The sequence below is a fragment of the Candidatus Chlorobium masyuteum genome, from assembly GCF_011601315.1.
Lineage (GTDB): Bacteria > Bacteroidota > Chlorobiia > Chlorobiales > Chlorobiaceae > Chlorobium > Chlorobium masyuteum.
Map to the genome: position 1 here is coordinate 1 of NZ_JAAORA010000004.1, position 55,362 is coordinate 55,362.

Sequence of the window (55,362 nt, forward strand, 5' to 3'; positions counted from 1 at the left end):
TCTGTAACGCTCACGACCATAGCTTTTGACTACAGCCGCTTACAGTGGTTTGCAATCTGCTCCTGCAAGCCGATTGCGAGGGGCCTACCCTCATCTCTCGCGCCGCTTATCTGCGGCACACGGACGTTGTTGAATAGCGATAATATAAGGAGCTGAAACGCACACAGGGATGAAAAGAGATGCAGCGGAGGCTTTGTATTTGCTTACAATATTTCGCCCCACGGGGCTTAGCTGATGAGATTTTTAATGCTGAATTGACGAGAGAAAAGAGGGAATTGCTTTCTATCCTTCATGGCCTTGCTCACGAAAGTCAGAGCATCATGACTGTAATGATTTCAGCGTCACATCCGGAGCTGCCGATACGATTTTGAGCAGTGCTGCAGCCGGGCCGGTTGGATTTTGACGATGCCGTTCCCAGTTTTGAAGTGTCCTGATACTGACGCGCATCATCAAGGCAAAATCACGTTGTGACAAGCCGCTGCCTGGGTGACTACTAATTTCCGAAATTGGTGGGTTTTTAATTTCCGACTACATAAGAGTCAGTTGCTCTGCCATTGAGCCACGAGTTCAACGCGTTTATTTTGCTGGTGCCAAAGGATCACCCGGCAACACAATCATATATCGCTCACGAGTCAGGTCAACATCTGTCCATGGTAAAAAATGTACTTTGAAGATATCACGAAAAATAGTTTAGATTAAAGCATTATAGCATGGAAGCCGTTTTATCATGATACTGTCATTCAAAAACAAGGCAACAGAAGATATCTTCAACGGAAAGGGCACAAAAGCCGCTCTGAAATTGTGTCCTGTTTCATTATGGCGGCATGCCTCACGGAAACTCGATCAGCTTGATTCTGTTGCTGCTCTGGTAGAGTTGCGTATTCCGCCGGGAAATCATCTGGAAGCATTGTCAGGAGAAAGAAACGGTCAATACAGCATTCGCATAAACCGGCAGTATCGAATTTGTTTTTCGTGGTCAGCTTCCGGTCCTAAAAACATTGAAATAGTTGATTATCATTAAAAGCCATAACAAGAACATGATACGCATACCGACACATAGATCACCTACACATCCCGGAGAGATGCTGCTGGAGGAGTTTTTAACCCCTATGGCAATCAGCCAGCGGCAGTTGGCCGATGCCATTCTTGTTCCCTACCAGCGAATCAATGAAATTATAAACGGCAGGCGCGGAGTAACCCCCTCAACGGCACTGCGTCTGGCACTGTTTTTCGGAAACTCGGCTGATTTCTGGATGAACCTTCAGCAGCGCTGGGACCTGTATCATTCCCGCAAAGCAGAGGATAAAATCCTGAAAATGATCAAACCGGCTGTCATCAAACCGGCATAACGTTGGAGTCAGAAGAGAGTGGACGTAGTGGACGAAGATATGGTGGACGGTAGTGGACACAAGTGGACAAACTGAAGAAGCAAGAATAGTCGGTGTCTGGATTTACAGGCTCTCTTCCATGAGCAATTCCCTTGGCAGTCAAAACACCCTTAGAGCATCATGACTGTAATGATTTCAGCGCCACATCCGGAGCTGCCGATACAATTTTGAGCAATGCTGCAGCCGGGCCGGTTGGATTGTGACGATGCCGTTCCCAGTTTTGAAGTGTCCTGATACTGACGCGCATCATCAGGGCAAAATCACGTTGTGACAAGCCGGTTTTCTCCCGGACAGATTTTACATCCGGTAAGGTTATGGTAAACTGCCGCGAAGCCTCGGCCTTGCAATCAGAAATATCCATGGCCTCCTGCAAAGTTTGCACCAGATCATCAAATAAACTCTTTTCCATATATCTACAGCTCCTTCACAAATTCTCGCAAAATTCCGATTTCCCTGTCAATTACGGTATGGCATTAACAACGACAGCCAGCCATATCGCTTTCAGATTCTGCATGACGGAACATACTCGGGGACGTTCACAACTGCGTAAACAAAAGTGTCTCAAAAAAACTTAAGGCGTGAAGAGGGATGCGTCGGGGGAGCTTGGACGGGAAGATTTTGACGGAACATACTTCGGGGACGCTCTCGACTAACTCTACAAACGATGCAAAAGCCAAATTACGGGACGGTATTCATAACGAGTAGTTTTCATGCCACAGCAAGCCTGAGGAGAGATGCCTCCTTGAAGAGATTTTGAATTCTGGATGCTGGATGCCGGATGCTGGATGCTGGATGCTGGATGCCGGATGCTGGATGCCGGATGCTGGATGCCGGATTGAATCACGGTTTCATTGTTTGGCCCGCTTTTTCACTTTTGCTTCTATTGCTTTCAATTTATGGTCATCAGCCAATGCCTCATCATCAGCTTCTTTTGAAAGTCGATACTGATGATATCGCTCATACTCTTCCAATGCCAAAGCGTCGGCAACTTCCCGAGTAACCGTCCCTGCATCGTGCAGAATATCCCATTCATTGAATTTCAGAAACGCATCGAGTTTTTCGCGCCAGTCAAGCATGAATACCTGCCGGTGACGAGTTGCCTGCTCTTCAGCATAATCGAGATACATGGTAACAATCCTGTTCAGGCGTTCCATCTCCTCGCTGTTGAGATAATTTTTGGCAATAGTAACATCGATTTTTCTGACGTTCTCACCTTTCCAGGAAGTCAATCCCATGTTAGCTTTGGAGGCATCTGCCCGTTCTGCAATGAGCTCCGGAGCGGTTTTACCCGAAACAGCAAAATGGAGCTTGTTCTGAACAATTTGAAAGAAATCAAGTGTCTCTTCAGATTTTGGATCGTAGTCTATTGCCAGTTTGTAGATATCCCTGATTTTCTGGTAGAAGCGCTTTTCACTGGTACGGATATCACGTATCCGTTCAAGCAGCTCATCAAAATAATCGGAACCAATGTTGGCACCAGACTTCAGCCTGTCGTCATCCATGGTGAACCCTTTCACCAGATACTCGTTCAATCGCTGCGTTGCCCACTTGCGAAACTGGGTCCCACGAGACGAGCGCACCCGGTAGCCAACGGCAATGATTGCTTCAAGATTATAACTGCTAATCTGATAGGTTTTCCCGTCAGTGGCAGTTGTCAAGTAATCCTTGACAACTGAACCTTCATCCAGTTCGCCTTCTTTAAAAACGTTTTTAAGATGCAGACTGACATTCTGCTTTGTGGTCTGAAACAGCTCTGCCATAGCTGCCTGGCTTAGCCAAACGGTTTCGTTTTCCAGACGAACTTCAATCGTTGCGTTTCCATCGCTGGTACTGTAAAGCAAAAATGAGCCTCCAGCAGGGATAACCTCTTTTTTCTTCATGGCGCCTATACCGTTTTAAAAAGATTCTGGTTGTACTTTTTCCTGCCGCATTTTTTCGACTATGCATGCATTTGGTCGCAATCGAGTGGCGCGTATATTATAAGTGAATTTATGTAAAACCAGTTATATATCCACCAAAGAGTGACGGTTAAAGTGTTGAGCGAAAGGTTGTTTTTGTGCCGGGCTGGAGCCCGGCGATCCCTGGCTGTAAACGACAAAAGACTTACAGGCTAACGCTTGTAAGTCTTTTGTCGTTTATGTGCACTCGGAAGGAGTCGAACCTTCAACCCACTGATTAAGAGTCAGTTGCTCTGCCATTGAGCCACGAGTGCAACGCTTTTATTTTATCGGTGCCAAAGGAGCAACCGGCAGGGTTGGCGCTGCGGGAGTCGCAGGGGCCGGAGCTGCGGGAGCTGCTGGCAAACTTTGCTGAAGAACACTTTTAACCGGAGCCCTGTCGGACTCTTTGCCCGGAAGGGTGAACTGGGCAATAAAACAGATAGCCATAACCAAGCCCGCAAGAATAGCGGTCATCTTGCTTAAAAAATCTCCGGTACGCCGGACACCGAGCGTCTGCACGGTTCCCATGCTTGCCATTCCACCGGTAAGGCCACTGCCGCTCTTCGGGCTCTGCAGCAGAATCACACCGATCAGAAGGATCGCTGCGAGTAAAGCGACAACCACAATGAAAACATGCATTTCCGGCCTCTTTAATAAATTTGCAAATATCGTATCTTCAAATGATGAAGGCCTTAATTTAGCAACTTTTAAAAAATATCCAAGCCGTGTTTTCAGATGCCGGGAAATTATTGGTGATTGCAGGGGCCGTCACAATAGTTGTCGGACTCTTCATGATTGCATCAGGAAAAACAGGCATCACAGGGTGGTTCAACTGGTTCGGATCGCTTCCGCTCGACATGAAAATCGAGAAGGAGAACTTCCGCCTTCACTTTCCGTTGGGCAGCTCAATTTTGATTTCGATACTGCTCAGCCTGATCGTCTATTTTTTCAACAAATTTATCCGTTAACCCCTCCATGCCTGATTCAATAAAGAGAGAAGCCCGCTCGGCTACGGTCAAGAGAACAACCAAAGAGACCGACATTTCGGTAACCGTGACGCTGGACGGTACCGGCACAAGCTCCATCAGCACGGGAGTGGTGTTCCTCGACCATATGCTGACCAACTTCAGCCGCCACTCGGGATTTGACCTTGCAATCCAGTGCAAGGGCGACATTGATGTTGATGATCATCACAGTGTTGAAGATATCGGTATTGTGCTTGGCAGTGCCATCAATGAGGCGCTTGGCGACAAGCGGGGCATACAGCGCTATGGCTGGGCAATCATTCCCATGGATGAGGCGCTCGCCCGTTGTGCGCTTGACCTCGGAGGACGAAGCTTCTGTGTGTTCCACGCAGAGTTCAGCCGCCCGGTGATCCAGGGGCTCTCAACCGAGATGGTGCACCACTTCTTTCTCTCGCTCTCGGAGAGCCTGAAGGCCAATATTCACATCTCGATCCTTGAGGGGCAGAACACCCATCACAAGATCGAAGCGATCTTCAAGTCCTTCGCCTATGCGATGAAAACTGCAACAACTATCACCGGGAGCGCCATACCCTCAACCAAAGGCAGCATTTAAAGCTTTTGCAAACAGGAAGTCGAAAAACCACAAACAGAGAACCCCCGGGCAACCGGGGGTTCTGTTAAAACATGAAAACAACAATTGCTGTTACTTGGCGTAGGCAATCGAGCGTTTTTCGCGGACAATGGAGACCTTGATCTGACCGGGATACTGCGCTTCCGATTCGATTTTGTGGGCGATATCGTGGGCAAGCACATCGGCCTGTGAATCGCTTACATTGTCACCTTCAACGATAACCCGTATTTCGCGTCCAGCCTGCAGCGCATAGGTTTTGAGCACACCGGGGAATCCCTTGGCAATCTCCTCAAGGCTCTCAAGACGCTTGACGTTGCCGTCTGCAGTGACCGCACCACGGGCGCCGGGCCTGGCAAGTGAAATAACATTGGCTGCGTCAACGAGCTCGGCGATAGGCGTCTCCTTGTCGACATCACCATGGTGAGCGCCAACGGCATTGAGCACGGTTGCTGACTCATTGAATTTTTTCAGGAAGGTCATGCCGCTGATCGCATGCGGCTGATCGCTTTCGGGAAGAACAAGACCGATGTCGTGCAGAAGTCCGGCACGTTTTGCCTGACGGGCATCGAGCTTGAGCTCGGCAGCCATCAGACCGGCAAGCATGGCAACCTCACGGCTGTGGAGCAAAAGGTTCTGGCCGTAGACCGTGTAAAACTTCATGTGACCGATAAGAGAGACAATCTCGGCAGGCATGTCGGGAATCTGAAGCGAGGAGAGCGCCTCTTCACCGGCACTCATGATCACATCGTCAATCTCTTTTTTGGCATCAGCATAGGCTTTTTCGATAGCCACCGGGTGAATGATACCGTCAACAAGCAGCTTCTGGAGAGTCAGCTTGGCAAGTTCGCGGCGCAGGGGGTCGAAACAGGAGAGAATAACCACTTCAGGAGTATCGTCAACAATGATATCGACACCGGTAGCATTCTCGAAAGCCTTGATGTTGCGTCCCTCACGACCGATAATCCGGCCTTTGAGCTCGTCGCTCTGGATGTGCACAACCGAGAGTGCGTTTTCGGTAGCCTGCTCGAAGGATATCCGCTGAATGGCGGTCAACAGGGTTTTTTCTGCAAGACGACCGGCATTCTGTTCAGCCTCTGCATGAATCTGGTGAATGGTTTCGGTAGCCTCCTCGCGGGCCTTGGAGACCATATTGTCGATAAGCATCTGGCGGGCCTCTTCGGACTGAAGATTGCTGATGCTTTCAAGACGCTGGTTCTGCTCAAGAATAATGCGGTCAAGGTCCGTCGAACGAAGGTTGACCGACTCCGTGGTCTGGTCGATCTCCTTGCGCTGATCCTGCAGTTTGCGCTCCATATCGCGAACATCCTGAAGCTGCTTTTTAAGTTGCGCCTCCTTCTGCTGCATCTGCTTCTGGAGCTGATTGTACTTGTTGTTCTTGATGACCACTTCCTGGTCAAACTCACGCCGTTTCTTCTTCCACTCCTGGTTTACTTCGCTGACCTTGAGTTCCTTGTATTCGTTGGCCTCTTTCTGGGCTTCCTGCACTATCTGCACGGCACGTTCCTCGGCTTCAAGCACCTTGGTTGTTCCGATACTTTCAAGAAAAAAACGTCCGATAAAAAAACCTGCCGCAAAAAAAACCACTGAAGCACTGACAATTAAAAACAGGTTTATAACTATACCCATTAAACTAACCTCCTTTTTGCTGCCCCCGTAATCGATGTGGGAGCACCGTTTTAAACAAAAAAAATCCGCACCATCAAGAGATGTGTAAGATTCAAGAACCCGTTGTACACGGTGGGTGCCTCCTTCAGATTTTTTGCTTCCAATGGAGCGGTGTTTCCACTGCTCTTGAACATTTCTGACCGGAGTCAGAAGCGTTCAACAAGGCCTGCAATCAAAACGAAGAGTCTGGCTCCCGATTTGTTGATGTTAGTTCTTTTACTTACAAGACACCCCAAGCAACTGGTGCGGAAATTTCTTCTCTTTCAATGTAAATGTTTATTGCAGATTTTGTTCCATAAAAACATTCAGATCGGCAATTTTCTGCTTCAGCGACGCTATCTCCTCCTCAAGTTCGATCTTTTTTTCGGCAAATGAAATAGCCGAAAGAACAGCAAGTTTGACCGGTTCAAACGTCGGGGCTTTTTCGGCAAAAAGTCGCATGATCCCGTCTACATCCCGGGCCGCCTTTTCCGTCAGATCCCGCCGCTCAACCCTTAAAGGATAGTTGTCACCATAAACATGTACATCAATTTTTTCCATCTCATTTTCGTTACAATGTCTGATCGTTTCTGAGTTCCATCTCTATTTTCTGCAAAATGAGGACAAGCTTCTGTTTAACCTGAAGTTTTTCTGCAAAGGAAAACTCTCCTCCCGAACTCTCCGGCGCATCGGCGGCAGAGATTCCAACCGTTCCGGGCAGCTTGCATGATCTCAGTATATTCTGCAGACTTGACAGTTCAGATCGCAGCAAATCATTCTCTTTACGGCACTCTGTAAGCCGGGCAACCAGATTTTCAATATTTCCCTCAAGGATGTTGACTTCACCCTTGATATTCAGCCCGTCAGAATCATGCATGGAACAAAGAGTATCAGACTTGTCGAATTACCGCACCAAGTTTACTCACGGCATTACTGCCTGCTTTTGAGAGAATATCGCTGATTCTTTCATCCTGCAGTGTTCCCGTATGATCGGCTATTTCAAGCGAGAGTGCGACACTGCGCTCCCCTCCTTCAGCTTCCGGGCGTTCAAAAAGATCGAACACACAGACATCCCTGATCAAAGCGTCACTGGAACGAACAACTTCCACAAGTGACTGAACGGTAACATTTTGCGGCAGAACAAGCGACAGATCCCTCTGTACAACCGGAAATCTGGATGGCGGCTCGTAGGTTACTTCGGGATTGAAGCAGCGTTCCAGAACAGCTGCATCAAGCTCCGCAATAAAAACCTCCTGCCCGATATCAAATTTCCCCAAAAGGTCTTTTTCGACCTGCTTGACAACGCCTGCCCTGTAGGAGCAGGACTTTCCACGTTCTGTCAGCTCCAGAGTAATGCTGACAGTTTTTTCATTATAAATATTCACCACTGATTTATCAAGCAAATTCAGCTTCTCAAGCAGCATCTCGACCGCACCCATAACATCATAAAAATCAGCCTTTTCCGGTGACTGGTTCCAGATTCTTGGAAAACGGCTCCCGGTCATGGCAAGGAGGAGATACTCCTTTTCGCTGTAGGCGTCGAGCGGGGAGTTGGTATCCCCTTCGCTGCCGGGCAGCATGCTGAAGGCGCGGGCAACTTCAAAGAATTTCAGATCCCTGTTTCCGTGCCGGATATTGTGACTGATAACCTTCAGAAAACCGGGAAGAAGCCCCGGACGGAGCACTTCAAGCCCTTCGCTGATAGGATTGAGCACAGCGACCAGCTGATCGCTGAAGAGCGCGGCATCATCCCTCTTGATAAGCGGGTTGGTAAGAATCTCCCTGAAGTTCAGGCCGACCATGATGCTGCGGAGAAAATCGGGGAAGTATTCCGGATTTTTCCGCGACTGCGGATAGATGGTCGAAAGCTGTGAAGAGGGCTGAATATTGTCATAACCGTAGAGCCGGGCGACCTCCTCGACCAGATCAATCTCCCGGGAGACATCAACCCTGCATGAGGGCACAAGAAAGGTCATCGACTCCTCTGTTCGGCTCTCGACTGAAAAGCCGATCCGCTCAAGCAGCTCCCGCATCTCGTCAGCCGGAATAGAGCTGCCGAGCAGTGCGTTGACCCGCTCAGGCCTCAGAACGACCCTGCGCAGTTCACTCTCCGAAGAGCCGGACTCCCGGGCCGATTCAACATGGCCTCCGGCAAGTTCAAGAATAAGCGCAACCGCACACTCTGCCGCCCGTTTGACATTGTTCGGATCGATACCCCGCTCAAAGCGGTATGAGGAGTCAGAGGCAATACCGGCTTTTTTGGCTGATTTCCGGACCATGGAGGGCGAGAAACAGGCGGCCTCAAGCAGAATATCAACGGTAGCCTCACTCACCGCCGAATCCAGACCTCCCATAACACCGGCGAGGGCGACCGGCTTTTCACCGTCGCAGATAACCGGCATACCCGGCTCAACACGGCAGCTCTCCTGATTGATGGCCGTAAACTCCCCCTGCACGTCGCTGCGCACTACAACCCGCCCGCCGGCAAGTTTGGCGAGATCAAAGGCATGCAGCGGCTGACCGAGCCCGTGAAGGATATAGTTGGTGATATCAACAATGTTGTTCTTCGACCGCAGCCCGATGCTTTCAAGCTTGCGACGAAGCCATTCTGGTGACGCTGCAACAGTTACACCACGAATGACAACAGCGGAATAGTATGGAGAGGCAACAGCATCCCGGACATCAACAAGAGTTCCTGTTTTTGAAAACGCAACCGTCTTGCCCGCAGGATAGTGTATCGTTTCGCGTCCGGCAAGCTCCCTTGCAACGCCGAGATGGGAGAGCACGTCAGGCCGGTTTGGTGTAACGGCAATATCGAGCACCACGTCACCCTCAAGATAACGGGCAAAGGGCACCCCGACGGTGCAGGATGCATCAAGCTCCATGACACCGGAGTGATCTGCGGAGAGGCCGAGCTCATCGGCGGCGCAAATCATGCCGAATGAGCGCTCTCCGCGTATTTTCGAATTTTTGATGGTAAGGGTCTCGCCGTCAGGAAGCTTCAGCTTCGCTTTTTCGGTGGCAACAGGAACAAGCATGCCCGCCTTGACGTTCGGGGCACCGCAGACAATCTGAAGCGGTTCTTCACCGCCGACATCAACCTTGCAGATGGTCAGGCGCTCAGCATTGGGATGGCCAGCAACCTCATTGATCCTGCCGACAACAACCCGTTCATCGGGAAGCACGCTCGCTATGACCTCCTCCACTTCAAGCCCGAGATAGGTTAATTTTTCAACAAGTACAGGAATATCGGAAGAAAAAGAGGGGAGAAAATCTTTGAGCCAATTGACAGATATTTTCATAAGTGAGGAAAATCTGCATTCATGAATAAAAAAAGCCCTGTACCGGCAACGAACAGAGCTTTGAAACGCAAAAAGCGTGACCCCAACGGGATTCGAACCCGTCCCGCCACCTTGAAAGGGTGGTGACCTAACCGCTAGTCGATGGGGCCAAAAAACATGGGTGAATGAGGGGACTCGAACCCCCGACCTCCAGGGCCACAACCTGGCGCTCTAACCAACTGAGCTACAATCACCATAGAAAACCTACGGACTTTTATTTGTGCGCCCGACTGGACTCGAACCAGTAACCCTCAGCTTAGAAGGCTGATGCTCTATCCATTGAGCTACGGGCGCAACTTCAATCGCCAGAACATCTACCTGTCGGGGCGCCGAGACTCGAACTCGGGACCTCCTGCTCCCAAAGCAGGCACGCTACCAACTGCGCCACGCCCCGTTCTTTAACGGAAGGCCCAATATAGCACAAGATGATTAATTACAAAAAAATAATTTACCCAAAAAAGCCGGATTCAGTGGCAGTGATGTGGAGGCCACAGGTAACTCCTTTCGATGCCTTCCCCGGCAAAAAAAGAGTGCTCTCCGCTCTTTCGCAAAAACCTACAGAATCAGTTAACGGCGAAAAAATCCGAAATAATCCTGCGGAGGTCGTCATGCCACACCATTTCGATCGCTTCAGCCGGGGTAACGAGCTTTCGCTGACGGTCATGCATTTCATCCCACTCTTCAAGCATGGTATTAATATAGAGCGGATAGACCTCGACGGAAAAGTGTTTGCCGAATTTCCGGTATCCAAACTGACCGGCCTGCTGCTGATGCACCACCCCTATAAGGCCCGCCTCTTCAAAAGCCTCCTTTGCGGCGGAGTCAGCCGGAGATAACCCTTTTTGGACATGTCCCTTCGGGATGATCCAGCGGTCAGATTTTTTTGCCGTAATAAGAACAACCCTGCCGTCAAGAACAGGAATCACCGCAGACTGCCTGAATAAGCGTTTGATCCTCACTTCCATATAAGAGCTATCCTGTAACGGTTACTGCTTCCTCCCCTCCCTTGACCGATGCTCTGTCGCAGAAAAGGCCTTTATTTTACTCTCTACTCACGGTACTCCGGGACTCACGGTATTAAACAGACTGAGATCCCATTCATCATATCGGCATAAAATAGGTAAAATACAACTGATTTTCTTATTTAACCGCTTGTGCGGCGGCAACGGTATGACTAATTTGATAATGACGATTCTTCTCAACAAAACCACTCATAAAACATGAAAGCAATCATTCCGGTTGCAGGTGTAGGCTCCCGTTTACGGCCCCACACCTTCTCTCACCCAAAAGTATTGCTGAACGTTGCTGGCAAACCGATTATCGGTCACATCATGGACAAGCTCATTGCCGCCGGAATTGATGAGGCTATTGTGATTGTGGGTTATCTGGGATACATGGTTGAGGAGTGGTTGCTGAAAAATTACAGCATCAAATTCACCTTTGTCAATCAGCCGGACCGGCTCGGGCTCGCCCATGCAATCTGGATGTGCAAATTGTTTGTGGATAAAGATGAGCCTCTGCTGATCATTCTTGGTGACACCATTTTTGATGTGGATCTCGATCCGGTGCTGAAAAGCACGGAATCGACGCTCGGAGTAAAAGAGGTTGAGGATCCGAGACGGTTCGGCGTCGCAATAACCGAAAAGGGAAAGATCCTGAAACTGGTCGAAAAGCCTGACACCCCGATCAGTCATCTTGCTATTGTCGGCCTCTATTTTCTCCTCAAAGCCGGACCGCTCTTCAGAAGTATCGACCATCTTATTGAGCACAGTATCATGACCAAAGGAGAGTATCAGCTCACCGATGCCCTCCAGCTCATGATTGAAAGGGGGGAAACATTCACCACCTTTCCTGTATCGGGATGGTACGACTGCGGCAAACCCGAGACCCTGCTCTCCACCAATGAGATTCTGCTGAAAAAGAATAACCCGGTTACCGCATATCCCGGATGCATTATCAATGAGCCGGTATTCATTGGCAAAAAAGCATCACTTGAAAATGCCGTTATCGGCCCCAATACCACAATCGGAGAGGGCGCCGTTATCTCAAATGCCATTGTCAGGAGCTCTATTATCGGCAATGAAGCCCGCGTGAGCAATATCATGCTCGATCAATCCATTGTGGGCAACAATGCGGTCATTACCGGCAACCCGCATGAAATAAATATCGGAGACTATTCGGAAATCCGTGTTGGCTGATAATGTGATAATTTATGACGGGCGCCCGTAAGAGAAGTTTGCATGGAAGCTTTTGAATTATTACATTTGAGCTTTATTTTTCTCTTGACACTCCCATTACCTATGGACACGGTGTCACAAGCTCTCAACAGGGGTTCTGCCCTCGAGCTTGCCGGAAGTTTTTCCGTGTCCAGGTCGTTTCCCCGTGAAATCCCCTTCACCCGAAAAGCTCTCCATTGAAGCAGTTTTTTTCTGTTGTTGCTGTTTTTCGTTTAACCAAAACATTATCGAAACATGTCACAGACCAGGTATTTCTTTACCTCAGAATCCGTATCAGAAGGACATCCGGACAAAGTTGCCGATCAGATTTCCGATGCCGTACTTGATGATTTTCTCCGTCAGGATGCCAACTCCCGTGTTGCCTGTGAGACTTTCGTTACAACCGGCCAGGTAATTGTAGGCGGTGAAGTCACAACCAAGGGAATTGTTGATATCCAGAAAATTGCCCGCCAGGTCGTCAGCGAGATTGGCTACACCAAGGGTGAGTATATGTTTGAGGCGAACTCCTGCGGTGTGCTTTCCGCACTCCACAGCCAGTCACCTGACATCAACCGTGGCGTTGACCGCAAGGAAGAGATTGCTGACGAGTTTGACCGCGTCGGCGCCGGTGACCAGGGTATGATGTTCGGCTATGCCTGCACCGAGACCCCCGAGCTCATGCCTGCTGCAATCCAGTTTGCCCAGCAGCTCGTCAAAAAACTTGCCGAAATCCGCAAGGAGGGCAAAATCATGACCTACCTTCGTCCTGATGCAAAAAGCCAGGTCACACTGGAATATGAAAACGAGAAAGTAAAACGTGTGGATGCGGTTGTGGTATCAACCCAGCACGATCCGGAACCGGCAGGTGTCAGCGAAGCCGAATGGCAGGCTGTCATCAAGAAGGATATCATCGCCAATGTTATCAATAAAGTGATTCCGGCAAACCTGCTTGACGCAAACACGAAGCTTCACATCAACCCGACCGGTCGTTTTGAAATCGGTGGACCACACGGCGACACCGGCCTTACCGGTCGCAAGATCATTGTTGACACCTACGGCGGTGCAGCTCCTCACGGCGGCGGTGCATTCAGCGGCAAGGATCCTTCGAAGGTTGACCGCAGCGCAGCCTACGCTTCACGCCATGTTGCCAAGAACATTGTTGCAGCAGGCCTCGCAGACAAATGCACCGTCCAGGTCTCCTATGCCATCGGTGTTGCCCGTCCGGTATCGATCTACATCAATACCCACGATACCGCCAAACAGGGTCTCAACGATGCCCAGATCCAGGAAAAAGCCGAACTGATCTTTGATCTTCGTCCGGCAGCAATCATCAAGCACTTCGGTCTTAACAAACCAGAGGGATGGAGCTATCAGCAGACCGCCGCTTACGGGCACTTCGGCCGTGATATCTTCCCTTGGGAAAAAACCGATAAAGTTGCCGAGCTGAAGAAAGCCTTCAACCTTGCCTGAACAATTTCAACACTATTAAAACCCGATGAAGAAATGACAACAGTCGCAGAGGTGCTTGATTATAAAGTAGCCGATCTCTCTCTTGCCGAGTTTGGACGCAAGGAGATCGATATTGCTGAAAAGGAGATGCCCGGTCTTATGGCTATCCGGAAAAAATATGCAGGCAAAAAGCCACTGCGTGGTGCCCGTATTTCCGGATCCCTGCACATGACCATCCAGACCGCCGTGCTGATTGAAACCCTTGTGGACCTCGGAGCCGAGGTTCGCTGGGCGAGCTGCAATATCTTTTCCACACAGGATCATGCTGCCGCGGCTATTGCCAAGGCAGGTGTACCGGTCTTTGCGTGGAAAGGCGAAACCCTTGACGAATACTGGTGGTGTACCCGCCAGATTCTCGAATTTGAAGGCGGAAAGGGACCGAACCTGATCGTTGATGATGGCGGTGACGCTACCCTGATGATCATCCTCGGTTACAAAATCGAGAACAATCCGGAACTGCTTGAAAAAGCTCCGGGCAATGCCGAAGAGAAAGCGCTCTACCAGCAGCTCAGGGAGGTCTTCGAAGAGGACAACCAGCGCTGGCACAAGGTTGCGGCCGAAATGAAGGGTGTTTCGGAAGAGACCACCACCGGTGTTCACCGCCTCTATCAGATGATGGAAAAGGGCGAACTGCTCTTCCCGGCCATCAACGTCAACGATTCGGTTACCAAGTCCAAGTTTGATAACCTCTACGGCTGCCGCGAGTCACTGGCTGACGGCATCAAGCGTGCAACCGATGTTATGGTTGCCGGCAAGGTGGTTGTTGTGCTCGGTTATGGTGATGTAGGCAAAGGCTCTGCACGCTCCATGCGCGCATATGGCGCAAGGGTGATTGTAACGGAGATCGATCCGATCTGCGCCCTGCAGGCAGCCATGGAAGGCTACGAGGTTGCCACAATGGATGATGCGGTCGGCGAAGGCAACATTTTTGTAACCACAACCGGAAACAAGGATGTTATCACGCTTGAGCACATGAAGAGGATGAAGGATGAAGCTATTGTCTGCAACATCGGTCACTTCGACAATGAGATCCAGGTAGAGCAGCTCAACACCTTTGCCGGTGCAAAAAGACTCAACATCAAGCCGCAGGTTGACAAGTACACCTTTGCAAACGGCAACTCCATCTACCTGCTTGCTGAAGGCCGCCTGGTAAACCTTGGATGCGCTACCGGTCACCCATCATTTGTCATGAGCAACTCCTTCACCAACCAGACACTCGCCCAGATTGACCTCTGGACCAACGAGTATGAGGTTGGCGTCTACAGGCTCTCAAAAGCACTTGATGAAGAGGTTGCACGACTGCACCTCGACCAGCTCGGTGTCAAACTCACAGAGCTTACCCGTGAGCAGTCCGAATATCTCGGTGTACCTGTTGGCGGGCCCTACAAACCGGAACACTACCGCTATTGACCGGTTGAGGTTTCAACATGAATGCAAAAAAGGCAACCTTAACGGGTTGCCTTTTTTGTTGCTGGGGCGGCAGGATTCGAACCTGCGGATGTCGGCTCCAAAGGCCGATGCCTTACCACTTGGCGACGCCCCAACTTGCGGCTGTGACCCTGGGGTCATAACCGGTGCCGAATATACGCACAATAAGAGAAACTCACAACCAGTGAGGGGGATAATGAGCCTCTTCAAACGGGATTACAACGCCTCCGGGATTTTCTGAAATTTATACGCTATCTTGTCACTTCTCCTCTGCCACCTTATGAAACGACTGCGCAATGGTTAAAATTAAAATCTGCGGCATAACCCGCCTGTCGGATGCCCTGGATGCCTCCCTTGCGGGCGCGGATTGCCTCGGCTTCAACTTCAGCAGGAGAAGCCCCAGAGTAATCTCGCCTGAAAACGCCAGAGCAATTATTGCACAACTGCCTCCGTTTGTTCAATCGGCGGGGATATTTGTCGATCAATCACCTGAAGAGATCAATGAGATCTGCCGTTTCTGCAACCTGCAGATAGCCCAGCTTCACAGTGAAGAGTACTCTCCGGCGGATGCACAATCCTTACATGAAGCAAGGGTAATACGGGTATTTCGTCCCGAAGAGGATTTTGATGTTGCGTGTGTACGATCGTACGCCCGGCAGAGCGGCATAAACACCTTTCTCTTTGACACCTACCGGCCCGGCATGGATGGAGGAACAGGCGAGACTATCGGAACGGCGCTCGCCTCACGAATCTTCCGTGAACTCGCAAACTCCTGCTACACCATTCTTGCCGGAGGCCTGAACGAAACCAATGTTGCTGAGGCAATCCGGAGAGTCCGTCCCTGGGCTGTCGACACCGCAAGCGGCGTTGAGTGTGAACCGGGCATAAAGGATCCGATAAAAATAAAGGCATTCATCGAGGCGGCACGTAGAGCCCCGATGTAACGATCACCGCTATTTATCGCTTCCCTGCACCGGGAGTCTCGGCAACCCCAACCGCACTCTACGTGTTGCTGAAAGCCGCTACCTCTCCCAGAATAATCTCTGAAGCGGTATCGGGAAGCTCGACTGTAATGAGGTGGCCGCACTCGGGCACAGAGATAAAACGACCCTTTCCGGCCAGCTCGGTGAGCTTTTGGGCATTCTCGCTCGTCATGATCGCATCCCCTGCACCGGCAACAAAGAGCATGGGCCCGTCAACCGCGCGAACCATAGCCGGAACCGACTCGGTTATTTCAAATGAGGTTATCTGCCGGGTTGTCTGATCAATGGCCTCCGGAGCACAGAATCCGAGACTTTTAAAGCCGATAAGGATATCGTGAAGCAGTACCGTGTTCTTCGCCAGAACCAGCCGGGCAAAGATATAGGCGGGAAGCCACCAGGTGAGTTTGCGCAGCAGATTGTTGAATACAAAGGTGATCGTCGACGTGGCGAATGCCTGGATAAAGGCACTGTTCGGCAGGTAGCCGAAATTAAAAAAGGTCATTGAACGAATCAACCCGGGATGAGAACGCGCATAGTCAAGCGCCACAAAAGGACCGAAAGAGAATGCAGCTATATGAAACTTTCCAAGGCCGAGTTTTGTAACCAGCTCGTGGAGATCATGAGCAAAAAAATCGATATGGTAGTGGTTTTTCGGATCGTTGTCCGACCAACCGTGACCGCGCATGTCGTAGGCTATGGTCCGGATCCCCTGCTTGTTGAGAGCAGCAATCTGATGGTGCCACCACATCCACCAGCAATCCCAGCCGTGAATAAGCAGCACCGTTTGTGCAGCATCTTGAGGGCCTGAATCATGATAGTGATGCACAATGCCGTTGAGTTCAATAAAATGACTCTTCTCCATCAGGGAGAGTTCGTACGTTGCCCGTTTGGCAGCAGCCGAATCTGATGAAGCTTGAAGATCGAGGAGTTCCTGACGGTAGAGGGAAAATTTCTCTGTGGGGGGTAACTGCTGGTGTACCATAACACGTATCAACTTATAGTGAGTAGAGATATGGTCTTTTATTTTTTAAATATACAAAAACTTGACACTCACTCAAGAACCGGTGCCGCATGGCGAATTACGACTGTAATTACCTTACGTAACTCCCGTATTCATCAACGTTCTCCATTGACCCTGGAGCATTTCAGTCATGATATTTTCTTGGTTTTTTGCAAAATCTTCTGTTCAATACCATAACAATCCCGAACAGAATACAAACCGGCCAAAAAAGGAAGTATGGAACAGAGAAAACTTGGAACACAGGGATTGACGGTATCGGCCCAGGGTCTCGGGTGTATGGGTATGTCCGATTTCTACGGAGTACGAAACGAGAGTGAGTCCATAGCCACCATTCACCGGGCTATAGAGCTCGGTATCAACTTTTTGGATACCTCGGACATGTATGGGCCGTTTACCAATGAACTGCTGATCGGAAAAGCGCTCAAGGGGCTGCGTGACAGGGTCAAGATCGCCACGAAGTTCGGCATCATGCGCAGCACTCCGTCAAAAGATGGTGGCTGGGCTCCCGTTACCGGTATCAGCGGCAGACCGGAGTATGTCCGTTCCGCCTGTGACGCGTCACTGAAACGTCTCGGAATTGACCATATCGATCTCTACTATCAGCACCGCGTTGACAGCGAGGTACCGATAGAGGAGACCGTCGGAGCGATGGCCGGACTGGTTTCAGCCGGCAAGGTGAGCTATATCGGCCTCTCGGAGGCCTGTGCCGATACCATCCGCCGCGCCCACAGCGTCCATCCGCTCACAGTACTGCAGAGCGAGTACTCGATGTGGAGCCGCGAACCGGAGGAGGTGGTGCTTCCAACCCTGCGTGAGCTGGGAATCGGCTTGGTGGCATACAGTCCGCTTGGCCGGGGATTTCTGACCGGAGAGCTGAAAAGCCCGGATGATTTTCCTGTTGACGATTATCGCCGCAACTCACCCCGCTTTCAGGGAGAGCATTTCATGAAAAACCTGGAGCTGGTAAAAAAAATCAAGGCGATTGCCACAAAAAAAGGGATAACTGCCGCTCAACTCGCACTGGCCTGGGTGCTGGCTCAGGGTGCGGACATTGTGCCGATTCCGGGAACCAAGCAGAGAGGCTACCTTGAGGAGAATATTGCGGCCGGATCGGTTGTCATCAGCGAATCCGAGATGACTGAAATCTCCACTGCCCTTCCAAAAAATGCAGCTTCAGGAGAGCGCTACCCGGAGAGCATGATGAAGTTTATCAATCGATAGAAAAGGGATCGCACAACACCACTGTCAGCGGAGAAAAATATTTAGACTCTTTCAACCCGACAAAACCATATTCGCCATGAGCAGAAATATTGTCGCAATTGTGGGGAGCTACCGCAAAGGAGGCACCGTTGATCAGGCAATTGATGAGATCCTTGCTGCAGCAAAGGCGGAGGGGGCGACCACAAAAAAACACTATCTGATCGACAAAAGGCTCTCATACTGCACAAACTGCCGGAGCTGCACGCAGCAGGAGGGGCTCAAGCGTGGAGTATGTGTTCAGGATGATGAGATGGAGGCGCTGCTCGGCGATATCGACAAAGCCGATGCTCTGGTACTCGGCTCACCGATGAATGCCGGATCGGTTACGGCAGTGATGAAAACATTTATCGAGCGCCTTATCAGTTTTTCTTACTGGCCGTGGGGCCAGGGTGCTCCGAAAGCGAGAGATCCCGAGAAAAAGAGAGTTGCGGTGCTCGTTGGCTCTTCTGCGGCCCCGGCTTTTTTTGCAAAGAGATCGGGCGATGTTCTGCGCTTGCTGAAAACAGCGGCTAACCTGCTCGGAGCAAAGCCGGTCGGTACCCTCTTTATCGGACTGGCGGCCCAGCAGCAACAGAAAGAGATCAGCGAGCGGTCTAAAAACAAGGCCCGTGCACTTGGCCGAGAGCTTGCTGCATAGATTTCTCACCCTCTCCCGATTACATCGTGAGAGATTTCGAAATGACACGGTTGATTGTAAGGGCGTATTGCCATACGCCCCTACGCAGGGATCTGTCAGGCTGAAGATGAACCCAGAAAAATCTTTTCGCATTCACGCCGGATAATCTCCTGCTGCTCAAGAATCAGTTCAGGATCAACCGTAAAGTGGTTAAGGAGCTGTGAAAAGATCTGGATGGAGGTCTCAAATTTTTCGGTAACGACCACATCGGCACCTTCACTATAGAGTGCGGCAACATCATCAAGGGTTCTTGCCCTGACGATAATGAACGCTTTTTTATTGATTTCACGGATCATCGCAATACTCTGCCGGACAGCTGTGGCATCGGAAATACCGAGCACAACCGCACGGGCATGATTGATTCCGGCGCGAAGCAGCGCTTTTTTCTCTGTGCAGTCGCCGTAAAAGATCGGTTCCCCTTTTCTTCTCATCAGTTTAACTGTTTCCCGGTCAATCTCAAGAACCGAGTAGGAGATATTGGTGGCATGCAGCACCGCCGCTACATTCTGGCCGTTAACACCGAATCCGATAATTGCCGCATGAATCTCCCCCGCGCAGATGATGGTGGAGTCGGGCGGACGAGCCGTAACCGATGAGGGATCCCTTGAGGGGAGCGGAATAAATCCAAGTGCGGGCACAACCTGATCAGCCAATTTTGGGGCAAGGGCTATCATGGCCGGAGCGACCGTCATGGTTACCACAATGATGGCGAGCATGGATTGAAAGACCTCGTGATCGATCAATCGGTTCTTCAGTCCCGCCTCTGCAAGGACAAAGGAGAACTCTCCGATCTGGGCAAGGGCCATACCGGCCATCATGCTCACCCTGAGGGAGTTTCCGAGAAAAATGGATACTCCCCCGACAACCAGCCCTTTGACGAGCAGTACCATCAGGGCAATGGCAATAAAAAGAGGGAGATTGATCACTCTGATATCGAGCAGAAGTCCGACGGAGATAAAAAATATACTGGTAAATGCCTCCCGGAACGGGTCAATAGTCATACTGATCTGATGACTCTCATCGGTACTGGCGATAACCATGCCGGCAACAAACGAGCCGAGTGCAAGTGAAAGGCCGACAAGCGATGTCAGATAGGCCGCGCCAAAGCAGATCACCAGCGCCCCGATTACCAGAACCTCCCTTGCCTGCAGCGAGGCAATAAGACGGACTATTTTCGGCATCAGGATCCTGAAGCCGATAAAAATAGCCGAAGCAAAAAGGATAATAAAACCGATTTTTTTAAAAATCAGCCCGAAGGAGAGCGCGGTATGAGGACTTAAAAAATCAATCCCGATCATCAGGGGCACCACCGCAATATCCTGAAAAATAAGGATGCCAAGTGCGATGCGGCCATGCGGAAGGCCAAGCTCATCGCGGTCGGTCAAAATCTTGAGGCAGATCGCCGTACTGCTGACTGAAAACGTAAAGCCGAGAAACACGGCGGCAGCAGGGGTAACGCCACTGCCGATTGCAAACATGAACCAGTAGGCAAGCGTGCTGACCACCATGCCGGTAACCAGAATCTGGACAGCCCCCCCCACCAGCACGATCTTCTTGAGTTTTTTCAGGTCATCCAGCGAAAACTCAAGTCCGATGGCAAAGAGCAGGAGAATAACACCGAGTTCGGCCAGGGTTGCGATGAGCTTTTCATCATAGACCGCGCCAATACCCGACGGACCTATCAGAATTCCCGTAAAGATCAATCCGATAACCGGCGGAATTTTAAGGCGCTGAAAAGCAAGGATGATGGCAATGGCAAGCGCACCGATAAGCACCAGTTCACCAAGAAAATCGAAATCATGCATAGCGTTACTGTCAGGTCAGGATCTACGGTTCATTATTCATCATGAAAGCGAGGCTGATCTAAGCGAGGAAAACCGTCAGTACAGGAAACAGCATCATGTTACAATAGTAAAACTTTCCTCGTTGAAATACCACTACTGAAGATCAGGGAGTGCAAAAAGAAGAGCTTGTGACCGGGTTTGCATGAGAAGCTGCAGAAGTGTGAACCATTGAGTTCCCGACAGGTCGGCAGAATAATTTTATAGCTGAGCCCTTATTGCATTCTATCATTAAATAGCGTAATCTTCCAATAGAAATCAGTCAATGGTTGATTGATCGCTATTCAAGTAATTTGTGCTTTGGTTACTTGGCGGTATCTCCCTTTATCAATGCACATGTATACTGCTTTTAAACAATGAATATTTACATCGGCAATCTGGCTTACACTACCTCTGAGGATGATCTTCGTGACGCTTTCTCCCAGTTCGGACAGGTAGAGAGCGCAAGCATCATCATCGACAAATTTTCAGGCCGCTCCAAAGGGTTCGGATTTGTGGACATGCCTAACGACAGTGAAGCTCGTGAAGCTATCGAATCACTGAACGAAAAGGATTTGAATGGCCGCACCGTCAAGGTCAACGAAGCCAAACCTCGCGAAGAGAGACCGGCAAGAAGAGACCGCTACTGAGCCTCTTTTTTCTTTTATCCGAAGCCGGGCAGAGCAGCCGTTCTGTCCGGCTTTGTTATTGTAAACCATAAGCAGTTATGCCTGTCCAAGTCGTCTACATTACCGCAGCTCTGCTCTTCTTCGGCGTGCTGCCGCTCCCCCCTCTCTTCTTTGAGTTTTTAAACATTGTGGCCTTCGGCACCTTTGGCTGGGGGGCCTACACCAACTTTGGCAAGACAACACCTCTGCTGCCACTGACCTACGGAGTGCTGGCCATTCTGTTTAACCCGATCATGGAGATCAACCTTCCACGGGAGTTCTGGATTGGAATCTATCCTGCTGCAGCCATACTCCTGCTTGCAACAAAAAAGAGCATTGCAGAATAAAAAAAAGGCGGTCAGAAATAACCGCCCCGGATAGTTATAAAGAGAACTTCAGACCTGCACGTAGGCTGAGGCCTTCGCACCGCAGATCGGACAATTCTCGGGCGGAGTACCAAGTTCTATGTGACCGCAGTATGGACAGAGCCAGACCTCGGTAGCCGTGATATCCTTGCCGCTTTTTACCGCTTCGAGAGCTTTTTTGTAGAGCTCGGCATGCTGCCGCTCGGCCTTCATGGCATAGGCAAACATCTTTTTTGCCGGATGATTGTCGGCTTCAGCCTGTGCAAGCATCGGCGGATACATCTCGGTATGCTCAAAGGTTTCGCCGCTGATGGCAGCCTGCAGATTTTCAGCAGTCGTACCTATACCTCCAAGAGCCTCCAGATGCCCTTCTGCATGGATCAGCTCAGCCTGGGCGGTGGTGCGGAACAGTTTTGCGATGTTGCTGAAACCTGCTTTATCGGCCTCTTTTGCAAAAGCACGATACTTCTGATTTGCCTGACTCTCACCGGCAAAGGCCTCTTTCAGATTATCTTTTGTTGTAGCCATGGGTATTGTTTCTCCTTTTTTTATTTCATCATGTGCTCAAGCATCAACGGGAAAACAGTCGTAATGATTCCTCAATGTTCAAAGGGCAGAGATCGGTTAATAAAGCTGAATTACCGTTTCTGAGCTGAGTTTACAGAGAGGGCTCCTTCCAGTAGTGGTAGATTTTAATAACAAAGCCGGGAAGCAGATTGATCAGATCGAGAATCTCTTCTTCGGGGAGGTTGTCAAAATCGTCCGTTATTTTTCCGAGAACAAACATCGGCAGTACCAGCATGGCACTCTCTTCGTCGAGCAGGAGAGGTGCCCATGACTCATGCTTCAACTCCATACCGACTGTAAAGCCGAGTGCCCAGTCTTCAATGGCTATATTTTTCTCCTCTTCATCATTGTAGGTGTACTGTTCAAAGAGCGGCAGATACTCCTCTGCGGCCTCATTGAACTGTATGGCAATGGAGTTCATATGGCGAACCAGCAGCTCCCTGATCATCTTCTCTTCCTCCTCCGATGAAAAAACGGGGGCGGCATCATTTTCCTGGTCCCAGATAAAGGGCATCCAGAGTTCTGGGTCAATCTCTTCGGGGCCGACAATCAGTGCTGTCATATAGCCGTCAAGCATCTCGATTGAAGAGAGACTCTCGTCGGGTGTCGAATCAGAGAGAAGAAAGCCCTCAAGGAGGCCAAGTTCTTCATGCGTAAGCGGCTGCTGAAGCGGTTCGGATGGTTTCATAAATTGGTATAGATTCACGTTAAAAAATGATCGGAACGGTTACCTAAAGCCATAATAGGGAATGAGAAGGAAAGAAAACCATACCGTCACCTTTTATTTTATGGAATATCAAGTCAAAGAGCAACTGAAAAAGGATAAAAACCGTATATAAAGCTTCGTTTCAGCAGCAGTTGAGCCCGCAGCACTGACCCGGCAGGCATCAGGCTCTTTATCGGAATATGAGCGTGTATTGATAAACCAGTCCAAAAATCTTATATAGAAAGCAATACGAAATAACTGCTGCCCGGTTCATTATGTCTGAAGCCCACCATGTTCAAACCAAAACTTTTCACGATTTTACATGAGCTCACCCCTGAGCGGATAGGAAAGGATGTTATTTCCGGTGTACTTGTCGGTATTGTTGCTCTCCCGCTGGCAATCGCCTTTGCCATCGCATCCGGAGTTTCACCGGAAAAAGGGCTCATCAGTGCTGTTATCGGCGGATTTCTTGTCTCCTTTCTCGGAGGAAGCCGGGTACAGATTGGAGGACCGACCGGTGCTTTTATTGTCATTCTTTTCGGAATTGTGCAGGAGTACGGCCTTAACGGCCTTCTGCTTGCAACCATGATGGCCGGTGTTATCCTGATGATCATGGGTTTTGCCCAGTTCGGTTCGCTCATCAAATTCATCCCCTATCCGGTGATTGTCGGCTTTACCAGCGGCATTGCCGTCATTATTTTTTCCAGCCAGGTCAAGGAGTTTCTCGGCCTTTCAATCGACACTGTTCCCCCTGACTTTATCGGCAAGTGGAGCGCCTTTGCACTCAACATAGAGACCATTGACCTGCCAAGCCTGTTGATCGGCCTCCTGGCGCTCTTCATCATTATGTTCTGGCCGAAACTTTCGCACAAGATTCCGGGATCACTGGTCGCTCTTGTTGTCACGACGGTTATTGTGCAGCAGTTTCACCTCGGTGTAGCCACCATCGAAAGCCGTTTCGGAGAGATTCCCTCCATGATTCCCTCACCGGTACTTCCCATATTCGATTTTGCCACTATCCGCAAACTGCTTATGCCGGCAACCACCATTGCCCTGCTTGGAGCAATTGAAGCACTCCTGTCGGCTGTTGTGGCCGATGGTATGATCGGCGGCAAACACAAGTCAAATATGGAGCTTATTGCTCAGGGCGTGGCAAATATCATTACCCCGCTGTTCGGCGGACTCCCGGTAACCGGAGCAATTGCCAGAACGGCGACCAACGTAAAGAACGGGGGAAGAACCCCTCTGTCCGGTATTGTTCATGCCGTGACGCTTCTGTTAATCATGGTACTTTTCGGAAAGTGGGCAAAGCTCATCCCGATGCCCGCACTTGCAGCAATCCTCATAATTGTTGCCTGGAACATGAGCGAAATCAAGGTATTCCGTCAACTGCTCAAAAGCCCGAAAAGCGATGTCAGCGTCTTGCTTACCACCTTCGGCCTGACCGTTGTTTTTGATCTGACGGTCGCTATAGAGATCGGCATGCTGCTCTCGGTTATCCTCTTTATGCAGCGCATGGCCGAACTCTCAAATGTAGGTATGATGACCGGAGAGCTGAAAGACAGGGATGAAGAGGAGGATCCCAACACCATCGTAACCCGGAGAGTGCCCGAAGGGGTTGAAGTTTTTGAAATCAGCGGGCCATTCTTCTTCGGTGCGGCAACCAAGTTCAGGGACGCCATGCATATTGTAGAAAAGGCACCGAAAATACGCATCATCAGAATGCGCAAGGTGCTCTCGATTGATGCAACAGGCCTGAATATGATGCGGGAACTGCTCAAGGACAGCAACAAGAGCTCAACCCGGCTGATACTCTCGGGTGTTCATGCCCAGCCGCTCTTTGCCCTTCAGCAATACGGACTCTACGACGAGATCGGTGAAGAGAACATTTTCGGCAATATTGATGACGCTCTCGACCATGCACGGGAGATTCTCGGGCTGCCGAAACAGGGACGCCAACTGAACTTTGTCCCCACGGTGCAGAGGGAGATGACCAGGGAGTAGTGGCTTATCACCTTGCCGCTACTCCCTGGTCATCTCGAATCTGATGCAATCAGGTGAGAGATCCCTCTCTGACGTTCGGGATGACAGAAAACGTAATCCCCTCCAACATCCCATTCCCCCGAAAGGGCGAAAAATGTTTACCCCTGCCTACTCCTTGCTGCTGTAGGTACGAATACTCGAAACCGCCTTCATATCGTAATAGGTGTTCACGCTCACCCCTCCCTCCTCACCGGTAATGCGGAGAAAAAGATCACTGATAAAGAGTACCGCATCTTCATAGATAGCTCCTTCGTTAATTTGCAGCTTGACCCCTTTGCGGATTTTTCTTGACATGGTGCCATGCAACGGAACCGAAGAGTATTCCAGAACTTTTTCCCATGCCTGCAGGTTACTTTCAGCCATAGCTCCTCTCAATTTTTAATTTATTATTGAAATAACACAATAACGCCTTACTTATATACCAATAATAAGTATTTAATGTTATTTATTTAGTTTTTTTATTATTTTTTCCTTAATTAAGCAGTAGTGAACGACCTGAGGAATCAATAAAACCGGGATCATGGCAACCATACTCTTTTACGAAAAGCCGGGGTGCCAGAACAATACCCGGCAAAAATTGCTGCTGAAGCAGTCAGGGCACCTTGTTGAAGCCGTTAATCTGCTTGAACACCCCTGGTCGAAAACGGAGCTTGAGCACTATCTCGGAGAGAAGCCTGTAGCCGAATGGTTCAATATGGCGGCGCCCAAGGTAAAGTCAGGAGCAATAAACCCTCATCTGTTCAGCAGAGAGGAGGCAATTGCGCTCATGATCAGGGAGCCGCTCTTCATAAAACGGCCTCTGATGAAAATCGGCACTTGCTCCCTTCAGGGATTCGACATTGAAGAGCTGAAAAAGCTGATAAACCTGGTGGAGCAGGATGAACAATCAGAAGATTTGAGCGACATGAACTCATGCCCTCACAACAACAACTATTCATGCACAAATAAGGAGTAACTATGGAAACATCATTACGACCACTTGGAACCGTCATACAGCTTCTCGAAGAGCTCGGCCATGAGGTAACCTACGCCTACGAAGATCTGGTTTTTGTCAATCACAACGGATTTCTGCTTCAGTTTGAAAATACCGGACCGGCTCTGAACCTCTTCTTTAACCGGAATTTCCCGAAAAAAGAGGCTGACAGCATTGAACAGAGTATCATCCCTGCTGCAGACAGATTGGGTCTGGCAATCAATAAAAAAGGTTGCTACAACCTGACCGAGCAGGAGAATGAAAACGTGCAGATCGAGTTTTTCGATAACTGATCGTAAACCATCCGCAAACTTCCAGGCTGTGTCATCCCGAATCTGATGCAGTCAGATGAGAGATCCCTCTCTGACGTTCGGGATGACACAGACCTTAAACCGGGACTCCTGGCCACAAGCACGCAGGGAACCAATAGAGAGGGAAAACCGGTTATTTCTTCTGTATTCAACATATCAGGAACGGATTTTTGCTGATGTATGAACGGAGAAGAGAACAATCATGAGTACATGGTATGAAGGGTTAAAAAAGCCTCACCTGACCCCGCCGAACAAGTTTTTCTGGCCGGTCTGGATTGCGATATACATCCTCATTTTCGGAGCCTTTTCACTCTACTTTATTGCTCCTTCGCACCCTCATCTCTACACCACGATCACGCTGCTCATCATCCATTTTACCGCCGCCTTTAACTGGACGGGAATTTTTTTCTCCCGAAAAAAAATACTGCTCGCTTTGTTTGACCTCCTCTTCATCGACATCACCCTTGTTGCAATCATTCTGCTTTTTCTGCAGGCAAGCACGCCAGCAGCTCTTCTCCTGCTCCCCTACCTCGGCTGGGGGCTCTTTGCTACCTATCTGAACTGGCACATCTACAGGCTTAACCGGTAGAACGCCTCTTCCAGCTCCATCGGTATCGATCGCTCACTATCACACGTCTCTGGAGCTAAAAAGCCTTGGTATGCATTATCTGGTTTTGCTACATTGACTGTAACCATGAAGCATACGAAGCGCTCAATCAGGAAGCCTTAAAATATAACCTTGAGGACATGAAATATTCAGAGGCTCGGCAGGGCAGGACCTTTATCATAAGACTTGAGGATGGCGAAATCGTACATGAGAAACTTGAGCAGTTTGTAAGAGATCACGCTATCGCGAGGGCATCGCTTATTGCCATCGGCGGAGCCGACAAGGGCAGTCTGCTTGTCGTCGGCCCTGATGAGAGCCGCTCACATCCGGTCACTCCGATGACTCATGAACTCTATGATGCTCATGAAATTACCGGAACAGGAACCATTTTTCCCGATGATGAGGGCAATCCGGTGCTCCATATGCATATGGCGTGCGGTCGTGAGGAAAATACCGTTACCGGTTGTATTCGCAAGGGCGTGAAGGTGTGGCTGGTCATGGAGATCGTTCTGACTGAGCTGCTCGAAAACAGTGCGATCCGTCAACTTGACCCGCACTCCGGATTCAAGCTGCTTGTTCCCTGACTCGAAAAAAACGCACCCTGTCAGGCAAACGGATTCTCATGAAAGGGTTTTCCGAGTGATCGGGCAAGCGCTTCATGGGTCACCCTGCCGTTCCAGATGTTCAGTCCCGATGAGAGACCCGGCATCATGACCATGGCACTCTCCAGGCCGAGATCAGCAATTCTTCTGACATAGGGAAGGGTGGCTCCGGTGAGTGCCTCCGTTGATGTTTGCGGGTAGGCAGCAGGCATATTGGCCACACAGTAATGTACAACCCCCTCATCCACAAAAACAGGTGATTCATGGGTTGTCGGTCTGGTGGTTTCAATACATCCGCCCTGATCAACAGCTATATCGACAAGCACTGCTCCCTGCTTCATTTTCTTCAGCATTGAGCGGCTGACGAGTTTCGGTGCTACCGCTCCGGGAACAAGAACCGCGCCGATCAGGAGATCAACCATTTCAAGCTGCTCCTCAATATGCTGCTCGGTTGAGTAGAGCGTATGCACCTGGGAAGGAAGTGACGTTTCCAGATAGCGCATGCGCTCCTGATCGACTTCAAGCACGGTGACATCTGCGCCAAGCGCGGCCGCGACCTTTGCGGCATGCATACCGGCCAGCCCTCCGCCGAGTATGGCAACCCTGCCGGGCAGAACACCCGGAACTCCGCCGATCAGCTTCCCGTTCCCGCCATGATGACGGCTGAGATAGTATGCTCCCATAAGAACACTCATCTTCCCTGCAATTTCACTCATGGGTGCAAGCAGTGGTCGGCGTCCATTCTCCTCAACCGTCTCATAGGCAAGTGCGGTCACGCCGGAATCAAGCAGCTTCTCTGCCAAATCCGGCACCCCTGCAAGGTGCAGAAAGGTAAAAAGCGTGAGTTCCTCCCGGAAAAAACGGTACTCCTCTTCAAGGGGCTCCTTGACCTTCACCACCATATCACTCTTCCACACCTTTTCGGTCGAAGCGGTGAGCTGTGCTCCGGCACGACGGTACTTATCGTCACTGAAGCCGCTTCCGAGCCCTGCACCTGCTTCAACCACAACACGGTGGCCGGCAGAAACAAGATTACGAACTCCGGAAGGGGTGCAGGCGACCCTGTTCTCTCCGGATTTTCGTTCAACAGGAATTCCGATATTCATGGCTTGGCTTTTACAGGTAAATAAAGGAGACGCTGAGCGTCATAGAAAAACAATCTACGAATTTACCCTCTCAGAAAAGCATGAACAACCAGCTTCAAGCCTGCCGGGCAGCACTATTAATTGTGATGAGCCCCGCTCCCCACCCAGACGGGGACATACTTCCATGCCGTCTTCATCTCCCTGTTGTTGCTCTGGCACAACGGGTCATGCTGATGAACCAGCGACCAGAACGCTCTGGAGTGATTCATCTGCACCGTGTGACAAAGCTCATGCACCATAATGTAGCGGACAAGATAGTCGGGCAGAAAGAGCAGCTTGCTGTTCAGGGTTATCGTGCGGCGCGATGAGCAGCTTCCCCACCGTGAGTGCTGCAGGCGAACACCGGCAGAAGTGTAGCTGAATCCATGGGCGGCAGCAAGTTTTTCAAGCGCAGGAAGCAGGTGCACCTGAGCCCGCTTTTTCAACCAGAGAGAGAGCAGTTTTTGCGTAAGCGCTTTATCGGCAACATCACCTGAAACAAGGAGCGTACGGTCCAGCTCTTCAATCAGCTCAACCTCTCCGCTTCCTCTATCGTTGTAGACCACGCTCCACGATTCAGCAAACCCCGGGAAATCAATGGTACAGGGTAATCCCCCGGCACTTGAAGGGAGAGGATCAGGGCGATGGGCATCAAATCGGGCCGAAACTTTTTTTATCCACGCCTCATGGTGCAGCAGCAGCGTTGCAATCTGTTTTTTATCGAATCCCGGAGGAACCACTACCACAAGGCCGCCATGCGGCGTCATTTTCAGTCGCGCAGACTTGGCTCTTGCACTCACCTTCAGCGTGTAGGGAAAGGGCGCACTGGCCGCAGAAGGAGTGTTATTCGTAAAAAACGGGAAGGGCATGCTGAATTCCGGTAAAATATTTCCGGCAGATGAAATCGCGCTTCTTCATCTGCCGGAATGAACATTCATGCCTTAATGTAGTGAACAGCAGCAAAAAATCACCTTCAGGTGCATTTCAGCCAAGTGCACTCTGCAGATCGGCAATAAGGTCATCGCAATCTTCAATGCCGATTGAGAGCCTGATAATGGTATCGGTAATTCCCGCTGCCTGTCGGTGATCATAATCCATTGAAGCATGACTCATGGTAGCCGGATGCTCAATCAGTGACTCAACACCACCGAGACTTTCGGCAAGCGAAAAAAGCTTTGTACCCGTCAGCACCCGGTTGACATCTTCGATCTTGCCTTCAAGCTCAAAAGAGACCATACCGCCAAAACTCTTCTGCTGCAATCTGGCAAGCTCATGCTGTGGATGGGCAGGAAGACCCGGGTAGAAAACCCGCTTGACCTTCGGGTGCTTCTCAAGAAATTCCGCTACGGCAAGGGCGTTCTTCTCATGCTCCCTCATACGAACAACAAGGGTTTTGATCCCGCGAAGCACCAGCCAGCAGTCGAACGGCTGCGCGCAGGTTCCGAGCGCATTGACAATAAACTTCAGGCGGGCATCAAGGTCTTCACTATTGGAGAGCACGGCTCCTCCAACCACATCGGAGTGGCCGTTGAGATACTTGGTGGTAGAGTGCACCACAATATCAGCTCCAAGCTCGAAGGGTTTCTGACCGTATGGCGAGAGAAAGGTGTTATCAACAATGGTGAGCAGCCCGTGGGTCTTTGCCAGCAGGGCAACCGCATGAATATCAACCAGATTCAGAAGCGGATTTGAAGGGGTCTCGACCCACACCGCTTTTGTTCTCTCATTGACGTAATGTTCGAGATTGGCTGCCTCCTGCAGATTCACAAAGTGCACCTTGATACCGAAATGCTCTTCGACCGTTGTCATGAGACGGGAGGTACCGCCATAACAGTCATCAGTACAGATAATCTCATCTCCGGATTTGAAGATGCTGAGCGTTGAGGTAATGGCCGCCATACCGGTCGTCACCGCAACAGCGAATGAACACCCTTCAAGCGCGCAGAGGTTGTCTTCGAGCGCCTTGCGTGTCGGGTTGCCGCTCCGGGTGTAATCGAATCCCCGGTGTTTGCCGATATCCTCAAACACAAAGGTCGAGCTCTGGTAGATCGGGGTCATAATGGCGCCGTATGCCTTGTCAGGCCCAACTCCTGCATGGATCGTGTCAGTCTGAAAACTCATTGATAAACTCGCTCGTAAATTAATGGTTGATGTGAACTTGAAAGTAATGATAAAACAAAAAAACCCCTTCCCTGATGATGGAAGAGGTGATTTATTTTCCGGGGTTCTCCCCTGTACTACCAATATGTCGCTCCTCCGGAGCTGAAGAAAAACCGCTCTTGACCATGATGGAGGTGCCCGCTGGTACCCTTGGGATACCTGTTTTGAAAAACCGCTCCGTAAAGCATCGTTTTCACGCATCGTTCTTCCGCTTCATTCCGATTGCGTCGGAGTGCATAGAGCGCAGAAGTAGAATGTGGCACCGTGTCCCGCTGTGAACGGGATCGGTTGTCAAGGCTTCGCAGGGTCTATTCCCTCAGCCTTTCTTGATGACCAGCAATGGTGTGAAGAACACTGTAACAATCGTTAAGGTAAGATTTCAGCAACAAAAATACAAACCGGTCCACCATATTATCATCAGCACACAGCACCCCTCCATCTCATCCGAGCTTCCGGTATTTCAGCATCATGTAGGTCGGATAGGTCAGGCCCGCAACAACCTGGTCGCTGGCGGGAAAATCGGTTCTCTCTTCAAGCAGCTCAAGCGAGACTGATTGCAGTACCTCCGGATCGAGATAGTCCATCATGGTATGGCCGTTCTCGATAAGTTTTATGGACTTGTTGAAAATGTATGAGGTAACCTTTCGTTTGGCATAATAGTCCGATACCCCGTCATTGACATAACTCTCAAGCAGATTGCGAAAGGGGTGCTTGGCCAGAATGGCAATGGTCCCCCCGGGCTTGGCTACACGAATCATCTCAAGAATCGAGTGCGGCACATCATCCGTATGCTGGATGGCATAGAGGCTGGTCACCACATCGAATAGCTCATTTCCGTAAGGGAGTGACTCCATTGCGGCTGTCACAAACTCTCCGCACCCTCTCTCCTGGGCCATCGCAATCTCTTTTTCCGAAACATCCATACCATAAACAACCGCCCCCTGTGAGGCATAGTATGCCCCGTCATGACCACAGCCGCATCCGACATCAAGAAGCACCCTCCCCTTCAGCTCAGGCAGCCGGGAGTAGAACTCCCTCCGGGTCTTCTGCTCCAGATCCTCTGTGCCCGAAGCATACTCTTTGGCAAATTGATCATACTCTTCCATTGCCCTCTCCTTTCCCTGAAATGTACCACATCCCCGTTACACAAAAAAACAGGGCTGATGGGCAATATCCTACTGTGCAGAGATGAAGCTCGGCGCTCCCGGATAGGCACTGCTCCATCTCCATGTTTCGGGAAATTGACACAAATGTGCCTTCACCGGGTTTTGGTGAATATACTCAATCACTGTTTGCAAATGTCCTTCATTGCGGATATAACGATCCCAATATTCACGCATCCAAAGTCTTTTGCCGGGAACGCCGAGCTCCAGCTCGGCATTATGTTTCATCACCCAGCGCCCTGTAAAGGATTTCCATGACTGCACAATCTTTCCCAACTCAATCAAAGGCTCAATAAGAATATGCACATGGTTCGGCATTATACACCAGGCAATTAAAGGATATTTCACACCATCAAATGCAAAAAAGGAGTTCTGTACAACATCTGCTACCACAGGATGTTGTAATGCACAACAACCCATGCCCGAATCCATATATTTTTCTATCAATTTCCGGCGGCACCGCTCTCGCCGATCTTCCGCTACAGAAGCTATCTCGAGTTCAAACTGCTTTAACACCTCTTGTGGAAGACTATCAGCCAAACGAAAGGTGATTGACTGAAGCAAACCTATACGATCGCAATGCGGAAGGTAGCCGCGAGAGTACCACTCCAAGGAAGATCGTTCCCATGAGAGAGAGTTTCCACTATCCCTATCTATCATGCTTTTCTACATGGCCGAGCTGGAGCTCGGCGTTCCCGGACTGGGACTCTACATTCCCAGAGAATACACTGCTCCTGCACCATAATTGTTTGGTTCGGCTTGTTTTTTATGGAGAAACCAATAAAAATACAACAGGATTACGCTTTGTGCAAAACAAAAAAGCCCGAACCGGTTTGTCGGTTCGGGCTTATGGTGGAGATGGCGGGAGCCGAACACCTTTCATTGATAAGCCGTTTAAAGACCGTTCAATAATGTTATACCTAAATCTGTACCCAAAATTATTAACGAATTGTCTCCCTAAGATGTTGGAGTCAAAGATGGGGCATATACGCTCAACCACCTCCCGATCCCCTATCCACCATCCTCGAAAAAACTAGCCACCCATGCCGACCGCACCAAGGGCTTCACCCTCGCCCACTACCTCTTCGACGTACAAAATCCGGCATTATGAATATAAATAACTGTATTTCTTTCGCTGATCCTTTCCTATTCTCTTGTTTCAGCAATATCTTGGTAAGAACGCAAACGAGAGCTACTGTCCAAACTTGTTGAAGGATGAACCAGAGCTGAAATTATCAAGCATTTGCGTACTTGCACGGAACGGAACAGTCTGCTTTTTCAGCATTAGACAGACCAGCCTAAACAATGTTAGGTGTATATAAGCCAAGTACGGCGGTTTTTTGCAAAATTATATCTGACGACAGTTAGGCCTATACGACTTGATTTGCTCTAAAAAGATGATGTTTTCAAGGGTATATACAAGTTAGAGATAATGCGACAAAAATCGCACAAAAACGTTTAGATTCGAAATAATAACTTATCAAGCAAATGAAGAAAGTAAGCACAAAGCCTTTAATATTTAGTGGGGTTTTTCTTTATCTAAACAATGAAAAACTATTAATTGATAGCTTTCAAGAACATCTTCAAGCTGGCCCTTACACTACTAATGATGAAAGTAAAGTTCAAATATTTAATATTGAATACGAAGATAATTATCTGAAAATAAATTTTGGAGAAGGAACAGTTGGACCAAGAAATCCAAATGTATTTAATTTTGATACGAAAGAAGAAGAACCAAATCCAAGAAAGAAAAATCAAGTTGAACCAAGACAAACATTTGCAATTGTAGATTTTAAAACTAGCTTTTTATGGATTAGTAATTCTAAAAAAAGATCTGCATTAATAGACTTATTCAAAGAGCACATCAAAACATCATCAATAACTATAAAAGAAATTTATGATGAAAAGCAATTTATAGCAATACTCAAAAGTCTTGATAATATAAAAATTTCTGCAGTGCCAGAGCTATTTAGTGAATCGGGATTATTAAGCAAAACTTTATCAGAAGAAATTAATGGTTATGAAGCCAGTGTAGCAACATTAAGTTTAGCGTATAATAACAGAATGACATCAGATTACTTAATAGAAAAAGTTAAATCTATTTTTAAGCAAAAAAATTTTTTAAAAAATATCGTAATTTCAGGGAAAGATGAAAATAATTTAGGAATGCTATTTAACACAGAAGGGTTTTCAAGAAAAATAGATATTGAAGCACTTGTAGATGAAGATGAAATGTTTACGGCAGCAGATGTTTACAATAAATTAATCAGTAAAATTAAAAAAGAAAATGCTTAAAAAGATTCTTTTAATAGCTTTTTCAATTGTTGTCATATTAATTTTTTCTTTAATGACCAACATTAATAACAAAGCATTTGACGTTGTTGCTACATTTTTATCTACAACTACAGGCTTTACAATTACTGCATTATCAATTATTGCAACGTCACCTTTTTCTAAAAATCTTTATGACCAAGAAAGCAAAAAAGATAATTCTAAAACTTTACTTCACGAGCTTGTAGATAAGTTTAGAGTTTCAATGATGCTTTTTATTGCTACAATAAGCTTAATAATATTTCTTAACCTATTTCCTGAAAATTATATTGCAACAACAATTACAATATTTAAAAACAAAATAACTACAATAGAAATCTTAAAATCAACTGCATTATACTTTTCGATTTTGTCGTTAATTTCATTTTTGATTCTATTTATTACATTTTCAAAATTCGTAATCAAATCAGGAAAGTCGATTAAATAAGCACTACCTCTACCACACGCTAAAACTCATGGTTAGTTGTTCGTTGGTTATAAAAAAAGCTTTCTATAAGCCGCCACTATATCTATCACTGGGTCGTTATTGGTAATTTAAAGCACGAGCCCATGAACTTTCAACAATTAAGAATGGTACGCGAAGCTGTAGAAAAGAAGGCTGTTTTATTAAAAAAGGTTGAGGGGAAATATCATGCAGTTGCAGGTGTACCATATTCTAATTATATTATTTTACAAATAAGAGAAAGAACATTTGTATTAGTACAGTCAAACATTTTTAAGGTAATTATAAAAAGCGTCTTAGTTATGGCGAACAACAAATTTCCTAAAAATTTTGGCACTGGAAATTCTAAAGATGTGTTAGAAGCGATTTACAACATAGAACCGTGGTGGGACATAGATAAATTTAGTGAAGTTTTAAAAAATGAACAGTTTTGTTATGTTGTGGAAATTAAGGGGGGTGAAATTTTAGAGAATGTTTTAAGAATAGATTTATTTAGAGAGTACAAGCAAATAAATAGCGTGAAAAATGATTTTGTTGGCGGATTATTCCATTGTTTAAAGCATTTCAGTTATAATGGCAAACCACTTTCCACTCACAAGCAAATAAACGATGTAAAATCACCAATGAATGTGATTGAAAAAATAGTAGAAATATTTTATTTTGGGATGCAGCTTAAACCAAATGGGAAAAATATAAATTTTGAAATTGGTATTGACGAAACTTATAAATATCATTTAGGGACTTTTTTCGAAGAGGCAACAGAAATATATTTTGTAAATACTTTATTCATTAGAAAAATGAAATAAAATACCGGTAACATTGCATAAACTGCCAAGGCTTTGTCCCGTCGCACACGGCCCACCATACAAAGCTCCGGCGCCTGGGCAGGGGACGTCAAATTATCGTTACCGCTGCCCCTTCTCATTTTTCCCATCCACCCAAAAAGCATCCCTCACCCTCCGCTTTCAGAACCGCCACTCCCCCGCAACTCCCTTTCAACCACCTCCAGCACATCATCGCGCTCCAGAACCAACCGCGCCAACTGCCGGTCAATCTCAAGCCGTAACGTCGGTGATGCAATTTTCTCCGCCACAGCCTTCGCCTTCGTCAAATACTCCAGGTCAGCGCCCCGGTCACGCAGCTCAAATCGTACCGGGTAAATAATCTCGATCTTTGCCTGTTCAAAATCAGTTCCTTCCCACCGGCAGAAAATTCTGAACAGCCGGTTCTCTGTCAACTCAAGCTGAGCCGCCTTTTGTGCCAGCAGCGTATTCAGAATCTGAAACTCCGTTTCAATGGCCACTGCCGAAGAAATCTGCGTTCTGTACTGCCTTAACGGCGTTAAATGTGCCATCCGGTTAATCATCTCAACCTTCCGCTCCATCGCATCGAGCAGCCCGGCAAGGGCATCAGCATCTGCCTGCAAGAGATAAGGCTTCTTTGCAGGCAAGGTATCCTCATCCATCACAATCACACCGCCTGCACCGGTACTTGCATCATCCTTTGCATTCTTCACCAGCGTCTTATGATTCGAACTCCGAATCATCTGCGAAAGCTCTGAAAGGTCATTATACAGGCTCATCTGCACCCGCGCCACATCCTGCAAATCACTGATTGCCAGCCCTGGCATCAGCGGCTTTGTGTTGTAATGCGGCACAGCAGGCACAACACCAATCGGATTCACCATTGTTGACTCCAGCACCGGCTCCTCCCGCCTTGTGGCGCGCCACACCTCAACGCTCTTTGGTGTCCATATCCGGTACCGGTAATCACCCGCGCTCTTCAAACCCTCCCGCACCTTCAGGTAGCTCAATTCAAGTTTCCCGAAGGGATTCTCCGTAAAATCCCAGTCAAGCACATGCTCCGGAAAATAGAGGCGCAAATACGGCCGCACATCGCGCTCAATCTCATCAGCCTTTGTGCGCACTTTCGCCGCAGGCTTATCCATCACAATCCAGCACACCCCAAACACCGAAGCCCACTCCTGAGATGATTTCATAAACTCATTGAGCGAGCACTCCTGCTTGTCAGCATTCACCGCCATCGCCAGCAAGGCGCGGTTATTTTCAAGAGATCCAAAGCTCCGCTTCGGCGGTTCACGCCAAATAAAGCCCGAATAGGTATGCACCACACTCTTGCAATGATTATCCATCGGAGTCTGCCGCAACCGCTCCGCATACGAAACCCGCCGCTCCTCATGATACCGGTACAACAACTCTGCCTCCTGCCAGCTCCGTCCGCCCCTATAAGCCCGGCCAAAAAACTCCCACTCCTTCAGATTCTCCCGATACACATCATGAACCTGCTCCAGCTCCGCCCGCTTTCCACTCTTTGCCATATCATCATCTCCTCGTCAACTCTCCATTGATTCACACCCTCCAATGTTCCGGCTGCCCCTTATAACTCCGTTGAGGCAAACGAACCGGAAACAACTTCTCAACCGGATACCCGATCGCATCCGAAGCATGCGTCAGCTCCGGTCGCGTCAACTTGTCAATCTCACCATTTTTCCAAGCCACCTGTTCCAGGTCACGCACCAGACAAGGGCAATTCTCCACCGTCAAGAGCCCCTCACGCAGCAACTTGTTCACCGCATTCACTCTGCTCTTCACCGGCGGATGAGCCGGGCGCGCCACAACATTAAACCCTTTATCCTTCAGAATCGTAAAATCCGTCTTGTCAGATGAACTCTTGCGCGCCCGTCCTGCCGGGTCCGGAAACACCGTTATACCCGGATATCGCTCATACAGCACATCCGCCAAATCATAGGTCGAAGCGTCCTGCAGCCGGATTTCATAAAAGCAGTGAATATGACGCTCATCAAGAACGGTAAACACCACCGCCGTCATGTAATCCACATTAAAATCAATGCCCGCCATAATTTCGCACCCCTCCGGCACCGTCCGGCCTCCGCAGTGCCGCAACCGGTCAAAATACTTGTACACCCGGCCCGCCGTAAGGTTCAAAAACTCACCATTCATATAAGCGCGCCGCTGCTGCTCATCAAACGCCTTCTCCAGCATCGTCACAAACTGAGTTGGCAAATGCACATTATCAGCCGTCCGCCCAACCACAACCCCCAGGTCATACTGCCCATCCAGGTTCCGCGCAACATCATACCCCCAATTCAACTGCTCCGGCGTCCCCGTCAAAAACAGCTCCCTGTGCTTCGCCGCCGGATGGCGCAACCGCGACAACACATTATCAAACACCACCTCCTTCATCAAAAACGGCTCATCAATCCCCGCACTCCCAAGGTTCGGCCCCTTCAGCGAATCAGGATGATCACCTGATCCAATCCAGATATTGCCATTCCAGTTCTTGATAAAAAACTCATGGTTCGTCTTGTGGTAGGTATACCGCGCACCAGCCGCATCAAGTAGCTCCGAAATCGAAATAATCACCGTCTTGCGCGCCTGCTTGTACGAAGGAGATACATACAAATGGGGAACAGGAGCATTTATATAGGAGCACCAGATTGAGCGCAACGCCCCAATCCTTGTTTTGCCGCACCCATACCCGCCAACCAGCAGCTTGATAAAATTCGGCAGCTCCCAAAACTCCCGCTGATGTTGCAGCATCCGCCTCTTGTCAATGACGAACTTCATCCCCGGCTCTGCTGTTGCATGAGCGCGGCAAACTGCTGATCATTCTTCTCTTTGGAACCATAGCTCGATCCCACCCAGAACGCATTCACATTCTTCAACTCGCTTGCCATAACGCCAAGGAGAAAAATCAGGGTATCCTTGATCGAACTATTAATCTGCACTCTGTTCCCCATCGATGCAATCAAGGTCAACAGCACCCCGAAAAAGCCCAGGTTGTAAATCACCGCAAGCGCAATCTGAGGCCACAGGTTCTTTGCCTCAACGGCCATATCGCGCGCGCCCTGCCGATCCTTGATCTCAAGCTCAAACACATTAATACCCTGCTGCAACATCTGCAGGTTATACTCATTATCAAGCTTCTGCAACGCAAGCCGCTCTTCGGGAGTCCACTTTTCAATCCGCTTCGCCAGCTCCTCTTCTGTTCCACCTTCACTGCCAAGCACCTTCCCGGCCAAAAACTTCACGGCACTTCCCGCAAGCGGGCCGCCAAGCGCTGTCGCCAAAACCGGAGCAGCACTGCCAAGTATCTTTTTCAGAATGTTCATCGCTACGCATTGGTATAATCAATAAAGCCCTTGTTGACCTCCTTCACCTTGCGAACCAGCCGGTACACTCCGCCCCCTTCGCGCGTCTTGCTTGCATCGGTATTCCCCTCAATGGTATGCAGCAACCCGCCGTTGATGCTTTCAATAATACCCGTATGGCCAAGTCCGGATCCATGATCCATAATGAAAACCATGCCGGGCATCACCAGCGAGGGATTATTGCGCGCATCATAAGCATTGATCCTTGCCGCCCCGGCCTCCTGGCACCTGTTCCAGTGGTCAAGGCACCCGCCAGTTTTCGGCATCGGGTTTTCTCTCCCCGCCAACCGCGCTGCTCCGTCAAAGCACCAATGCACAAACGCACAGCACCACGAATAACCGGGCGGCACATTAACACTCTTCAAATAAGCCTCAACCTCCGGGCCTCTGTTCGAGTTGCGAGGCTGTTCACGAACATTTTTAACCACTTCGCACGCCGCAACCGCAACAACACTCGCCAAAAAGCGCGAAGGTGGAGCACCGGCGCCGTCATGCTCATCATCATAAAAAAGGGCATGCCAGGTCAGCGGCCCAATCTCGCCATCCTGAACGAGCGGGCGCCCGGCAGCATCCACATTGCGCGCCTGAAACAGCATAACTGCTTCAACGGTTTTGCTTCCAAAAATCGGATCGTCCGTGTCAAGGCGGATTGAATCGTCAGTTTCAGCAGCGAGCAGCTCATTCAGTCGCTGCTTCACCGCCTTCATAATGACGCCATTGATCTCGCCGAGTTTAATGATGCTTCCGGGATAGTTCATCTCACTCCTCCGTTTAGGGTTTAGCATAATGGACAATTGCAACAATAAGCCCGATACCCTCCACCAGCAGGCCAAGAGCCGTCAGAATGAGGCCGATTTGCCATCTGCGGTTGCTTTCCATCCGGTCAAAAATCTTATTCACGGCTTTCTCCGTTTTGGTTTGCCTGTCTGCAAGCGCAACTATTTTTTCGCCCTGCTCAATAATGTGAGAGCAGCAAAAATCATCATTAGCCATAGTGCTTTCTCATTTTCTCTTGATAAGAACGCTCTGTATTTGCATATCAGAGAACCACTCCACAGATGGTCCCATAAGTACCCCAGGTGAGATAACTATTTCCTGTAACTGCCGCGCCAGCGCTTCCTCCCATTCCTCCAGTGCAATCTCCTAACTCAGCATAGTCATAACCACTCCCTGTCTCGCCGTCATTGCCAAGGTCTCCGCCATATCCTCCCGGATAGGCATTCAGCATCCACCAATTGCCATCATCAGGATTTTGCTCGGCATAGAATCCTCCGCTGCCGCCACCACCGCCACCGCCGCCGATTGTTCCGTTGTTCTGAATTGTTGTGTTTGAACTCACTATGAGCGCCGGGCCTCCATTTCCCCCTACTCCGCCTTGCGATGTATTGCCCTGAAATCTCCATTTAAGCGTACTGTCGCCTTCGGCAAAGTATCCACCAGTCAACAATTGACCGGGTTCACCGGTCAGGTAAATCGAGTTCATAAGCACCGTGCTCGACGAAAGCCCGCCAACGCCGGGGGTTCTTCCCGCGCCACCGCCGCCACCCCCTCCGGCGGCTGAGCCTCCCGCGCCGCCAGCACCCGCGATAGTGCCATTATTGACAAGCGTTACGGTATCACCCGTCACAAAATCCCTTATCCGCATTGCCGGGCTGCTTGCCGAATTGCTGCCTACAACAACACCACTATTAACCGTCACCGTAATGTCACTCTTGCCAGCGATATAGGTTGAGCCTACCTGATTTATCAGATCATAATTCAATGTGTCAGCCGACAAGACAATGGCAATCGTCACCCGTCCACTCCAGACAACAGTCCCATTGCAGGCTATACTGGTCAACACCGTGCCATTGAAGGTTGCAGCCGTTACGTCTGTCCCGTTATAGCTCAAAGTCATGTTGTGGTAATCGTCAGCGTTGTTCCCGTCAAAGAAAACTTTGCCCCTCCGTAATCCGTAGCACTTCCTTTCTGTTTGGCTGGAGTAAATCCAAGCGCATTGATCACATTCGCCGAAGTCACACTTACATTGCTCCCTGCCGGGCCCGGCGCGCCCCGTGGAGCTGCTTCAACCACAACAGCAGGTGCCGTTGTAACCACAATCACAACCGTGCTGCTCATCGCGTCTGATCCTTGGCCACGGTAAACGTCCCGGCCACATAGGTTCTTGGTTCACTGTTTATCGTCACCTCAATATCATACTGGTAGGTGCCGGGGGTATAGCTGGTCGTTTCCAAAGATGGGATTGACCATATCAGCACAGCATCCGCAATCTCAAGCCCGGCATCAAGGGTAAACTCCCCAAGCAAGCTCCCGTCACGCTTGCGAATCTGTATGCGGGCTGTTGCATCAGCAAGGTCAAGCGGAACGCCATCAACCGTAAAGCCGAACTGCTCAGAGAAGTAATCTCCCCTTACAATACCTGTGTTATATTTCCCCGGCAGATAAGCCGTATTCGTGCTCATAATTCCATCAATTATGGTTCACTACCCAGCCCCGGCTCTCAAGTTGAGCCACAAACACCAGATTCTCCGGAGTCACGTTCCCGTTACTCCCGCCGATATTCAGGTTCCCGTTATCAATCGCCGATCCGGCAAGGTTCCGGATAAATCGGTTGACATCAGCATCCGGGAGTGAAGTGTCCGAAAGGACAATCACCACACCATCCGGCCACTCAGGCACAAAATCGACTTCGCAGGCAATACCGGTTCCGGCAAGGCGAATCTCCTGCAACGATGCCGGAAGAGAAGAGACATCACCATCTACCATGCTGTTGCTCAAGTCAAGCTTCTGCAGAGCGGTCAAAGAGCTCAAACCAGTGATCGAACCATAAAGCGTCCCGTCACCAAGGGTGTTGAACTCCGTCATCAACTGTACATCACCCTTTAATACCAGGTCAAACCGTCCGGCAACCGGATAGACTGTTGCACACCGTTTTGTAACGCCTTCAAACCGGACCTGATAAGCCATGCCGCGCCCCCAGTTCAACGTCACAATTCCCGCCGTACCACTCAATTCCAGAGTCCGGCTTCCCGGTTCAAGAATTTTGTAATGCAACCCCATCATCTGGTGCGGATAATCCCTGTTCCGCCACCTGTCCCGGTCAACTGCTTGGCCCATGGCGTTCCACCCCCGCGCCGGTAACTGAGTCAACTTCTCATTAAACGGTATCATACCTTTCTCTTGTCATCTTCTCAGCCTCTGCCGCTCACTCACCGGCCGCATATCCACCCGCACAAACCCGTATCCCGTATCATACTCCACGCCTATAGTCAGCGTCTTCAAAAACTCCCGTTCATACTCACCCCGGTAAAACCGCATCATCTCAACCAGCCCCGAGCCGCCAACCGAAGCCGCCAGCCGGGGCAAAACGTACCACCCCAGCACCCGGGTTGTGCTCGCCGGAACCCACTGCACCGGGTTCAGTTTTTCCGAATCAAAATCAGGGTAGTTGTTCCAGACGGGAGTCACTCCGGCGTATAGCCCGTACTCTGAAGAGCCGTCAACCAACAGCGAACCAATACCACCATACGGGTAGGGAGTGCGGAGGTTCGGCCACCACCGCAGGCGCAAATCGGCAATCACATCCGCCGCCGCCTGCTCGTGGTACTCCGTAAAAGAGTCAACCCCATGCTCAAACACATAGGGCTGAATCCGCTGAAGGTCACTGTCATCACTAAAAATCATCGCTCATCTCCTCTTCATCCCCCAGCCATCTCAATCATCATCATCTTCTCTTCCTTTCGTGCCTTTTCGTGCCTTTCGGGCTTCAAAATCTTCCTCAGCGCCAAGCACTTATTTCCTCAGCTTGCAAGCCAGGTTCGGGTCAAGGCACTTCACCGCATACAGCACATCAAGGGCCACCTTCACATTCGAAGAGTCCGGTGCATACCAGATTCGAGAGCGCATCGCAAGCCCGCTCTTCTCATCCACAACGCTTGCAACCTTCGCATTGCCAAGCTTCTCGCCAATGTCCGACAGGGGCGCCATGGCAAGCGCAAACGCATTCTTGTGAAAAGCCATATTTTCGGTATGGTTGCTCAGGCTCACCGTCACCACTGCATTATCAGCAACATCCTGAGCCAGTGGAGGGTAGATTTGCACACCCGTAAACGCATTCCCCGATGCCGTCACCGGAGTGCTGTTCACCACCGCATAGCGCTGCGTGTCGCCTGCAATCGCAAACGTATCGCCAAACAACAGCGTGCCGGTTACTGTTGCCGCATCAAGGTTGATAAAGGTTGCTTCCTTCAGAAACGCGCCGTTAACGGCGAGCGTCCCCGTCGAAGCCGTACCCTTTACATGCGAGCCTACATTCTGGTTTCCGAAAATCTCAAAGCCGAGCCAGTTTCCGATAAACCCGGTTTTCAGTACCTCCTGAGCCGCAACACCGGCAAGGTTGTTATTGGCAAACAGCTTCTGAAATCCAGCCCGCATGGTCGAGCCAACCTCCAGATAGAGCTGCCCGTCATCCATCGGCACCCGGTTATCAAACATCACCTGCCCAACGGAGGTCAAATCATCCACCGCCGTTGTGGCCTGCGCATCCACATACCACGGTACATAACCGGCAAGTCCGTTCAGCTTCAAATCAATATCCTTGGCAATGGCATATACTGCCGGGCGGATATGGTCTGTGATAATCTGCTCACCGGTAAAGGTCAGCTCCTTGTCCGTCAGCGAAAACTTCACCTCCTTCCAGTAATCGAGCGACATCTCCACATAAGAGGTTGCCACACTCTGGTCATTGGAAGGCGCATCCTGAGCCTCAAAGGTTCCCGGCCTTTTGATCTCAATTTTTTTGCCCTTCTCTTTCACATCCTTGTCATAGCCACGGTGTACCCTTGATGCCATGCCCAGCGTTGCCTCAAGCGCAATTAAACCCTCCTGCGCATAAAAATAGGGATCATAAACTCCCAACGTATTCGTAGCCATTTCACTTGCTCCTCATCGTTTCATTCATAAAAATCGTAACCCACTTCATCCAACTCATCGTAACTCTCCTGTCATTTCGAATCCCGATGCAATCGGGTGAGAAATCTCTCTTACTTCTTCTCATCCCTCAGCACCCTGCACTGTTAACGTTCAATCACCACGGTCCTCCCCGCCTTCGCCGCCGCATCCCGCACCGCCCGGTACTTTGCCGGGTCCTTCGCATCCTCAACGCTCAGCTTGAATGCCGATTCGTCGCCGGTTGTTTCGGTCGTACTACCGCCCGCGCCACTTCCCGAAGGTCCAGCCGGGAGGTGGTGCGGGTTTGCTTGTAAAAAGTCATGCACAAACTGTTCAACCGTAACCGGCTTGCCGCTCTTGTACATCGGCGCTCCATTTTCACGGACTTCAACCTGATCGGTTTTCTGGTCATAGTGAACGTTCCCCTTCAGCAGTGTTACAATCTGAGCCGGGTTGATGGCTTTGGATGTCGAAGCCGCAGCAAGCAGGGTATTGTCAACCCTGATGGTTCGTAACTGTTCGGTAAGGGATGCAATATCTTTATCGCGCTGGCCAATCACCTCATCCTTCTCTTTGACCGTCTGTGCCAAAATCTTCTCAAAGTCACCCTTCTTCTCCAGCACCTCGCGCTCCTGCTGCGCCTTGGCCTCTTTGAGTGTCCGGTACTCTTCAACGTTCACATCGGCAAACTCTTTCAGTTTGCCTTTAATCAAGGCGTCAACCTCGGTCTGTGAATAGTTTTTTTTCTCTGAGCCCTGCGATTGTTCTTCGCTTCCGGCACCCTCGGTGTTCCCCGGCTGCCGCTCGTCACCCTTCTTCTCCTTTTCACCGTTCGTTATAGCCATACCAGCTCCAGTTTTATTTATCGCCACTCAATATTTGATATAATTATCAAATAAATATACTGAAACGCAGTAATAATTTGAAAGAAATATCAAATTAAAAGACGTGAAAATGCAAGGCAGCAGCGTGAATTATTGGGTAAAAATAAACCGGTGAAGCACTGTAAATCAAAGCGCTTGAGTATATTAATTCTTTGTTTTCTCTGTCAGCAGCTTCAATAAAGAGATAAAACTCTAAGCTGAGTAAAGGGAGATAAGATCAACTATTGCAGAAAAGATCATCGATAGAGGTAGGCTATAAAAAAAGAAACGCCCCCAACAAGTGAAGGCGTCAGACCGGAGATACTATCTCTGGTGATGTTATGGCTTCAATATAATCGTTAGTTATGAATAAAGAAAACACTCAACATGTAAAAGAAAGGGTGCAAGTCTATGTGGATGGTTTTAACCTCTATTTTGGCATGCTTGAAGCAGGGTATGACTACTGTAAATGGTTAAACCTGAAACTATTGGCAACAAACCTGCTGAAGCCGAATCAGGAATTGGTCTGTGTGAAATATTTTACCAGCAGAGTTAGTGACAACCCTGACAAGCAAAAACGGCAAACAACATATATCGAAGCACTTGAGTCAGAAGGAGTACACATCTTATACGGTCACTACCAGAGAAACACCATAGAATGCAAACGTTGCGGGAATATTTGGGCCTCCTACAATGAAAAAATGACCGATGTCAATATTGCCACTCAAATGCTGATAGGGGCCTATCAGAATCAGTACGATATGGCTATGCTGATTTCAGGCGATAGTGATCTGGTTCCTCCCATTCGTCAAATTCATGAACTATTTCCCTTGAAAAGGGTCTTTGTAGCATTTCCGCCAAAACGGCATAATCAATCTGTCGCATTGGTTGCAAAAGGTTCAATGACGATAGGACGAAAAAAACTGGTTGAGAGCCAGTTCAGTGAATCGGTGAAAAAACGAGATGGTTTTCTTCTGCAAAAGCCAACCGACTGGCAGTAAACGATTAGCTTTACGAAAGCATATAAGTGCTGGCAGCTCTAAAACTGCTTGCCTGCGCTCTCTTCCATATCTTCCACCGACTATCATGCCCCTGAGCCAAAAGGAAATCCGTGATAACGCTTTAAAATTCGCCTATGAATGGGCAGACGTTTCGCGCGAAAGAGCAGAAGCACAGACGTTCTGGAATGAATTCTTCATGATCTTTGGCATTTCGCGACGCCGTGTTGCCACCTTTGAAGAACCCGTAAAAAAACTGGCTGAAAAGAGAGGTTCAATAGACCTCTTCTGGAAAGGCACCCTTGTCGTTGAACACAAATCCAAAGGGCAGGATCTCGACAAAGCCTACACCCAAGCACTTGATTACTTTATTAATCTCAAAGAAGAAGAACTACCAAAATTTGTTCTTGTATCCGACTTTGCCCGTTTCCGCCTATATGATCTTGATAAAGGCGGTGAACATGAATTTTCTCTGTCAGACCTGCCCAAGTACATAGGCCACTTTGGCTTTATTTCTGGCTATCAGGAGCGAACCTACAAAGATGAAGACCCCGTCAATATCAAGGTAGCTGAAAAAATGGGCCAGCTTCATGATGCACTGCTCAATTCCGGCTACGACGGCCATAATCTCGAAGTTTTTCTTGTAAGGCTTGTTTATTGCCTTTTTGCCGACGACACCGGCATCTTCAATACAAAAGATGATTTTGAGTACTATCTTCGCGAAAAGACCAAACAAGATGGTTCCGATACCGGCAGAGCTATTGCTGAACTCTTTCAGGTGCTCGATACTCCGCCCGCCAGTCGGCAGAAGACTCTCGATGAAGAGCTTTCCCGTTTTCCCTATGTCAACGGCTTGCTTTTCCATGAAACATTCCGTTTTCCCAATTTCGATACTGCCATGCGTCAGTTGCTGCTTGATTGCTGCATCTTCGATTGGGGTCTGGTATCACCAGCTATTTTCGGTTCCCTCTTTCAGAGTGTAATGGACAAAAACAAACGCCGCAACCTTGGCGCCCATTACACATCAGAAAAAAACATTCTCAAAGTCATACGTGGTCTTTTTCTTGATGATCTTCGTCTCGAATTAGAATCAAGCAAAAGCAGCGCAAAGAAGCTGCTGGCCTTTCATGATAAAATTGCCTCCATGCGCTTTTTCGATCCAGCCTGTGGTTGTGGCAACTTTTTGGTCATTACCTACCGTGAAATGCGTCTGCTCGAGTTGGAGGTGTTGCGCCAATACCTCACTCTCACATCAGTACGCTATAGGGCAGGGAATACCCAGCTCGAAACCGATGTCAGTGTTATGTCAAAAATTGATGTTGACCAGTTCTTTGGCATCGAAATCGAAGAATTTCCTGTTCGCATTGCCCAGGTTGCCCTCTGGTTGACCGACCACCAAATGAACATGCGGCTCTCCGAAGCATTCGGTCAAACCTACGTCCGCCTGCCACTTGTTCACTCCCCAAATATTTTCTGTGACAACGCGATCCGCCTCGATTGGGAAACACTCTTTCCATCAAAAGAGAACCTTCTTATCCTTGGCAATCCGCCCTTCATCGGCAAACAAAACCGTAATGTTGCCCAAATGGCCGATATGGATTTTCTATGCCAGCCACTCAAAACCAAAGGTCTGCCAAACTATAGAATCCTCGACTATGTGTCGCTCTGGTATATTAAAACAGCACTTTTCATTGAAAAAAGCTCTGTAAAAGTAGCATTCGTATCCACTAATAGTATTACCCAGGGGGAACAGGTTGCTGTACTCTGGCAATTCTTGCTCTCAAAAGGTATCAAGATCAGTTTTGCACACCGTACCTTCAAATGGAGCAATGAAGCCCGAGGCAAAGCGCAGGTTTTTTGTGTCATCATTGGTTTTTCATGCAATGGCCAAAATGAAACCAAACGGCTCTTCGACTACGAAACCCCGAAAAGCGAAGCATATGAAGTTCATGTGAAGAATATCAATCCATACCTTGTCGATGCTCCCGATATTGTCATTCCTTCGCGCAACAAACCGCTATGTAATATTCCAGAAATGCTTTATGGCAGCAAACCTGTTGATGATGGGAATCTTTTTTTAGATGATGCAGAAAAAGATGATTTGTTGAGAAAAGAACCAAAAGCCGAAAAATTTATTCGGCGAGTAATTAGCGCCCATGAATTTATCAATGGGAAAAATCGGTGGTGCTTATGGTTAAAAGAGGTATCGCCCAATGAGTGGCGGAATCTGCCGGAAATTGTGAAAAGGGTAGAAGCTGTGAGAGATTTTCGGATGCAAAGCACAAAAGTATCTACAGTACAATTAGCAGAAATGTCATATCTATTTGGGGAAATACGTCAACCGGAAACGGATTATGTTATTATTCCTCTCCACTCTTCTGAGCATCGCAAGTTTGTTCCTATCGGATATTTTTCAAAGGAAAACATACTTCATAACTCTTGTTCTGCTGTTCCCAACGCAACCCTATACCATTTCGGGATTTTAACAAGCACCATGCACATGGCATGGATGCGGGCGGTATGCGGACGTTTAGAAGGTCGTTACCGATACTCAAACAACATCGTTTACAACAACTACCCCTTTCCCGAAGCCGTCAGCGAAAAGCAACAGACCAAAGTTGAAGAAAAAGGCCAGGCAGTGCTCTCAGTACGTGAACTCTTCCCCGGCTCAACTCTCGCCGATCTCTACGACCCGCTCTCCATGCCAAAAGAGCTGCACAAAGCACACCGGGAGCTGGATGAAGCTGTCGATACCTGTTACCGCCGATCACCCTTCAAAACCGAACTCGAACGCCTAGAATACCTTTTCGAACTCTACACCAAATACGCCGAACCCCTCACCCATGCAATGAAAAAAAACACAAAACGTAAACTTCCGAACAAGAAATAATAAACATGCTTTTTCCAACCTTGTTGGTTTGAATGGTTGTAATTATGGTATTCGTTTCTATTCCTTTGAGCATCAACCACCCACAAGCTCGGTAAGGTAGTTCTTCATGGATATGTGTTTCCCTATGCCGAGTTTTTTGTGAATTTTGTAGCGTATTGTTTCCATTCCCCTTGTCGAAACGCCGATTGATCGGGCAATCTCCTTTGTTTCATAGTTCAGTTTGACAAGCAGGCTGATTTTCAGCTCCCGATGGTTCAGGTTGGGGTATCTTTTCTGCAGAGTCGAAAGGAAAGCCGAATCAGCTTCCGTGAGCTCCATATTCAACTGCATTTCTGTAACCGTGGTTTTGATCAATTTCTTACAGGTATCTGTAATTACTCTTTTCTGTGTTGAATCCACGTCCAACGCATAGGCCAGGTCAAGGAGTTTACCCAATTGCTCTTTCTTGTCAGTATTTGATCCTGTAATTCGTGCAAGTTGCAGCACCTGCGCTTCTACTCTTGCCTTGAGGGCAGCAACTTCTCTTTCCAACTCAATAGCAGATCTCACCGTCGTTTTTTGTCTGTTGCTCATTAATCATTGGAATTATTGAGATTCCAGGTTTGAAAGTGCAGATGTATACACTTCAGATTATGGAAAAAGAAAATACATACCTGATTTCTGATATTGCAATCTGATTACGTATATTTCTCTTGAAATATACCGATTTAGTTTTATGCTTACATCAAGCGGTTTTATCCTTCTAATAGCACTTTGGTAAGAGGTAACCTGTTATATCACAGGCTGATGAATTCAACCGTTAGAAGTCCAACCTACAAAGGAGGCTTTATATGAAAGTTATCTTACATCGTTTGAATCTTGCTGCATTTATTCTGCTGACATCGTTGATTGTCGGTTGCGCCACACAGTTAGCCCCGTTGTATGATAAAGCTATTGTTGATGGAATTACAGCCGCAAACAAGGACGCAATGACGCTTTTTGCTTCAGCATCCAGCGGACTTAAGCCGGAGTCATATTCAACACGCACTGATATCTATAACAAGATCATTGGCAGTCTCGATGCCCTTGAAGTTCAGGCAAAAGCGCGCCCTGTTCCTAAAACAAAGGCTAACGAGGCCGTGAACAAATGGCTTGAGAAGAGAGGTATTCCTACCCTAACAAATGATGAAGTCCCAAGTGCCACGGCTATTGGCAAGATTTCCCTGACACTTAAGAGGATGAGAGATACAGATCGAGCACAGGGTGTTACTGCTACTGAAGTGCAGGCCTTTAAGAACCAGACAGTCATATACATGGATCAAGCAATAACCTACGAATCATTCTTGGAACGTTAAGTCAAATTTTGGGGAGATATTAAATGACAATCAATGTTGATCAACTAATTGCTGACATCAAAAACGTGTCTACACGAATTATTAACAGTGATATATCTACTGTCCGTGGTTTTTCAGATAGGCAGGTTAAAGCTATTGCATTGCAGGCCGCATACGTTGCTGGAGGTATTACTACTGGAGAGATCACCGATGAAACTCGGGATTTTTTTCTGGATGGAATTGAAGACATGGCCACCAACTTCGTTAAGACGCTTAGAGGTATAGTGAGTATCACCATTGAGAAAATATGGAATGCCGTGATCGGCGTTATCTGGCAGGCAATTGCTTCTGCGACAGGTATCGTTATACCAATTCATTCTATGAGCTAAGGCTTGTTCTCCCGACGGTGCGATAGTGTGTGTTGATCGATAATGCCACGTAGCGCACATGATCTTTGTGAATTTAATACATGGTTTCGCTTCGCTCCATTTGCGCAAGCACGAGCGTGATCCGGACGTTCCCACTCCGACGAGAAGGCCGCAAAGGTTTCTCTCCGGCTTTGTCATGCCACTTGCAGAATGAAAAGCAAGTGACTCGCCAAAGCCTCCGTTCAACCATTGCTTTCCGGTAAACCGTCAGCTCACAGCAGATGCACCAGTGCAGACTACCGCACAGGCGCAGGAACAATAACAAACAGCCAGGGAAAGTGTGACCCTGCCCGCTACGCCGTCAGGGTCACAGGGGGAAGCTCACAAAGAAACACCAGGCTTCGCTTTTCTCCCATTCAGGCGCTGCACTCCGCTTCGCTCCATTTGCGCAGCACAAGCGTGATCCGGAAGCTCATACTCCAACGGGAAGGGTGCAACGAATGCGGCGAACCTTTCAAAAGCCGCAGTACCCCAAGAGCAGCTTTTTTCAGGAGCGCCGGCATCCATTGCTCTGCGAAGGCCGGCAGCTCACAGAAGAGGCGCCACGCCTCCGTGCCTCCGCCTACGGGACATCGCTAACGCTCCAGGTGGCCGGTGCGGCGTCCCTTGCACCGTCCATCCTTCCGCTTCCGCTCTCGCCCTCCAGCTCCGGTACTCGGCAAGGTCGCCAGACTGCCCCCTGTCGCACTCACTCCGACGAGAAGGCCGCAAAGGTTTCTCTCCGGCTTTGTCATGCCACTTGCAGAATAAGAAGCAAGTGACTCGCCAAAGCCCCCGTTCAACCATTGCTTTCCGGTAAACCGTCAGCTCACAGCAGATGCACCAGTGCAGACTACCGCACAGGCGCAGGAACAAAAAAAACAGCCAGGGAAAGTGTGACCCTGACCGCTTTGCCGTCAGGGTCACACGGGAAAGCTCAAAGAGAAAACGCCAAGCTTCGGACTGGATCCGCTTTCGCGTCCCAGTCCTTCGCCTTGCTCCCTTCAGGCGCTACACTCCGCTTAGCTCCGTTTGCGCAGCACAGCGTGATCCGGAAGCGCACACTTCGACCGGAAAGCCGCAACGAATGCGGCGAACCTTTCAAGAGCCGCAGAACTCCAGGAGCGGCTTTTTCAGGTGCGCCTGCATCCATTGCTCTGCGTAGGCCGTAAGCTCACAGAAGAGGCGCCACGCCTCCGTGCCTCCGCCTGCGGGTCGTCGCTAACGCTCCAGGTGGTCGGTGCGGCGTCCCTTGCACCGTCCATCCTTCCGTTTCCGCTCTCGCCCTCCAGCTCCGGTACTCGGCAAGAACGCCAGACTGCCCGGTCGCTCTCACTCCGACCGATACCCCGCAAAGGCTCCCCCGAAAAACATGGGTCGCCATTGCTTTGCCTGAACCGTCAGTTCAATGGACTCAATCAAGGTGCCCGTGCTGTGAGTACACTGCACAGCCACACAAAAAGAATGAGGCGCCGCACTCCGCTTCGCTCCATTTGCGCAAGCACGAGCGTGATCCGGAAGCACACACTCCGACGGGAAGGACGCAAAGGTTTCACTCCGGCTTTGTCATGCCACTTGCAGTAATGGGGGGAGCAAGTGCCCCGCCAAAGCCTCCGCTTAACCATTGCTCTGCCGTAAGCCGACAGCTCACCGAAGAAGCGCCTGTGTTACGCACTCCGCCTCCGCGCACGCAGCCGCCGTTCCGCGCTGTTCGTGCCTCACAACAGCTCCACTTCAGCCGCTTACCGCTCCAGCTCCGATGCGCCACCAGCGCTTACCGGTCACACCGGTGGTAACCATAAACCCCAGGGAGAGAAGAGGCGCCAAAAGCTGCGGGCGCCGGGGGAAGCGCGCCAGTAAAAGGGGCGCGGAAGAAGACAAAAGAGCGCAGCGCAAGCTGGAAACACGCAACGCAAACAAAAAGAAAAAGCGGGGGGATCCCGCCCCTCATGAAGAGCGCGCAAGAGCCGGCAAAGATTCCGCTGTCGCTCCACAGCAAAGCCGCTCCCTGAACGGTTCGCGGCAGGGCATATCTTGGCTTCGCCGCTTCTATTCTCACCTCTCATTTGGCGTTCATGTCAACAGGGCGCACCCGGGCAAGCCGGGCGGCCCGCATTACATAATAGAGATTATGTATCCGCTCCCTCCGGTCGCACACCGGGTACGGCGTTGCATAATCTCGGGACTATTATGTAAAGCATCAGTCAGGCGGGCAACCGCAATTCAGGCGTCAGGGGTAAGCCGGTTGTGCTCTCTTCTTCCAACCGTCGCAAAGGGCAGGCTACTGCCATTGCTCTCGCACTCCGCCGGGCCAGCACAGGCGCAATGGGGGGTACCATCGCGCCAATAAAAAAGAATGTTGATTTGGCGTCCATTGGCGTTCCAACCATGCAGCAAAGGTTCGGCTCCGTTCAGTCACGCCGGTTGCAAAAAAAAGCGGGCAACCGTCCCGCCTTCACTCCACCAAACCACAGCCGCAATTATCCCTCAGCAACGCCATTATAAAGGTCAATCATACCCGCTCATTTGTCGCGCAACAGCCGAAGAGCGCCCAAATCAGCAAACGTAAGGCATCCGCCGCTCGGCCTCCAGGTCGTTCTTCAATCACAGTCATACCCTGTCGGCCTCCCGGCGATGAGCTTCGCTTTTGTGCTCAATAATACTGCATCAACAGTGGAATATGCTGAACTTCTGCGTACATTATTTAGTTACTCGCTTCGCAACAGACGCATTTAGTTTCTTTTGTGGGCTACAATTCAAAAATCCGCACCTTATGCGGATCCTTCTTATTATTTTTTTTGGCTCAAGCGAAGGTGAGAATATGATCCAAAAACTGCTTAACGAATTTCGCCGCGCTGATCGAGACATTGACGCACTGACATATGTACTGATGAGTCTTCTGGTAGTTTTAGCAGGTTGTGTAACATTCCTTGTGTACAAAGGTCAGCTCGACAAGCTTTGGTCGCCACTTGCGTCATCCATTCCAGTGATCGCAGCCCTCCTTGTTGCACGAGTCGCTAATCGACTCATCATTAACGACAATATTGTTCGCGAAGACAAGCGAAGAACAGATATTGTTCGGACTACGCACCACCTCATTTCGATAACCAAAGATCTAAAAGGCCGAGTTGAGTACGTGAAAAAACTGTTGAGTGAAGATAGTATTCCTATACTACCACTCTCGCATATTGCTCCGACTATTGAAGGTCGATACGAAGCTTTGCTCGATCGGGAGGCATACAATCTACTACCCGGAAAATGCGTTGATCTCATCATTAAGATGTCCGGGAGCATTTTCAGTATTAGTCTCCTAGCCGCAGGAGCACAACAGTTCATTGCAGTTAACCCAGCGTTCGCGCTTCAAAGCCTTCCGAACAAGGCCTCGCACTTGCCTCCTCCAAACCTAACTGAGTTGATTGCCGATATCCAGAAACTCATTGATGAGCTATATCTATTACGCGAGTCACTCGACGCAGAAGGTAAACGTCCATAAGCCCTAACTATTCGTTCGAGATGGGCTCGCTAAGCCGGCAAGCCGAGTTCGCGCCCCTCAATTTACTACCTGCCTCAACGGTTAAGGGCTCCCTCACCCAATCACCACAACCTCATCCTTCTCCCGGTCATCGGCAGGCGGAACCTCACGCTTGCCCCAACGCTCCGGATGCTTCCGCTCAAGAAACCATGCCGAAGCAAACCAGTTCTTTACAGATGCAGTCTCGATGTTCTTCAAGTGGTACACCTCCGCCTTTGCCTCCGCCTGCATAACCCCGGTATAAAGCTCCCGGTAAAGGCCGCTCTGCTCCCGCTCGCCCCGTTTAAGCCAGTTCGTAAGTGTCTTCCGGTCAATACCCGCAAGCTTGCAAGCCACCTCGCGGTAGTGCCCCGCACCAAGCACATCCACAATGCACTCGATCTTTTCCGCTGTTATCTTCGGCGCCGGCATCGCATTTCCTTTTTTGTACGGGGAAATGGGGAAATAGAAAGAGACCCATCCATTTTATCCGGTTAACTGATCTCCCGCTGACCCCGTTCAACACTTATCTTTACTGATATCTGTTTGCTTTTATTCTCTATATTTGATATTTATATCAAATATTCAATAGAAATATAGCAACAAAGATGAAAGAAATATCTAAACCAAGGCCGTATACAGAAGAGGCAAAACGTCTCAGGTGGGAGATTAAAAAGAAGTTTAAAACACAGGTATCGCTCTGCCAGGCAATAGGCGCCAAAGACTCATCCATCATCGCGCCCTATATTGCAGGCTATAACCGCATCGGCAACATCCTTCGAGACAGGCTCGAAGCTGTCGGCATTGACGTCAACTACATCATCTACGGCAAAAAAGGGGCTCCGGAGCTGCCTTCACCTCCCCCGGACCAAAACCTTGACACGTTGCTCACTCAATGCAGTGATAAAATCCAACACCTGCAAGGTGAAGTGATCAGCATCAACAACGAACTGCTCAAACTCAACAAACTCATCGACACCATAAAAAAAAGGCTATCAGAGTAGCCTTTAAGATTCATTATTACGGGGCATAGAATGTCTATAAACCGCTCCACTAAAAGAACTTGTGTCACATGATCTATGTTATACAACAAATCAAATACAAAGTAGAGACATTGTGTAATTACAGTTGCCTGATAAACTCTTCGGGATTAATACCCCAAGCTACGAGCACTTGAAATGCTACCGCCGCATATTTTTTTGTATTCGGCAAGCGCTCTATTAAAGGTAATATTATGTTTAATGCCTCTGTAATACATGCAAGTGATTGATGCTGGTCAGGCACTGCATCATGATAATAAATGCCAACATTAATGAGCGTCCCCGCGACATCC

61 protein-coding genes and 6 tRNA genes (1 of these 67 only partly in view) are annotated in these 55,362 nt (G+C 49.2%); 26 read left to right on the forward strand and 41 right to left on the reverse strand.

Translation table 11 applies throughout. The features are described 5' to 3' along the window. Positions 1–318: 318 nt before the first annotated feature. A complete protein-coding gene (locus G9409_RS08005; protein WP_235923273.1) occupies positions 319–474 on the reverse strand; it encodes a helix-turn-helix domain-containing protein in 156 nt (51 codons plus the stop codon). Between the two features lie 253 nt (positions 475–727). On the opposite strand from G9409_RS08005, the gene G9409_RS08010 reads away from it, so the two are divergent. Both G9409_RS08010 and G9409_RS08015 read left to right on the forward strand, forming a co-directional pair. Continuing rightward, positions 728–1,021 carry a type II toxin-antitoxin system RelE/ParE family toxin gene (locus tag G9409_RS08010; RefSeq protein ID WP_166808281.1) on the forward strand — a complete coding sequence of 98 codons (294 nt, stop codon included), beginning with the start codon at positions 728–730 and terminating at the stop codon, positions 1,019–1,021. Between the two features lie 16 nt (positions 1,022–1,037). Then, positions 1,038–1,349, forward strand: a complete 312-nt coding sequence (locus G9409_RS08015; RefSeq protein WP_166808436.1) for a HigA family addiction module antitoxin — start codon at positions 1,038–1,040, stop codon at positions 1,347–1,349. 157 nt (positions 1,350–1,506) lie between these two features. On the opposite strand, the gene nadS is transcribed toward G9409_RS08015, so the two are convergent. The 4 genes from nadS to secG all read right to left on the reverse strand — a co-directional run bounded on the left by nadS (position 1,507) and on the right by secG (position 3,967). Then, a complete protein-coding gene (gene nadS, locus G9409_RS08020; protein WP_166808282.1) occupies positions 1,507–1,797 on the reverse strand; it encodes a NadS family protein in 291 nt (96 codons plus the stop codon). A gap of 439 nt (positions 1,798–2,236) precedes the next feature. Then, positions 2,237–3,268 (reverse strand): virulence RhuM family protein, encoded by a 1,032-nt coding sequence (locus G9409_RS08025; protein WP_166808283.1) that lies wholly within the window; start codon positions 3,266–3,268, stop codon positions 2,237–2,239. 260 nt (positions 3,269–3,528) lie between these two features. After that, positions 3,529–3,600: transfer RNA gene (locus tag G9409_RS08030), tRNA-Lys, on the reverse strand. Positions 3,601–3,607: 7 nt separating this feature from the next. Continuing rightward, the gene (gene secG, locus G9409_RS08035) at positions 3,608–3,967 is read right to left on the reverse strand and encodes a preprotein translocase subunit SecG (RefSeq protein ID WP_166808284.1); all 360 of its coding nucleotides are present in this window, start codon (positions 3,965–3,967) and stop codon (positions 3,608–3,610) included. A 113-nt stretch (positions 3,968–4,080) separates the two neighbouring features. Between secG and G9409_RS08040 the strand changes: the two genes are divergently transcribed. Both G9409_RS08040 and hisB read left to right on the forward strand, forming a co-directional pair. Continuing rightward, complete coding sequence (locus tag G9409_RS08040; protein ID WP_328700125.1) at positions 4,081–4,296, forward strand: DUF2905 family protein; 216 nt, start codon at positions 4,081–4,083, stop codon at positions 4,294–4,296. Positions 4,297–4,303: 7 nt separating this feature from the next. Next, positions 4,304–4,906, forward strand: coding sequence for an imidazoleglycerol-phosphate dehydratase HisB (gene hisB, locus G9409_RS08045; RefSeq protein ID WP_166808286.1), 603 nt, complete (start codon positions 4,304–4,306; stop codon positions 4,904–4,906). Between the two features lie 90 nt (positions 4,907–4,996). On the opposite strand, the gene rny is transcribed toward hisB, so the two are convergent. The 9 genes from rny to G9409_RS08090 all read right to left on the reverse strand — a co-directional run bounded on the left by rny (position 4,997) and on the right by G9409_RS08090 (position 10,895). Further along, positions 4,997–6,571 carry a ribonuclease Y gene (rny, locus tag G9409_RS08050; RefSeq protein WP_166808287.1) on the reverse strand — a complete coding sequence of 525 codons (1,575 nt, stop codon included), beginning with the start codon at positions 6,569–6,571 and terminating at the stop codon, positions 4,997–4,999. A gap of 315 nt (positions 6,572–6,886) precedes the next feature. Then, positions 6,887–7,150 carry a cell division protein ZapA gene (locus G9409_RS08055; protein ID WP_006367271.1) on the reverse strand — a complete coding sequence of 88 codons (264 nt, stop codon included), beginning with the start codon at positions 7,148–7,150 and terminating at the stop codon, positions 6,887–6,889. Between the two features lie 10 nt (positions 7,151–7,160). Then, positions 7,161–7,466, reverse strand: a complete 306-nt coding sequence (locus G9409_RS08060; protein WP_166808288.1) for a hypothetical protein — start codon at positions 7,464–7,466, stop codon at positions 7,161–7,163. Between the two features lie 13 nt (positions 7,467–7,479). Beyond that, positions 7,480–9,891, reverse strand: a complete 2,412-nt coding sequence (pheT, locus tag G9409_RS08065; protein WP_166808289.1) for a phenylalanine--tRNA ligase subunit beta — start codon at positions 9,889–9,891, stop codon at positions 7,480–7,482. 77 nt (positions 9,892–9,968) lie between these two features. Then, positions 9,969–10,040: transfer RNA gene (locus G9409_RS08070), tRNA-Glu, on the reverse strand. Between the two features lie 9 nt (positions 10,041–10,049). Next, a tRNA-His gene (locus tag G9409_RS08075) sits at positions 10,050–10,125 on the reverse strand. 26 nt (positions 10,126–10,151) lie between these two features. After that, a tRNA-Arg gene (locus G9409_RS08080) sits at positions 10,152–10,224 on the reverse strand. A 27-nt stretch (positions 10,225–10,251) separates the two neighbouring features. Next, a tRNA-Pro gene (locus G9409_RS08085) sits at positions 10,252–10,324 on the reverse strand. A 169-nt stretch (positions 10,325–10,493) separates the two neighbouring features. After that, the gene (locus tag G9409_RS08090; protein ID WP_166808290.1) at positions 10,494–10,895 is read right to left on the reverse strand and encodes an NUDIX hydrolase; all 402 of its coding nucleotides are present in this window, start codon (positions 10,893–10,895) and stop codon (positions 10,494–10,496) included. A 255-nt stretch (positions 10,896–11,150) separates the two neighbouring features. Here G9409_RS08090 and G9409_RS08095 point away from each other — a divergent pair, with 255 nt between their 5' ends. The 3 genes from G9409_RS08095 (at position 11,151) to ahcY (ending at position 15,065) form a co-directional block, all read left to right on the forward strand. After that, complete coding sequence (locus G9409_RS08095; protein WP_166808291.1) at positions 11,151–12,128, forward strand: sugar phosphate nucleotidyltransferase; 978 nt, start codon at positions 11,151–11,153, stop codon at positions 12,126–12,128. 273 nt (positions 12,129–12,401) lie between these two features. Continuing rightward, on the forward strand, positions 12,402–13,616 hold the full coding sequence (gene metK, locus G9409_RS08100; RefSeq protein ID WP_166808292.1) for a methionine adenosyltransferase: 1,215 nt from the start codon (positions 12,402–12,404) through the stop codon (positions 13,614–13,616). Between the two features lie 33 nt (positions 13,617–13,649). Continuing rightward, positions 13,650–15,065 (forward strand): adenosylhomocysteinase, encoded by a 1,416-nt coding sequence (gene ahcY, locus G9409_RS08105; protein WP_166808293.1) that lies wholly within the window; start codon positions 13,650–13,652, stop codon positions 15,063–15,065. A 61-nt stretch (positions 15,066–15,126) separates the two neighbouring features. Here the strand turns inward: ahcY and G9409_RS08110 are convergent. Then, a tRNA-Gln gene (locus G9409_RS08110) sits at positions 15,127–15,198 on the reverse strand. 181 nt (positions 15,199–15,379) lie between these two features. On the opposite strand from G9409_RS08110, the gene G9409_RS08115 reads away from it, so the two are divergent. Continuing rightward, positions 15,380–16,027: a phosphoribosylanthranilate isomerase gene (locus G9409_RS08115; RefSeq protein WP_166808294.1), complete on the forward strand. Its 648-nt coding sequence runs from the start codon at positions 15,380–15,382 to the stop codon at positions 16,025–16,027. Between the two features lie 58 nt (positions 16,028–16,085). On the opposite strand, the gene G9409_RS08120 is transcribed toward G9409_RS08115, so the two are convergent. Next, positions 16,086–17,048 carry an alpha/beta fold hydrolase gene (locus G9409_RS08120; protein ID WP_166808295.1) on the reverse strand — a complete coding sequence of 321 codons (963 nt, stop codon included), beginning with the start codon at positions 17,046–17,048 and terminating at the stop codon, positions 16,086–16,088. Between the two features lie 255 nt (positions 17,049–17,303). Between G9409_RS08120 and G9409_RS08125 the strand changes: the two genes are divergently transcribed. Together G9409_RS08125 and G9409_RS08130 are read left to right on the forward strand one after the other, a co-directional pair. Then, complete coding sequence (locus G9409_RS08125) at positions 17,304–18,308, forward strand: aldo/keto reductase (RefSeq protein ID WP_166808296.1); 1,005 nt, start codon at positions 17,304–17,306, stop codon at positions 18,306–18,308. A gap of 76 nt (positions 18,309–18,384) precedes the next feature. Then, positions 18,385–18,984, forward strand: coding sequence for a flavodoxin family protein (locus G9409_RS08130; RefSeq protein ID WP_166808297.1), 600 nt, complete (start codon positions 18,385–18,387; stop codon positions 18,982–18,984). A 95-nt stretch (positions 18,985–19,079) separates the two neighbouring features. Here G9409_RS08130 and G9409_RS08135 read toward each other — a convergent pair whose 3' ends face one another. After that, the gene (locus tag G9409_RS08135; protein WP_166808298.1) at positions 19,080–20,828 is read right to left on the reverse strand and encodes a cation:proton antiporter; all 1,749 of its coding nucleotides are present in this window, start codon (positions 20,826–20,828) and stop codon (positions 19,080–19,082) included. A gap of 392 nt (positions 20,829–21,220) precedes the next feature. On the opposite strand from G9409_RS08135, the gene G9409_RS08140 reads away from it, so the two are divergent. Both G9409_RS08140 and G9409_RS08145 read left to right on the forward strand, forming a co-directional pair. Beyond that, on the forward strand, positions 21,221–21,493 hold the full coding sequence (locus G9409_RS08140) for an RNA recognition motif domain-containing protein (protein ID WP_166808299.1): 273 nt from the start codon (positions 21,221–21,223) through the stop codon (positions 21,491–21,493). A 77-nt stretch (positions 21,494–21,570) separates the two neighbouring features. Then, positions 21,571–21,858: a DUF6804 family protein gene (locus G9409_RS08145; protein WP_166808300.1), complete on the forward strand. Its 288-nt coding sequence runs from the start codon at positions 21,571–21,573 to the stop codon at positions 21,856–21,858. A 48-nt stretch (positions 21,859–21,906) separates the two neighbouring features. On the opposite strand, the gene G9409_RS08150 is transcribed toward G9409_RS08145, so the two are convergent. Then, positions 21,907–22,404 carry a rubrerythrin family protein gene (locus tag G9409_RS08150; protein WP_166808301.1) on the reverse strand — a complete coding sequence of 166 codons (498 nt, stop codon included), beginning with the start codon at positions 22,402–22,404 and terminating at the stop codon, positions 21,907–21,909. A 130-nt stretch (positions 22,405–22,534) separates the two neighbouring features. After that, positions 22,535–23,131, reverse strand: coding sequence for a UPF0149 family protein (locus G9409_RS08155; RefSeq protein WP_166808302.1), 597 nt, complete (start codon positions 23,129–23,131; stop codon positions 22,535–22,537). Between the two features lie 309 nt (positions 23,132–23,440). On the opposite strand from G9409_RS08155, the gene G9409_RS08160 reads away from it, so the two are divergent. Continuing rightward, the gene (locus G9409_RS08160; RefSeq protein ID WP_166808303.1) at positions 23,441–25,153 is read left to right on the forward strand and encodes a SulP family inorganic anion transporter; all 1,713 of its coding nucleotides are present in this window, start codon (positions 23,441–23,443) and stop codon (positions 25,151–25,153) included. A gap of 147 nt (positions 25,154–25,300) precedes the next feature. On the opposite strand, the gene G9409_RS08165 is transcribed toward G9409_RS08160, so the two are convergent. Beyond that, positions 25,301–25,555, reverse strand: coding sequence for a hypothetical protein (locus G9409_RS08165; protein WP_006367049.1), 255 nt, complete (start codon positions 25,553–25,555; stop codon positions 25,301–25,303). 157 nt (positions 25,556–25,712) lie between these two features. Between G9409_RS08165 and G9409_RS08170 the strand changes: the two genes are divergently transcribed. From G9409_RS08170 to G9409_RS08185, 4 genes are all read left to right on the forward strand, one after another. Further along, entirely contained in the window at positions 25,713–26,147 is a 435-nt protein-coding gene (locus G9409_RS08170; RefSeq protein WP_166808304.1) for a thioredoxin domain-containing protein, read from the forward strand. A 2-nt stretch (positions 26,148–26,149) separates the two neighbouring features. Continuing rightward, positions 26,150–26,458: a hypothetical protein gene (locus G9409_RS08175; protein WP_166808305.1), complete on the forward strand. Its 309-nt coding sequence runs from the start codon at positions 26,150–26,152 to the stop codon at positions 26,456–26,458. Between the two features lie 220 nt (positions 26,459–26,678). After that, positions 26,679–27,065 (forward strand): TspO/MBR family protein, encoded by a 387-nt coding sequence (locus tag G9409_RS08180; protein WP_166808306.1) that lies wholly within the window; start codon positions 26,679–26,681, stop codon positions 27,063–27,065. 158 nt (positions 27,066–27,223) lie between these two features. After that, the gene (locus tag G9409_RS08185; protein WP_166808307.1) at positions 27,224–27,667 is read left to right on the forward strand and encodes a PPC domain-containing DNA-binding protein; all 444 of its coding nucleotides are present in this window, start codon (positions 27,224–27,226) and stop codon (positions 27,665–27,667) included. Between the two features lie 20 nt (positions 27,668–27,687). Here the strand turns inward: G9409_RS08185 and ald are convergent, their stop codons facing one another. The 5 genes from ald to G9409_RS08210 form a co-directional block, all read right to left on the reverse strand. Continuing rightward, positions 27,688–28,791 carry an alanine dehydrogenase gene (gene ald, locus G9409_RS08190; protein ID WP_166808308.1) on the reverse strand — a complete coding sequence of 368 codons (1,104 nt, stop codon included), beginning with the start codon at positions 28,789–28,791 and terminating at the stop codon, positions 27,688–27,690. Between the two features lie 116 nt (positions 28,792–28,907). Next, entirely contained in the window at positions 28,908–29,678 is a 771-nt protein-coding gene (locus G9409_RS08195; RefSeq protein WP_166808309.1) for a M48 family metallopeptidase, read from the reverse strand. Between the two features lie 115 nt (positions 29,679–29,793). Next, on the reverse strand, positions 29,794–30,930 hold the full coding sequence (locus G9409_RS08200; RefSeq protein WP_166808310.1) for a trans-sulfuration enzyme family protein: 1,137 nt from the start codon (positions 30,928–30,930) through the stop codon (positions 29,794–29,796). Positions 30,931–31,409: 479 nt separating this feature from the next. Further along, complete coding sequence (locus tag G9409_RS08205; protein ID WP_166808311.1) at positions 31,410–32,075, reverse strand: class I SAM-dependent methyltransferase; 666 nt, start codon at positions 32,073–32,075, stop codon at positions 31,410–31,412. A gap of 69 nt (positions 32,076–32,144) precedes the next feature. Next, a complete protein-coding gene (locus tag G9409_RS08210; protein WP_208019691.1) occupies positions 32,145–32,672 on the reverse strand; it encodes a transposase in 528 nt (175 codons plus the stop codon). A 948-nt stretch (positions 32,673–33,620) separates the two neighbouring features. Here G9409_RS08210 and G9409_RS08215 point away from each other — a divergent pair. The 3 genes from G9409_RS08215 (at position 33,621) to G9409_RS08225 (ending at position 35,711) form a co-directional block, all read left to right on the forward strand. After that, positions 33,621–34,427, forward strand: coding sequence for a hypothetical protein (locus G9409_RS08215; protein ID WP_166808313.1), 807 nt, complete (start codon positions 33,621–33,623; stop codon positions 34,425–34,427). Beyond that, entirely contained in the window at positions 34,420–34,890 is a 471-nt protein-coding gene (locus tag G9409_RS08220) for a hypothetical protein (RefSeq protein WP_166808314.1), read from the forward strand. The genes G9409_RS08215 and G9409_RS08220 overlap by 8 nt, the downstream gene beginning before the upstream one ends. A gap of 122 nt (positions 34,891–35,012) precedes the next feature. Then, the gene (locus tag G9409_RS08225) at positions 35,013–35,711 is read left to right on the forward strand and encodes a hypothetical protein (RefSeq protein ID WP_166808315.1); all 699 of its coding nucleotides are present in this window, start codon (positions 35,013–35,015) and stop codon (positions 35,709–35,711) included. 146 nt (positions 35,712–35,857) lie between these two features. Here the strand turns inward: G9409_RS08225 and G9409_RS08230 are convergent, their stop codons facing one another. From G9409_RS08230 to G9409_RS08285, 12 genes are all read right to left on the reverse strand, one after another. Further along, complete coding sequence (locus G9409_RS08230) at positions 35,858–37,243, reverse strand: phage portal protein (RefSeq protein ID WP_166808316.1); 1,386 nt, start codon at positions 37,241–37,243, stop codon at positions 35,858–35,860. A gap of 31 nt (positions 37,244–37,274) precedes the next feature. Beyond that, on the reverse strand, positions 37,275–38,513 hold the full coding sequence (locus G9409_RS08235; protein ID WP_166808317.1) for a terminase large subunit domain-containing protein: 1,239 nt from the start codon (positions 38,511–38,513) through the stop codon (positions 37,275–37,277). Further along, positions 38,510–39,058, reverse strand: a complete 549-nt coding sequence (locus G9409_RS08240; RefSeq protein WP_166808318.1) for a hypothetical protein — start codon at positions 39,056–39,058, stop codon at positions 38,510–38,512. The genes G9409_RS08235 and G9409_RS08240 overlap by 4 nt, the downstream gene beginning before the upstream one ends. Positions 39,059–39,060: 2 nt before the next feature. Further along, entirely contained in the window at positions 39,061–39,855 is a 795-nt protein-coding gene (locus tag G9409_RS08245; RefSeq protein WP_166808319.1) for a CHAP domain-containing protein, read from the reverse strand. A gap of 13 nt (positions 39,856–39,868) precedes the next feature. Then, on the reverse strand, positions 39,869–40,090 hold the full coding sequence (locus tag G9409_RS08250; protein WP_166808320.1) for a hypothetical protein: 222 nt from the start codon (positions 40,088–40,090) through the stop codon (positions 39,869–39,871). 46 nt (positions 40,091–40,136) lie between these two features. Continuing rightward, positions 40,137–40,994, reverse strand: a complete 858-nt coding sequence (locus tag G9409_RS08255; RefSeq protein ID WP_166808321.1) for a hypothetical protein — start codon at positions 40,992–40,994, stop codon at positions 40,137–40,139. Further along, complete coding sequence (locus G9409_RS08260; RefSeq protein ID WP_166808322.1) at positions 40,991–41,215, reverse strand: hypothetical protein; 225 nt, start codon at positions 41,213–41,215, stop codon at positions 40,991–40,993. The genes G9409_RS08255 and G9409_RS08260 overlap by 4 nt, the downstream gene beginning before the upstream one ends. Further along, positions 41,212–41,559 (reverse strand): hypothetical protein, encoded by a 348-nt coding sequence (locus G9409_RS08265; RefSeq protein ID WP_166808323.1) that lies wholly within the window; start codon positions 41,557–41,559, stop codon positions 41,212–41,214. The genes G9409_RS08260 and G9409_RS08265 overlap by 4 nt, the downstream gene beginning before the upstream one ends. A gap of 7 nt (positions 41,560–41,566) precedes the next feature. Next, positions 41,567–42,214 carry a hypothetical protein gene (locus G9409_RS08270; RefSeq protein ID WP_166808324.1) on the reverse strand — a complete coding sequence of 216 codons (648 nt, stop codon included), beginning with the start codon at positions 42,212–42,214 and terminating at the stop codon, positions 41,567–41,569. Between the two features lie 66 nt (positions 42,215–42,280). Further along, positions 42,281–42,781, reverse strand: a complete 501-nt coding sequence (locus G9409_RS08275; RefSeq protein WP_166808325.1) for a hypothetical protein — start codon at positions 42,779–42,781, stop codon at positions 42,281–42,283. A 108-nt stretch (positions 42,782–42,889) separates the two neighbouring features. After that, a complete protein-coding gene (locus G9409_RS08280) occupies positions 42,890–44,029 on the reverse strand; it encodes a P22 phage major capsid protein family protein (RefSeq protein WP_166808326.1) in 1,140 nt (379 codons plus the stop codon). Positions 44,030–44,172: 143 nt separating this feature from the next. Then, on the reverse strand, positions 44,173–44,892 hold the full coding sequence (locus G9409_RS08285) for a hypothetical protein (protein ID WP_166808327.1): 720 nt from the start codon (positions 44,890–44,892) through the stop codon (positions 44,173–44,175). A gap of 383 nt (positions 44,893–45,275) precedes the next feature. Here G9409_RS08285 and G9409_RS08290 point away from each other — a divergent pair, with 383 nt between their 5' ends. After that, entirely contained in the window at positions 45,276–45,911 is a 636-nt protein-coding gene (locus G9409_RS08290; protein ID WP_166808328.1) for an NYN domain-containing protein, read from the forward strand. Positions 45,912–45,996: 85 nt separating this feature from the next. Then, positions 45,997–48,798, forward strand: a complete 2,802-nt coding sequence (locus G9409_RS08295; protein WP_166808329.1) for a class I SAM-dependent DNA methyltransferase — start codon at positions 45,997–45,999, stop codon at positions 48,796–48,798. Between the two features lie 72 nt (positions 48,799–48,870). Here G9409_RS08295 and G9409_RS08300 read toward each other — a convergent pair whose 3' ends face one another. Beyond that, complete coding sequence (locus G9409_RS08300; RefSeq protein ID WP_235923275.1) at positions 48,871–49,329, reverse strand: helix-turn-helix transcriptional regulator; 459 nt, start codon at positions 49,327–49,329, stop codon at positions 48,871–48,873. 299 nt (positions 49,330–49,628) lie between these two features. Between G9409_RS08300 and G9409_RS08305 the strand changes: the two genes are divergently transcribed. Together G9409_RS08305 and G9409_RS08310 are read left to right on the forward strand one after the other, a co-directional pair. Next, entirely contained in the window at positions 49,629–50,132 is a 504-nt protein-coding gene (locus G9409_RS08305) for a hypothetical protein (RefSeq protein WP_166808331.1), read from the forward strand. A 23-nt stretch (positions 50,133–50,155) separates the two neighbouring features. After that, a complete protein-coding gene (locus tag G9409_RS08310; protein WP_166808332.1) occupies positions 50,156–50,500 on the forward strand; it encodes a hypothetical protein in 345 nt (114 codons plus the stop codon). 614 nt (positions 50,501–51,114) lie between these two features. Here G9409_RS08310 and G9409_RS08315 read toward each other — a convergent pair. Further along, entirely contained in the window at positions 51,115–51,273 is a 159-nt protein-coding gene (locus G9409_RS08315; protein WP_166808333.1) for a hypothetical protein, read from the reverse strand. Between the two features lie 1,925 nt (positions 51,274–53,198). Here G9409_RS08315 and G9409_RS08320 point away from each other — a divergent pair. Beyond that, positions 53,199–54,011, forward strand: a complete 813-nt coding sequence (locus G9409_RS08320) for a hypothetical protein (protein WP_166808334.1) — start codon at positions 53,199–53,201, stop codon at positions 54,009–54,011. A gap of 93 nt (positions 54,012–54,104) precedes the next feature. Here G9409_RS08320 and G9409_RS08325 read toward each other — a convergent pair whose 3' ends face one another. Then, the gene (locus G9409_RS08325; protein WP_166808335.1) at positions 54,105–54,461 is read right to left on the reverse strand and encodes a hypothetical protein; all 357 of its coding nucleotides are present in this window, start codon (positions 54,459–54,461) and stop codon (positions 54,105–54,107) included. A 176-nt stretch (positions 54,462–54,637) separates the two neighbouring features. On the opposite strand from G9409_RS08325, the gene G9409_RS08330 reads away from it, so the two are divergent. Next, complete coding sequence (locus G9409_RS08330; protein WP_166808336.1) at positions 54,638–55,033, forward strand: transcriptional regulator; 396 nt, start codon at positions 54,638–54,640, stop codon at positions 55,031–55,033. A gap of 118 nt (positions 55,034–55,151) precedes the next feature. Here the strand turns inward: G9409_RS08330 and G9409_RS08335 are convergent, their stop codons facing one another. Beyond that, on the reverse strand, positions 55,152–55,362 hold the 3' portion of the coding sequence (locus G9409_RS08335) for a tetratricopeptide repeat protein (protein WP_166808337.1). Its footprint extends 1,325 nt past the window's final position; the window shows 211 of its 1,536 coding nt (coding positions 1,326–1,536); its start codon lies beyond the right edge, outside the window — the gene reads right to left on this strand; it ends in the stop codon at positions 55,152–55,154.

What these genes read in the sequence shown, in the direction of transcription:
- G9409_RS08010 (WP_166808281.1), top strand. Translation starts at nt 728, where the DNA reads ATGATACTGTCATTCAAAAACAAGGCAACAGAAGATATCTTCAACGGA.
- G9409_RS08015 (WP_166808436.1), top strand. Translation starts at nt 1,038, where the DNA reads ATGATACGCATACCGACACATAGATCACCTACACATCCCGGAGAGATG.
- nadS (WP_166808282.1), bottom strand. Translation starts at nt 1,797, where the DNA reads ATGGAAAAGAGTTTATTTGATGATCTGGTGCAAACTTTGCAGGAGGCC.
- G9409_RS08025 (WP_166808283.1), bottom strand. Translation starts at nt 3,268, where the DNA reads ATGAAGAAAAAAGAGGTTATCCCTGCTGGAGGCTCATTTTTGCTTTAC.
- secG (WP_166808284.1), bottom strand. Translation starts at nt 3,967, where the DNA reads ATGCATGTTTTCATTGTGGTTGTCGCTTTACTCGCAGCGATCCTTCTG.
- hisB (WP_166808286.1), top strand. Translation starts at nt 4,304, where the DNA reads ATGCCTGATTCAATAAAGAGAGAAGCCCGCTCGGCTACGGTCAAGAGA.
- rny (WP_166808287.1), bottom strand. Translation starts at nt 6,571, where the DNA reads ATGGGTATAGTTATAAACCTGTTTTTAATTGTCAGTGCTTCAGTGGTT.
- G9409_RS08055 (WP_006367271.1), bottom strand. Translation starts at nt 7,150, where the DNA reads ATGGAAAAAATTGATGTACATGTTTATGGTGACAACTATCCTTTAAGG.
- G9409_RS08060 (WP_166808288.1), bottom strand. Translation starts at nt 7,466, where the DNA reads ATGCATGATTCTGACGGGCTGAATATCAAGGGTGAAGTCAACATCCTT.
- pheT (WP_166808289.1), bottom strand. Translation starts at nt 9,891, where the DNA reads ATGAAAATATCTGTCAATTGGCTCAAAGATTTTCTCCCCTCTTTTTCT.
- G9409_RS08090 (WP_166808290.1), bottom strand. Translation starts at nt 10,895, where the DNA reads ATGGAAGTGAGGATCAAACGCTTATTCAGGCAGTCTGCGGTGATTCCT.
- G9409_RS08095 (WP_166808291.1), top strand. Translation starts at nt 11,151, where the DNA reads ATGAAAGCAATCATTCCGGTTGCAGGTGTAGGCTCCCGTTTACGGCCC.
- metK (WP_166808292.1), top strand. Translation starts at nt 12,402, where the DNA reads ATGTCACAGACCAGGTATTTCTTTACCTCAGAATCCGTATCAGAAGGA.
- ahcY (WP_166808293.1), top strand. Translation starts at nt 13,650, where the DNA reads ATGACAACAGTCGCAGAGGTGCTTGATTATAAAGTAGCCGATCTCTCT.
- G9409_RS08115 (WP_166808294.1), top strand. Translation starts at nt 15,380, where the DNA reads ATGGTTAAAATTAAAATCTGCGGCATAACCCGCCTGTCGGATGCCCTG.
- G9409_RS08120 (WP_166808295.1), bottom strand. Translation starts at nt 17,048, where the DNA reads ATGGTACACCAGCAGTTACCCCCCACAGAGAAATTTTCCCTCTACCGT.
- G9409_RS08125 (WP_166808296.1), top strand. Translation starts at nt 17,304, where the DNA reads ATGGAACAGAGAAAACTTGGAACACAGGGATTGACGGTATCGGCCCAG.
- G9409_RS08130 (WP_166808297.1), top strand. Translation starts at nt 18,385, where the DNA reads ATGAGCAGAAATATTGTCGCAATTGTGGGGAGCTACCGCAAAGGAGGC.
- G9409_RS08135 (WP_166808298.1), bottom strand. Translation starts at nt 20,828, where the DNA reads ATGCATGATTTCGATTTTCTTGGTGAACTGGTGCTTATCGGTGCGCTT.
- G9409_RS08140 (WP_166808299.1), top strand. Translation starts at nt 21,221, where the DNA reads ATGAATATTTACATCGGCAATCTGGCTTACACTACCTCTGAGGATGAT.
- G9409_RS08145 (WP_166808300.1), top strand. Translation starts at nt 21,571, where the DNA reads ATGCCTGTCCAAGTCGTCTACATTACCGCAGCTCTGCTCTTCTTCGGC.
- G9409_RS08150 (WP_166808301.1), bottom strand. Translation starts at nt 22,404, where the DNA reads ATGGCTACAACAAAAGATAATCTGAAAGAGGCCTTTGCCGGTGAGAGT.
- G9409_RS08155 (WP_166808302.1), bottom strand. Translation starts at nt 23,131, where the DNA reads ATGAAACCATCCGAACCGCTTCAGCAGCCGCTTACGCATGAAGAACTT.
- G9409_RS08160 (WP_166808303.1), top strand. Translation starts at nt 23,441, where the DNA reads ATGTTCAAACCAAAACTTTTCACGATTTTACATGAGCTCACCCCTGAG.
- G9409_RS08165 (WP_006367049.1), bottom strand. Translation starts at nt 25,555, where the DNA reads ATGGCTGAAAGTAACCTGCAGGCATGGGAAAAAGTTCTGGAATACTCT.
- G9409_RS08170 (WP_166808304.1), top strand. Translation starts at nt 25,713, where the DNA reads ATGGCAACCATACTCTTTTACGAAAAGCCGGGGTGCCAGAACAATACC.
- G9409_RS08175 (WP_166808305.1), top strand. Translation starts at nt 26,150, where the DNA reads ATGGAAACATCATTACGACCACTTGGAACCGTCATACAGCTTCTCGAA.
- G9409_RS08180 (WP_166808306.1), top strand. Translation starts at nt 26,679, where the DNA reads ATGAGTACATGGTATGAAGGGTTAAAAAAGCCTCACCTGACCCCGCCG.
- G9409_RS08185 (WP_166808307.1), top strand. Translation starts at nt 27,224, where the DNA reads ATGAAATATTCAGAGGCTCGGCAGGGCAGGACCTTTATCATAAGACTT.
- ald (WP_166808308.1), bottom strand. Translation starts at nt 28,791, where the DNA reads ATGAATATCGGAATTCCTGTTGAACGAAAATCCGGAGAGAACAGGGTC.
- G9409_RS08195 (WP_166808309.1), bottom strand. Translation starts at nt 29,678, where the DNA reads ATGCCCTTCCCGTTTTTTACGAATAACACTCCTTCTGCGGCCAGTGCG.
- G9409_RS08200 (WP_166808310.1), bottom strand. Translation starts at nt 30,930, where the DNA reads ATGAGTTTTCAGACTGACACGATCCATGCAGGAGTTGGGCCTGACAAG.
- G9409_RS08205 (WP_166808311.1), bottom strand. Translation starts at nt 32,075, where the DNA reads ATGGAAGAGTATGATCAATTTGCCAAAGAGTATGCTTCGGGCACAGAG.
- G9409_RS08215 (WP_166808313.1), top strand. Translation starts at nt 33,621, where the DNA reads ATGAAGAAAGTAAGCACAAAGCCTTTAATATTTAGTGGGGTTTTTCTT.
- G9409_RS08220 (WP_166808314.1), top strand. Translation starts at nt 34,420, where the DNA reads ATGCTTAAAAAGATTCTTTTAATAGCTTTTTCAATTGTTGTCATATTA.
- G9409_RS08225 (WP_166808315.1), top strand. Translation starts at nt 35,013, where the DNA reads ATGAACTTTCAACAATTAAGAATGGTACGCGAAGCTGTAGAAAAGAAG.
- G9409_RS08230 (WP_166808316.1), bottom strand. Translation starts at nt 37,243, where the DNA reads ATGGCAAAGAGTGGAAAGCGGGCGGAGCTGGAGCAGGTTCATGATGTG.
- G9409_RS08235 (WP_166808317.1), bottom strand. Translation starts at nt 38,513, where the DNA reads ATGAAGTTCGTCATTGACAAGAGGCGGATGCTGCAACATCAGCGGGAG.
- G9409_RS08240 (WP_166808318.1), bottom strand. Translation starts at nt 39,058, where the DNA reads ATGAACATTCTGAAAAAGATACTTGGCAGTGCTGCTCCGGTTTTGGCG.
- G9409_RS08245 (WP_166808319.1), bottom strand. Translation starts at nt 39,855, where the DNA reads ATGAACTATCCCGGAAGCATCATTAAACTCGGCGAGATCAATGGCGTC.
- G9409_RS08250 (WP_166808320.1), bottom strand. Translation starts at nt 40,090, where the DNA reads ATGGCTAATGATGATTTTTGCTGCTCTCACATTATTGAGCAGGGCGAA.
- G9409_RS08255 (WP_166808321.1), bottom strand. Translation starts at nt 40,994, where the DNA reads ATGACTTTGAGCTATAACGGGACAGACGTAACGGCTGCAACCTTCAAT.
- G9409_RS08260 (WP_166808322.1), bottom strand. Translation starts at nt 41,215, where the DNA reads ATGAGCAGCACGGTTGTGATTGTGGTTACAACGGCACCTGCTGTTGTG.
- G9409_RS08265 (WP_166808323.1), bottom strand. Translation starts at nt 41,559, where the DNA reads ATGAGCACGAATACGGCTTATCTGCCGGGGAAATATAACACAGGTATT.
- G9409_RS08270 (WP_166808324.1), bottom strand. Translation starts at nt 42,214, where the DNA reads ATGGGCCAAGCAGTTGACCGGGACAGGTGGCGGAACAGGGATTATCCG.
- G9409_RS08275 (WP_166808325.1), bottom strand. Translation starts at nt 42,781, where the DNA reads ATGATTTTTAGTGATGACAGTGACCTTCAGCGGATTCAGCCCTATGTG.
- G9409_RS08280 (WP_166808326.1), bottom strand. Translation starts at nt 44,029, where the DNA reads ATGGCTACGAATACGTTGGGAGTTTATGATCCCTATTTTTATGCGCAG.
- G9409_RS08285 (WP_166808327.1), bottom strand. Translation starts at nt 44,892, where the DNA reads ATGGCTATAACGAACGGTGAAAAGGAGAAGAAGGGTGACGAGCGGCAG.
- G9409_RS08290 (WP_166808328.1), top strand. Translation starts at nt 45,276, where the DNA reads ATGAATAAAGAAAACACTCAACATGTAAAAGAAAGGGTGCAAGTCTAT.
- G9409_RS08295 (WP_166808329.1), top strand. Translation starts at nt 45,997, where the DNA reads ATGCCCCTGAGCCAAAAGGAAATCCGTGATAACGCTTTAAAATTCGCC.
- G9409_RS08305 (WP_166808331.1), top strand. Translation starts at nt 49,629, where the DNA reads ATGAAAGTTATCTTACATCGTTTGAATCTTGCTGCATTTATTCTGCTG.
- G9409_RS08310 (WP_166808332.1), top strand. Translation starts at nt 50,156, where the DNA reads ATGACAATCAATGTTGATCAACTAATTGCTGACATCAAAAACGTGTCT.
- G9409_RS08315 (WP_166808333.1), bottom strand. Translation starts at nt 51,273, where the DNA reads ATGACAAAGCCGGAGAGAAACCTTTGCGGCCTTCTCGTCGGAGTGAGT.
- G9409_RS08320 (WP_166808334.1), top strand. Translation starts at nt 53,199, where the DNA reads ATGCTGAACTTCTGCGTACATTATTTAGTTACTCGCTTCGCAACAGAC.
- G9409_RS08325 (WP_166808335.1), bottom strand. Translation starts at nt 54,461, where the DNA reads ATGCCGGCGCCGAAGATAACAGCGGAAAAGATCGAGTGCATTGTGGAT.
- G9409_RS08330 (WP_166808336.1), top strand. Translation starts at nt 54,638, where the DNA reads ATGAAAGAAATATCTAAACCAAGGCCGTATACAGAAGAGGCAAAACGT.